The 56,878-nt window shown below is 55.0% G+C and carries 52 protein-coding genes and 5 tRNA genes (1 of these 57 only partly in view); 22 read left to right on the top strand and 35 right to left on the bottom strand.

All coding sequences use genetic code 11. The features are described 5' to 3' along the window. Positions 1-783, top strand: the 3' portion of a protein-coding gene (locus LEP6406_RS0201280) for a histidinol-phosphate transaminase (RefSeq protein WP_008318970.1). 333 nt of this gene lie to the left of the window's left edge; only the last 783 of its 1,116 coding nucleotides appear in the window; its start codon lies off the left edge, out of view; it ends in the stop codon at positions 781-783. Between the two features lie 91 nt (positions 784-874). After that, positions 875-1,213, top strand: coding sequence for a pentapeptide repeat-containing protein (locus LEP6406_RS26175; RefSeq protein WP_008318968.1), 339 nt, complete (start codon positions 875-877; stop codon positions 1,211-1,213). A 94-nt stretch (positions 1,214-1,307) separates the two neighbouring features. Here LEP6406_RS26175 and LEP6406_RS0201270 read toward each other — a convergent pair whose 3' ends face one another. From LEP6406_RS0201270 to LEP6406_RS0201240, 7 genes are all read right to left on the bottom strand, one after another. Continuing rightward, positions 1,308-2,354 carry an amino acid ABC transporter substrate-binding protein gene (locus LEP6406_RS0201270; protein ID WP_263971111.1) on the bottom strand — a complete coding sequence of 349 codons (1,047 nt, stop codon included), beginning with the start codon at positions 2,352-2,354 and terminating at the stop codon, positions 1,308-1,310. A gap of 267 nt (positions 2,355-2,621) precedes the next feature. Then, positions 2,622-2,831, bottom strand: coding sequence for a hypothetical protein (locus tag LEP6406_RS0201265; protein WP_008318965.1), 210 nt, complete (start codon positions 2,829-2,831; stop codon positions 2,622-2,624). Between the two features lie 188 nt (positions 2,832-3,019). After that, entirely contained in the window at positions 3,020-3,967 is a 948-nt protein-coding gene (locus LEP6406_RS0201260) for a DUF1517 domain-containing protein (RefSeq protein WP_008318964.1), read from the bottom strand. Positions 3,968-4,178: 211 nt separating this feature from the next. Beyond that, positions 4,179-5,051, bottom strand: a complete 873-nt coding sequence (locus LEP6406_RS0201255; RefSeq protein WP_008318963.1) for a hypothetical protein — start codon at positions 5,049-5,051, stop codon at positions 4,179-4,181. A 462-nt stretch (positions 5,052-5,513) separates the two neighbouring features. Beyond that, positions 5,514-5,726 (bottom strand): sulfur carrier protein ThiS, encoded by a 213-nt coding sequence (thiS, locus tag LEP6406_RS0201250; protein ID WP_008318962.1) that lies wholly within the window; start codon positions 5,724-5,726, stop codon positions 5,514-5,516. After that, positions 5,719-6,783: a thiamine phosphate synthase gene (locus LEP6406_RS0201245; RefSeq protein WP_008318961.1), complete on the bottom strand. Its 1,065-nt coding sequence runs from the start codon at positions 6,781-6,783 to the stop codon at positions 5,719-5,721. Before LEP6406_RS0201245 ends, thiS begins: the two co-directional genes overlap by 8 nt. Positions 6,784-7,306: 523 nt before the next feature. Continuing rightward, positions 7,307-9,502: a tetratricopeptide repeat protein gene (locus LEP6406_RS0201240; protein WP_008318960.1), complete on the bottom strand. Its 2,196-nt coding sequence runs from the start codon at positions 9,500-9,502 to the stop codon at positions 7,307-7,309. Between the two features lie 237 nt (positions 9,503-9,739). On the opposite strand from LEP6406_RS0201240, the gene LEP6406_RS0201230 reads away from it, so the two are divergent. Continuing rightward, positions 9,740-10,483 (top strand): phycocyanobilin:ferredoxin oxidoreductase, encoded by a 744-nt coding sequence (locus LEP6406_RS0201230; RefSeq protein ID WP_008318959.1) that lies wholly within the window; start codon positions 9,740-9,742, stop codon positions 10,481-10,483. 161 nt (positions 10,484-10,644) lie between these two features. After that, a complete protein-coding gene (locus tag LEP6406_RS0201225) occupies positions 10,645-11,184 on the top strand; it encodes a DoxX family membrane protein (protein ID WP_008318958.1) in 540 nt (179 codons plus the stop codon). A gap of 155 nt (positions 11,185-11,339) precedes the next feature. On the opposite strand, the gene LEP6406_RS0201220 is transcribed toward LEP6406_RS0201225, so the two are convergent. From LEP6406_RS0201220 to metG, 4 genes are all read right to left on the bottom strand, one after another. Then, complete coding sequence (locus tag LEP6406_RS0201220) at positions 11,340-11,705, bottom strand: hypothetical protein (RefSeq protein WP_155834605.1); 366 nt, start codon at positions 11,703-11,705, stop codon at positions 11,340-11,342. 155 nt (positions 11,706-11,860) lie between these two features. Beyond that, positions 11,861-13,018 carry an LPS export ABC transporter periplasmic protein LptC gene (lptC, locus tag LEP6406_RS0201215; protein ID WP_008318956.1) on the bottom strand — a complete coding sequence of 386 codons (1,158 nt, stop codon included), beginning with the start codon at positions 13,016-13,018 and terminating at the stop codon, positions 11,861-11,863. A gap of 112 nt (positions 13,019-13,130) precedes the next feature. Continuing rightward, entirely contained in the window at positions 13,131-13,775 is a 645-nt protein-coding gene (locus LEP6406_RS26170) for a LabA-like NYN domain-containing protein (RefSeq protein WP_008318953.1), read from the bottom strand. A gap of 77 nt (positions 13,776-13,852) precedes the next feature. Continuing rightward, positions 13,853-15,454 carry a methionine--tRNA ligase gene (metG, locus tag LEP6406_RS0201205; RefSeq protein WP_008318951.1) on the bottom strand — a complete coding sequence of 534 codons (1,602 nt, stop codon included), beginning with the start codon at positions 15,452-15,454 and terminating at the stop codon, positions 13,853-13,855. Between the two features lie 414 nt (positions 15,455-15,868). Here metG and LEP6406_RS0201200 point away from each other — a divergent pair, with 414 nt between their 5' ends. From LEP6406_RS0201200 to LEP6406_RS0201185, 4 genes are all read left to right on the top strand, one after another. After that, a complete protein-coding gene (locus LEP6406_RS0201200; protein WP_008318950.1) occupies positions 15,869-16,621 on the top strand; it encodes a lysophospholipid acyltransferase family protein in 753 nt (250 codons plus the stop codon). A 2-nt stretch (positions 16,622-16,623) separates the two neighbouring features. Beyond that, a complete protein-coding gene (locus LEP6406_RS0201195) occupies positions 16,624-17,433 on the top strand; it encodes an alpha/beta fold hydrolase (RefSeq protein WP_008318949.1) in 810 nt (269 codons plus the stop codon). A gap of 136 nt (positions 17,434-17,569) precedes the next feature. Then, positions 17,570-18,307 carry an LmeA family phospholipid-binding protein gene (locus LEP6406_RS0201190; RefSeq protein WP_409978138.1) on the top strand — a complete coding sequence of 246 codons (738 nt, stop codon included), beginning with the start codon at positions 17,570-17,572 and terminating at the stop codon, positions 18,305-18,307. A gap of 299 nt (positions 18,308-18,606) precedes the next feature. Further along, positions 18,607-19,218: a MotA/TolQ/ExbB proton channel family protein gene (locus tag LEP6406_RS0201185; RefSeq protein WP_225886385.1), complete on the top strand. Its 612-nt coding sequence runs from the start codon at positions 18,607-18,609 to the stop codon at positions 19,216-19,218. A gap of 214 nt (positions 19,219-19,432) precedes the next feature. Here the strand turns inward: LEP6406_RS0201185 and LEP6406_RS0201180 are convergent. Continuing rightward, a tRNA-Ser gene (locus LEP6406_RS0201180) sits at positions 19,433-19,522 on the bottom strand. 302 nt (positions 19,523-19,824) lie between these two features. Between LEP6406_RS0201180 and LEP6406_RS0201175 the strand changes: the two genes are divergently transcribed. After that, on the top strand, positions 19,825-20,823 hold the full coding sequence (locus tag LEP6406_RS0201175) for a sugar transferase (RefSeq protein WP_008318942.1): 999 nt from the start codon (positions 19,825-19,827) through the stop codon (positions 20,821-20,823). 128 nt (positions 20,824-20,951) lie between these two features. Here the strand turns inward: LEP6406_RS0201175 and LEP6406_RS0201170 are convergent, their stop codons facing one another. Continuing rightward, a complete protein-coding gene (locus tag LEP6406_RS0201170) occupies positions 20,952-21,854 on the bottom strand; it encodes an alpha/beta fold hydrolase (protein WP_008318940.1) in 903 nt (300 codons plus the stop codon). A 50-nt stretch (positions 21,855-21,904) separates the two neighbouring features. Continuing rightward, a complete protein-coding gene (locus LEP6406_RS26165; protein WP_071992182.1) occupies positions 21,905-22,576 on the bottom strand; it encodes a DUF928 domain-containing protein in 672 nt (223 codons plus the stop codon). A gap of 223 nt (positions 22,577-22,799) precedes the next feature. Between LEP6406_RS26165 and LEP6406_RS26160 the strand changes: the two genes are divergently transcribed. Beyond that, positions 22,800-24,416 (top strand): CHASE2 domain-containing protein, encoded by a 1,617-nt coding sequence (locus LEP6406_RS26160; RefSeq protein WP_008318937.1) that lies wholly within the window; start codon positions 22,800-22,802, stop codon positions 24,414-24,416. 52 nt (positions 24,417-24,468) lie between these two features. Here the strand turns inward: LEP6406_RS26160 and LEP6406_RS0201155 are convergent, their stop codons facing one another. The 4 genes from LEP6406_RS0201155 to LEP6406_RS0201140 all read right to left on the bottom strand — a co-directional run bounded on the left by LEP6406_RS0201155 (position 24,469) and on the right by LEP6406_RS0201140 (position 27,193). Continuing rightward, positions 24,469-25,104, bottom strand: a complete 636-nt coding sequence (locus LEP6406_RS0201155; RefSeq protein WP_008318935.1) for a DUF8166 family protein — start codon at positions 25,102-25,104, stop codon at positions 24,469-24,471. A 356-nt stretch (positions 25,105-25,460) separates the two neighbouring features. Next, positions 25,461-25,946, bottom strand: coding sequence for an allophycocyanin subunit alpha-B (gene apcD / locus LEP6406_RS0201150; protein ID WP_008318932.1), 486 nt, complete (start codon positions 25,944-25,946; stop codon positions 25,461-25,463). A gap of 184 nt (positions 25,947-26,130) precedes the next feature. Next, positions 26,131-26,922 carry a TrmH family RNA methyltransferase gene (locus tag LEP6406_RS0201145; RefSeq protein WP_008318931.1) on the bottom strand — a complete coding sequence of 264 codons (792 nt, stop codon included), beginning with the start codon at positions 26,920-26,922 and terminating at the stop codon, positions 26,131-26,133. 187 nt (positions 26,923-27,109) lie between these two features. Further along, positions 27,110-27,193 (bottom strand) — tRNA-Leu (locus LEP6406_RS0201140). 210 nt (positions 27,194-27,403) lie between these two features. Here LEP6406_RS0201140 and murA point away from each other — a divergent pair. From murA to LEP6406_RS0201125, 3 genes are all read left to right on the top strand, one after another. Beyond that, positions 27,404-28,792 (top strand): UDP-N-acetylglucosamine 1-carboxyvinyltransferase, encoded by a 1,389-nt coding sequence (gene murA, locus LEP6406_RS0201135; protein ID WP_008318929.1) that lies wholly within the window; start codon positions 27,404-27,406, stop codon positions 28,790-28,792. Positions 28,793-28,944: 152 nt separating this feature from the next. After that, positions 28,945-29,814, top strand: a complete 870-nt coding sequence (locus tag LEP6406_RS30780; protein WP_027268736.1) for a M48 family metallopeptidase — start codon at positions 28,945-28,947, stop codon at positions 29,812-29,814. After that, positions 29,793-29,874 (top strand) — tRNA-Leu (locus LEP6406_RS0201125). The genes LEP6406_RS30780 and LEP6406_RS0201125 overlap by 22 nt, the downstream gene beginning before the upstream one ends. Before the next feature lie 870 nt (positions 29,875-30,744). Here LEP6406_RS0201125 and LEP6406_RS0201120 read toward each other — a convergent pair. From LEP6406_RS0201120 to LEP6406_RS0201090, 6 genes are all read right to left on the bottom strand, one after another. Further along, positions 30,745-30,816, bottom strand: a tRNA-Thr gene (locus LEP6406_RS0201120). A 43-nt stretch (positions 30,817-30,859) separates the two neighbouring features. After that, positions 30,860-30,944, bottom strand: a tRNA-Tyr gene (locus LEP6406_RS0201115). Between the two features lie 640 nt (positions 30,945-31,584). Beyond that, positions 31,585-32,046, bottom strand: a complete 462-nt coding sequence (locus LEP6406_RS26155; protein ID WP_008318927.1) for a Protein of unknown function (DUF820) — start codon at positions 32,044-32,046, stop codon at positions 31,585-31,587. 858 nt (positions 32,047-32,904) lie between these two features. Further along, complete coding sequence (locus LEP6406_RS0201100; RefSeq protein ID WP_027268735.1) at positions 32,905-33,510, bottom strand: transposase; 606 nt, start codon at positions 33,508-33,510, stop codon at positions 32,905-32,907. Between the two features lie 17 nt (positions 33,511-33,527). Then, entirely contained in the window at positions 33,528-34,106 is a 579-nt protein-coding gene (locus LEP6406_RS0201095; RefSeq protein ID WP_027268720.1) for a helix-turn-helix domain-containing protein, read from the bottom strand. 335 nt (positions 34,107-34,441) lie between these two features. Beyond that, a complete protein-coding gene (locus LEP6406_RS0201090; RefSeq protein WP_008311490.1) occupies positions 34,442-34,681 on the bottom strand; it encodes a DUF2283 domain-containing protein in 240 nt (79 codons plus the stop codon). 403 nt (positions 34,682-35,084) lie between these two features. Between LEP6406_RS0201090 and LEP6406_RS0201085 the strand changes: the two genes are divergently transcribed. After that, positions 35,085-35,315 carry a helix-turn-helix domain-containing protein gene (locus LEP6406_RS0201085; RefSeq protein ID WP_008311493.1) on the top strand — a complete coding sequence of 77 codons (231 nt, stop codon included), beginning with the start codon at positions 35,085-35,087 and terminating at the stop codon, positions 35,313-35,315. 63 nt (positions 35,316-35,378) lie between these two features. On the opposite strand, the gene LEP6406_RS0201080 is transcribed toward LEP6406_RS0201085, so the two are convergent. Both LEP6406_RS0201080 and LEP6406_RS0201075 read right to left on the bottom strand, forming a co-directional pair. Further along, complete coding sequence (locus LEP6406_RS0201080) at positions 35,379-35,711, bottom strand: DUF5615 family PIN-like protein (protein ID WP_008311494.1); 333 nt, start codon at positions 35,709-35,711, stop codon at positions 35,379-35,381. Beyond that, complete coding sequence (locus LEP6406_RS0201075) at positions 35,708-35,932, bottom strand: DUF433 domain-containing protein (RefSeq protein WP_008311495.1); 225 nt, start codon at positions 35,930-35,932, stop codon at positions 35,708-35,710. Before LEP6406_RS0201075 ends, LEP6406_RS0201080 begins: the two co-directional genes overlap by 4 nt. Here LEP6406_RS0201075 and LEP6406_RS32530 point away from each other — a divergent pair. Beyond that, the gene (locus LEP6406_RS32530; RefSeq protein ID WP_155834604.1) at positions 35,931-36,161 is read left to right on the top strand and encodes a hypothetical protein; all 231 of its coding nucleotides are present in this window, start codon (positions 35,931-35,933) and stop codon (positions 36,159-36,161) included. The two genes, LEP6406_RS0201075 and LEP6406_RS32530, sit on opposite strands and share 2 nt — an antisense overlap. A 29-nt stretch (positions 36,162-36,190) precedes the next feature. Here LEP6406_RS32530 and LEP6406_RS0201070 read toward each other — a convergent pair whose 3' ends face one another. The 6 genes from LEP6406_RS0201070 to pflA form a co-directional block, all read right to left on the bottom strand. Next, positions 36,191-37,615 (bottom strand): SNIPE associated domain-containing protein, encoded by a 1,425-nt coding sequence (locus LEP6406_RS0201070; protein ID WP_008311496.1) that lies wholly within the window; start codon positions 37,613-37,615, stop codon positions 36,191-36,193. A 553-nt stretch (positions 37,616-38,168) separates the two neighbouring features. Further along, the gene (locus LEP6406_RS0201060; RefSeq protein WP_008311498.1) at positions 38,169-38,408 is read right to left on the bottom strand and encodes a DUF2283 domain-containing protein; all 240 of its coding nucleotides are present in this window, start codon (positions 38,406-38,408) and stop codon (positions 38,169-38,171) included. An 8-nt stretch (positions 38,409-38,416) separates the two neighbouring features. Beyond that, on the bottom strand, positions 38,417-38,935 hold the full coding sequence (locus tag LEP6406_RS32525; protein ID WP_008311500.1) for a hypothetical protein: 519 nt from the start codon (positions 38,933-38,935) through the stop codon (positions 38,417-38,419). Between the two features lie 17 nt (positions 38,936-38,952). Next, positions 38,953-39,774, bottom strand: coding sequence for an endonuclease/exonuclease/phosphatase family protein (locus LEP6406_RS31795; RefSeq protein WP_008311502.1), 822 nt, complete (start codon positions 39,772-39,774; stop codon positions 38,953-38,955). A 139-nt stretch (positions 39,775-39,913) separates the two neighbouring features. Beyond that, complete coding sequence (adhE, locus tag LEP6406_RS0201040) at positions 39,914-42,562, bottom strand: bifunctional acetaldehyde-CoA/alcohol dehydrogenase (RefSeq protein ID WP_008311505.1); 2,649 nt, start codon at positions 42,560-42,562, stop codon at positions 39,914-39,916. A gap of 128 nt (positions 42,563-42,690) precedes the next feature. Continuing rightward, positions 42,691-43,413, bottom strand: coding sequence for a pyruvate formate-lyase-activating protein (pflA, locus tag LEP6406_RS0201035; RefSeq protein ID WP_008311506.1), 723 nt, complete (start codon positions 43,411-43,413; stop codon positions 42,691-42,693). Positions 43,414-43,917: 504 nt separating this feature from the next. Between pflA and LEP6406_RS0201030 the strand changes: the two genes are divergently transcribed. Beyond that, positions 43,918-44,808, top strand: a complete 891-nt coding sequence (locus LEP6406_RS0201030) for a DUF1194 domain-containing protein (RefSeq protein WP_008311508.1) — start codon at positions 43,918-43,920, stop codon at positions 44,806-44,808. Between the two features lie 47 nt (positions 44,809-44,855). Here LEP6406_RS0201030 and LEP6406_RS0201025 read toward each other — a convergent pair whose 3' ends face one another. Beyond that, positions 44,856-45,497: a 4Fe-4S single cluster domain-containing protein gene (locus tag LEP6406_RS0201025; RefSeq protein WP_008311509.1), complete on the bottom strand. Its 642-nt coding sequence runs from the start codon at positions 45,495-45,497 to the stop codon at positions 44,856-44,858. A 237-nt stretch (positions 45,498-45,734) separates the two neighbouring features. Here LEP6406_RS0201025 and LEP6406_RS0201020 point away from each other — a divergent pair, with 237 nt between their 5' ends. Next, positions 45,735-46,100 (top strand): hypothetical protein, encoded by a 366-nt coding sequence (locus LEP6406_RS0201020; protein WP_008311510.1) that lies wholly within the window; start codon positions 45,735-45,737, stop codon positions 46,098-46,100. 151 nt (positions 46,101-46,251) lie between these two features. Here the strand turns inward: LEP6406_RS0201020 and pflB are convergent, their stop codons facing one another. Beyond that, positions 46,252-48,480, bottom strand: coding sequence for a formate C-acetyltransferase (gene pflB, locus LEP6406_RS0201015; protein ID WP_008311511.1), 2,229 nt, complete (start codon positions 48,478-48,480; stop codon positions 46,252-46,254). Positions 48,481-49,306: 826 nt separating this feature from the next. On the opposite strand from pflB, the gene LEP6406_RS0201005 reads away from it, so the two are divergent. Continuing rightward, the gene (locus LEP6406_RS0201005; RefSeq protein WP_008311512.1) at positions 49,307-51,070 is read left to right on the top strand and encodes a hypothetical protein; all 1,764 of its coding nucleotides are present in this window, start codon (positions 49,307-49,309) and stop codon (positions 51,068-51,070) included. A 319-nt stretch (positions 51,071-51,389) separates the two neighbouring features. Further along, positions 51,390-52,229: a pentapeptide repeat-containing protein gene (locus LEP6406_RS0201000; RefSeq protein WP_008311513.1), complete on the top strand. Its 840-nt coding sequence runs from the start codon at positions 51,390-51,392 to the stop codon at positions 52,227-52,229. Here LEP6406_RS0201000 and LEP6406_RS26140 read toward each other — a convergent pair. Continuing rightward, positions 52,216-54,087: an alpha/beta hydrolase gene (locus LEP6406_RS26140; RefSeq protein ID WP_008311514.1), complete on the bottom strand. Its 1,872-nt coding sequence runs from the start codon at positions 54,085-54,087 to the stop codon at positions 52,216-52,218. The two genes, LEP6406_RS0201000 and LEP6406_RS26140, sit on opposite strands and share 14 nt — an antisense overlap. A gap of 535 nt (positions 54,088-54,622) precedes the next feature. On the opposite strand from LEP6406_RS26140, the gene LEP6406_RS0200990 reads away from it, so the two are divergent. The 3 genes from LEP6406_RS0200990 (at position 54,623) to LEP6406_RS0200980 (ending at position 56,517) form a co-directional block, all read left to right on the top strand. Further along, entirely contained in the window at positions 54,623-55,132 is a 510-nt protein-coding gene (locus LEP6406_RS0200990) for an SLOG cluster 4 domain-containing protein (RefSeq protein ID WP_008311515.1), read from the top strand. Between the two features lie 265 nt (positions 55,133-55,397). Further along, positions 55,398-55,670 (top strand): DUF7219 family protein, encoded by a 273-nt coding sequence (locus tag LEP6406_RS0200985; protein ID WP_008311516.1) that lies wholly within the window; start codon positions 55,398-55,400, stop codon positions 55,668-55,670. 79 nt (positions 55,671-55,749) lie between these two features. Beyond that, on the top strand, positions 55,750-56,517 hold the full coding sequence (locus tag LEP6406_RS0200980; protein WP_008311518.1) for a hypothetical protein: 768 nt from the start codon (positions 55,750-55,752) through the stop codon (positions 56,515-56,517). Positions 56,518-56,878 lie beyond the last annotated feature (361 nt).

Below are 56,878 nucleotides of genomic sequence, written 5' to 3'. Positions count from 1 at the left end.
ACCTGTGGGGGACGGGAGGGGGCGATTTTGGTGGCCTCTCCCACCTTTTCTATGTATGGCATTCTGGCCCAAACCCTGGGCATTCCCGTGGTGACAGTGCCGCGCGATCCCATCACCTTCGCAGTGGATGAGGAGGGGGTTGCTGCTGCGATCGCAACTAGCCCGGTACCCGTGCGGATGGTGTTCATGGTCCACCCCAACTCCCCCACCGCCAATGCCCTCACCCCTGGGGAACTGGATTGGCTGCACCAGTTGCCCACTAATATTCTCGTGGTAGTGGACGAGGCATATTTTGAATTCAGCCAGCACACGACGGTGGCGGATGTTCTCACCCGTCCCAACTGGGTGGTAACCCGAACCTTTTCCAAAGCCTTTCGCCTTGCGGCCCATCGGGTGGGCTATGGAATCGCGCCCCCGACCCTAACCCAAGTACTGGAAAAGGTCCGCTTGCCCTACAACCTGCCCAGCTTTTCCCAAGCAGCGGCACGTCTGGCCCTAGCCCATCGCCAAGAACTCCTGGCCATCATCCCGGAACTCCTGGCCCAGCGTCAACATTTGCAAGCTGCCCTAGCCACCCTAGAAGACTTCATCGTCTGGCCCAGCGCTGCCAATTTTCTCTACGCTCGTCCCACCGCAATTTCTCCAGAAATCCTCTTCACCCGTCTCCGCCACCAGGGCACCCATGTACGCCACATCAGCGGCGGCCTTCGTATCACCATCGGCACACCGGAGGAAAATAGCCGCACCCTAGACCATCTGCGACAGGCACTAGCGGAGGGATAGGGCTTGACCCATCCAGTCTCTCAAGCCATGGTAGAAGGGAAAGTTTTTCGCAAATCAACCCAGTTGCCAGAGAACGGGGAGGGCTATAGCCATGAGACTTCGCCACGTCTTAATTGCTACGGTGAGTCTTGTGATCCTGCTCCCGAATGAAAAAACCACCCAGAAGCTGGCGTTTACCCTGACAAGAAACTGTCCGAATTGTCTGCTGAGTTGGGCTGAATTTTCTCACCTCGACCTGCGGGGGGCAGATTTACGCAATGCCAACCTGCGAGGAACGCACTTTATCAATGTTGATCTCAGCGACGCGAACTTGAGTGGGGCAAACCTTCACCATGCTCGCCTTTACGGGGTATCTCTAAAAAACGCTAACCTCTGTGGAGCCACCATGATGGATGGGGTGAAGTCTTCTGTGGGGTGCAGTACACCGTAAAAAACGGCTGAAGGACTCATCGGCAATATTCCGAAGTCCTCCAGCCGTCCTATCCCGGATTTAAGCGATCCTCAACGGATCAAGGACACTCCCCTTAGCGGAAGGGGGGCGCATACATGAGACCACCCTCAGTCCAAAGGGCGTTTTGACCGCGTTCTAGGTTGAACTGGGAGTCACTACCCAGGTTGGTTTCATAGATTTCCCCGTAGTTGCCCACTTGGGAAATCACCTGATACATGAAGTCATTGGGCAGATCCATATCGCTGCCCAGGGTGCCTTCTTCTCCCAGGAAACGGGCGATGTTGGGATCTTCACTACCCGCAAAGTCAGCAATGTTTGCAGAGGTGATACCAAACTCCTCAGCTTGGATCAGGCCGTAGGTGACCCACTTCACCACGTCAAACCAGTCTGAATCGTTGTTCACCGTCACAGGACCCAGGGGCTCCTTGGACATAGTGACTTCCAACAGGGTGTGCTCGTCAGGATTGGGCAAAGTGCTGCGACGAGCCACAAGCTGGGACTTGTCGGAGGTCATGCCTTCACAGCGGCCTTCGTCATAGGCGGCGTAGGCGGCGTCCGCATCCTGGAAGACTACGGGTTCAAAATCAACCCCTAGACTCCGCATTTGGTCTGTTAGGTTGAGCTCGGTAGTGGTTCCTGTTTCCACACAAACCGCCTTCCCGCCAAAGTCCTCTAGGCTGGCAATACCGCTATCAACCCGCACCATCATCCCTTGACCATCAAAGAAGGTGGTGGGGGCAAATTCAAGGCCCACACTGGTGTCACGGCTGATGGTCCAAGTGGTGTTACGGGAGAGCATGTCTACCTCACCGCCGGACAGGGCCGTAAAACGTTCGGTGGAGTCTAGGCGACGAAATTCCACCGCATTTGCATCTCCAAATAGGGCAGCGGCTACGGCCCGACAGACATCCACATCCAGGCCGGAGAAGGTTCCGCTCTCATCCACAAAGCTGAAACCAGGGATGCCGCCATCCACGCCGCAAATCAGTTGCCCACGGGACAACACAGTCTGCAAACGGCTACCACCACCGGAACCACCAGCGGTTCCCCCACCAGGGGCAGAACCGTCACCCACTGCATCCCCACCTCCACAGGCGGCTAGAGTAAGGGCTGCGGCCAAGCCAAGTAAACCCCATTTTTTCATCTTCACACCTCGCTCACTTCCAAATACACATCACTCATTTAGAAAAGGGCGATCGCACAATCCAAGACCCTTATCCAGCATTGAAATGCTTCAATTTGCTTCACATTCCAATGCCTAGTGAAATATTTTTGCATCATAGATCACACTTTGCCGGTCGTGCAGAACAAATTAGCAACATCTCTGCGTGAAAAGACGGACTGTTTGCGGTCTATTGCGATCGCAAGATGAGCGACAGGGATAGCCCTAACGGCTATCTGCCACGTCCCGAATCAGGGAGATGCGAGATTGGATGTAATGACTGAGGGTGTCTGCCTCAATGGGATTGAGGGATTGTTCGCCCGAAATGCGGTCTATTAACCAGCGCACCAGACTCGTGTCGTCTAGGGACAATAGGAGACTGGTGTGGGAGGCTTCGATCAGAGACCACAACTGACGCATCAGATAAGGGTTCATAGCGCTCCGCTCTTTAGATTTGCTTTAGATTTCAGCTTACTGCATGAGTCCTATCCCAGGTAGGGGATGGATCGGATTGTTCATATCTAATTTTTTGTTGAAATAATTCCCTTGAAATATTAATTAAAGTAGCCGGGATGCAGGCTTGCTGCATCCCGGTAATAGCCCCGTACTCGTAATCCCACTCCCTAGATCAGGGTCAAACTGGGATAAGCTGCTACCATTTCATCGGCAGTGAGGGTTTCCCCAGAAACTTGGGGCGTCCAGAGAATTTCCACCGCCAACAGACGATCGCTGGCAACTGCCCCCAGTTGGCTCAGGGCTTGGCGCACCTCCTGAGGTCCAGAGATGCGAGGTAGTTCTAGCTTGCCCTGGGTAGCGACAATCACTGTGGCCACGATGTATTCTCCGGGGTCACCATCGGCGATTAGGGCAGCGGTAGCCCCATCCGTCTGTACTGATCCCTGCTGAACAGATCCCTGCTGAATCTGGCTGTTGACGTTGGAGAGGGTTTCGGCACTGAACTTGCTGCGCTCCCCTAGGGCCAACTGGTTAAAGGTCTGCTCCGCGCTGGCTAGCCCCGTGCGCTGGGTACTGGCGGCGGCATAGTGCCAATATTCGGGATGGCGCAGGAGGGCCAGACTAGCCTCTTGCAACACCTGGGTTAGCCCCTGGGCAGAGGACGTATCGGCAGAGAGGGCCATGCGGTTGAGGTCTTCTTGCAGAGAGCGGGCCTCCGCCAACAGGCCAATTTGCAGTTGGGACACAGTCACGCTGGGATTGTAGCTCTCCGTTTCACCCTCACCACCCCGGAAATTCCGCAGGGCGTTCACCAAAAAGTTAGCTAACCCTAGGAATAGCAAAATCCCAAATAGACCGCCAAAGCCGCCCCCAAATCCAAACAGCGGGATCAAAAAGGGAAACCCAAAGCCACCACCGGGGTAATAGCCTCCCCCAGCAGGGCTGCGGTAGGACCGAGGCTGGGTTAGGGTGCGACTGGGTGTCCGAAACCCGCCGCCACCAATGCGACCGCCGCCGCGAGCAGCTAGGGCGCTGTCGGCATGGCCAAACACCAGCACCGCCGCTAGGGCAAGGGCCATGAGGGATTTGAGAGGGCTAAAGAATTTTTGAACCATGGGTGTGTCTAAGGGTCTCCGCCGGTAAAAGCTGAGATGACAGCATCGAGATCGAGACTAATTTAGTCCTTTAGGGAGAACCAATTTTAGGATCCCAGCTTCATCATCTGGTACCAATTTAACGCTTTCCCCGACTGCTCCGACACCGCTTTACACCGCCTTTAGACGGGCGGATCCCCGGCTGGCGTCGAAGTGCCCAAAGTAGCTAGACTCACTGTTGCCGCGATCGCGCAATCGCCCAAGGCTGGCGGGAGACCATTGCCCCAAGACCCAACAAAACCAATGTGGTGACCAAACCGGGTTCCGGCACCGCCTGGGGAGTGGGAACAACCCCCACTGGGGGTTCCGGTTCCGATTCAACGGGCTCCGGTTCTTCCACAGGAGACTCCGGCTGCACCACCTGGGCGAGGCTGCCCACGGTCATCTTGTCAAAGGCAAAAATATCTGCAAATACCCCAACGCCAGGGGCACTCATGTTGAAGGAAATGCTCTGGAACAGCTCGGTTTCATCCTCAGCAATTAAACCAAAAAAGAGTACAGAGCCATCGGTGCTGCCATTAGATCCCACGGTGTTAGGCACGCTAACGGTGCGAGTGCCTCCCGTTGCCAAATTCAGGTTTAGGTTCAGCAGGCCACCAAAATCTCCCAGATCCACGCCGTAGAACCCAAAGGCCGCCACCGGGCTGGCGAATTGGATCGCAAAGGCATCATTGGCGGCATTCGCTTCCCAAAAATTGCTGCCCGCGACCGCGTAGCGGCCAAATCCGTTGGTGGTACCGGGGGCTACCGATCGCACGATGCCATCTCCTAAGAGGGTAGCTGACCCAACTCCGGTAAAGTCCAGGGTCAGAGGCCCCCGCGTATTGACGGGCAAGTTGTTGAAGGTGGCCGTATCGACCCCTACTAACCCAGACAAAAACTCAACTTCTGCCGCCGCTGAATTGGGGACAGCGCTCAGGGGACTGGTAGGGCTGTTGTTGAGATCTTCCCCAAAATACAGTCGAAATGCTTGTCCCGGCGGTGCGATCGCAATCACTGCCGCCGTAGACATCAGAACAGTAGCAATAGAACGGGAATAGGGCATGAGAGGCATAGGTCCGTGGGATGACGAAGAATTAGGGAGAGCTAGGTTAACGCCAATTCGGGATCAACGCTGTCACCCTGTCGGGAATTCAAAATTCCCGACAGGGTGACAGGCTCCAGTCCATTTTTAATGGCCATTAAAAATGGACTGGAAGCTGGGCTGGGGATAGGGGGCTAGTCCGTTTTAACGGACTTCTGCTATGAGCTAGGGCAATTTATTCCCTGGCGGATGGGCAGCGAAGCTTAAGTCGAACTCAGGTTAGGTTAGGCAGTCCATCTTTTTTCCAGCTTTAGCGAGACAACTTAGGCGCTCCATTGGATTAGACGCTCCATTGCAGGTAGAGGTTGTGAAGGAACGGTAAACTTTGTAACGCGGAAATCCTTCTCGTTGAGAGAGACTGCTTGAGAGAGACTACGGCCCCCTACTGCGCCCTGTGGCAAAGGGGTTACGGGTAGCAATCGCCTACCCGCCGCCGACGATGGTGACCACTTCAAGGCGATCTCCTGCTTTGAGATAGGTGGTGTCCCAAAACTGACGGTGTAGAATTTCGCCGTTGTATTCCACCGCGACCAAGCGGGGGTTCAGGCCCAGATCGGCCAGGAAGGCGGGCAGGGCAGTCTGGGGCGGGCAGGTGTGGGCTTCGCCGTTGACCTGGAGGGAGACCGTATCAACCATGGGGAACGATGTCTTGACTGGGGACATTTAACTGGGCAATGACCTGTTGGGTAACTTGGGTGGGGTCGGCGGCTTGGATGATAGCCCGCACCACTGCGACCCGCTGGGCTCCCGCTGCCATCACCTCTGGGAGATTGTCCTGGTCAATGCCACCAATGGCGTACCAAGGGAGGGGAGCGTGTTGGGCAGCATAGCTGACGTAGTCTAGTCCCGCCGCTGCCCGGTCCGGCTTGGTGGGGGTGGCATAGACGGGACCCACGCCGATGTAGTCGGCTCCCTCTGCCACAGCACGAGCCATTTCCTCGGGATTGGTGGTGGAACGACCAATGATGCGATGGGGACCAAGGAGTTGGCGGGCGATAGCAATGGGCAGATCCTTCTGCCCCAGGTGGACGCCATCGGCATCTACCGCTAGGGCTAGGTCTACGCGATCGTTGATGAGGAATAGGGCTCCATAGCGATGACATAGCTCCTTCAGGTGCTGGGCTAGGAGAATGCGATCGCAATCATCCCCATCCTTATCCCGATACTGGACCAGCCGCAGTCCCCCTTGCAGCGCCGCCTCCACCACCGTGACCAGATTCTCCGTGGGGGCCGTCACCAGATAGGCCCGAGCTTGATGCAACTGCTGATGGCGACTGTAGCCCATCAAGTCGCTATCTAGGGCATAGACCCGATAGCGCATCTGCTTGCAGGCGGATCCCAGAGCCGGGTTATATAGCTTGCCATATTCCTCCAGCACCCGCAGCGCCTCCTCTACTCGGCAGAAGTTCGCCTGGAGCAGGTGGCTGAGACTAGTACGGGTTTCCTCCTGAGGATGGGTAAGATTCGTGCCGGGATCACCGGGGGTGTCACGGGCGCGGCGCAGATCCGGAGTGTGCCACTGGGCCAGTTCCTGGCGCAGGTGCTTGAAGGTGTCGGTCAGCTCCCGGTGGTTGAGGCCAAAACGACACCAGTCTTCGAGGATACGTAGACCTTCCCGAGCCCGATCTAGGTTGGCGTCGAGAATGCGATGGACCGCTAAGGGCGGGGAAGACGGAAATTGGGAGGACTCCATGCAGGACTGTAATGCCGTAAATAAAATGGACTCAATAAATGTAGATGGACTCAATTATTCGTAGGATGGCGGCATGGCTGCGCTAAAGCGGCAGCGTAAGGCATCAACGCCTTACTGGACGGTGCGTTACGGCTAAGCCTAACAGCACCCTACAACTAATGATTGGCGGGTGACCGAAATCCTGGAGTTTAGTTGGGGTTAAATTTTGACGGATCGAAGACCCTCAAAACTTTCCTAACGGAACACTAGTGGTCTGTCAAACCGAATTTTGTAGATTGGGTACAGCGCTAGCGGAACCCAACATAGCCCACCGCTGTTAGGTGACCCTTCGTTTCACCCAACCTACGCAGACTCACAAAGGTAACGTTGACAGACCACTAGGCGTTTTGTTTTGTTTTGAATTTTTCGTAGGGGCACGGAAACCGCGTCCAATCTAGGATGTCGCCAATAGGGATAGTGCCCACCGTTTGGCAGGATGTTTTCCAGAAATCTCCCGAGGGATGGGCCAGTAGGCTCAAATAGGCTATAGGTGTCGCCAGATTTCTGGCAGCCAGCGGGCGGGAATCTGGGACAAGGATCGCTGTTGGGCCTTGAGTCCCAGCCAGTGGGCTTGATTTCGCAGGCTGTGGACAATGGCCTGAAGGGCGGTTTCCCCTAGGGGTGACCCTGTAGCATCCCAGCCCTCTAGGGCATAGACATAGTGGGTAATGGCCTGCCGCCAGTGGTGGGCTCTGGCGGGGGTGGCGTGGCCCAAGGCAACTTGGTCGTGCACAACCCCCAGGCTGTGATGGGTGGCCCAGGGATCAAAGCCAAGCGGGCTGGGGACATTTCTCAAGGGAACCTCGACGGTGGTGAGGGCTACGTCATAGGCTGCGATCGCATTTTCCCAAGCTTGGCGTTGTTCTGGACTGCCCTGGGCACAGTGTCGCCCCAGATCCCAGTAGGCGGTGCCCAGATTGTTATGGGTAGCGGCATAGCCAGGAGCATCCACCGCTGGGGTGCGATAGGCCAGCACATCTTGGTAGGCAGCGATGGCCTGTTCTAAAAGCGCTACAGGCCGTTCTTGCTGGGCCAAACTCCAATAGGCGATGCCCAGATTGTTCTGGATTTGGGCATAGGCCAAGGGAGCCGTGTGGGGTGATCGGTGAGCCAAGGCTTCCTGATAGGCGGTGATCGCCCGGTGGAGATGGCTGGCGGCGTGGCTTTGCTGGGCCAGACTCCAGTAGGCAGTGCCTAGATGGGTTTGCAGCGTGGCGTAGGTAGTCCGGTCTTCCTCTGGGGTGGTATATTGCAGCGCCCGGTGGAAGGCCCGCACCGCACTACCCAAATGGGCCTCCGCATGGCCATGGACGGCCAGCAGACAGTACACCCCCCCTAAGTTGCTGTGGAGTCGGACCCGCGCATCATGCGTCAGAACCTGACTGGGGAGGGTTAGAGCCGCTTCGTAATGGCGTTGGCTGTCCTGAAGATAACGATAGCGATCGGCGGGGGGGGACGTTTGCTGGGCTAGGAGCCAGTAGAGGCTACCCAGATCGTTTAGGGCTTCTGCTCGTTGAAGGTCGAGTCCTTCCGGAGAACGGGCGAGGAGGGCTTCATACTGCTGGATAGCCGCTTCTAGGGCAGCGGGGCTGTGATCCCCGGCCTCGACTCGATCTCGCAGGGCGTAGGCCCGCTCCACGGCGGTGTCATGGTCCTGGGGGGGAGCCTGGAGGGATCTGGGCGGTACCGCTAGAAGTACCGCCGCCCCGGTTTGATGGCCCACGGAGAGAGGGTAGCCCTCTCTCCGTGGAGAAGGGGCTGAGGGAGCTGAGGGCGGACGCCGCCCCTCTGGGGGCTGGGGTAATGGGCTCGGTGATGGCGTTTTACGCTGGGGCTGATGCTTCAGAGGGGGAAATGCCCGCTGGTGGGGAATGGCCTGCTCTAACTTCGATAGATCTGCCTCTAGCTGATGCCACAAGGAGGTGGATGACGGCGGTGGGTCCACTGGCGGGGGGCCATTGTCTGATCCTGGGGACAGTCCGGGAGGCGGGTCTGGAGCGGGCGTGACAGGATTCGTAGGGGATGCACTCGGGGCAGCGGGGGCATCAACAGGGGGTTGGGAGGGCTGCGATGGTCCATTCGGCCCAGTCTCTGACCATCTCGGAATTGCCCATCCCCTCTCCGAGAGGGGGTGCTCTGGTCCCTCTGGGTCCGCTAGGGGGGTAGGGTCTCCTAAAAACTCAAAGGTGCGATCGCAGATCTGGGCCAGACTGGGGGCAACCCGATTGACTTGCCGTAGCCAAGGGCGTGGCAACCATAGCACCAAGCTACAGTTCAGGGACGGCCACCGCGTCGCCAGCCGCCGCAGGGAAGCCAAAAATCGATATTGTTCCTCCGAGGCGCAGTGGGTGAGTTGCTCCACCCCCAGAATTTGCAAATAGGGCAGTGTAAAGGGAGCTTCTCCCTGGACGCGCGCCATGATCTGTTGGGCGACATCTGGCCGCTGGGGATCAACCCGTAGCCAGGAGATCGGTTCGGCTTCCTGGGTGGCGGTGGAGAGAAGAACGCGGTCAAGAATGGCTGCTAGACGCCGTTGCAGCGGAATGTCGTCACAGGCGGCAAACCAGATGTGGTGGGGAGGGACGGCCTGGAGAGACTGCTGAAGGGACTGATAAGCCTCTTGGTTTAGGCCGGGTAGGGTTTGGGAATTGAAGGGAAGCACGACGCTGGCATTAACCACGGATAGGAACTCCAGTGCTAAGACTGTACTCCAATTCTCCCTAGGCTTGAGGGGGGCTCAGGATAGAACTGTGCCAATAAATTGCCAAGTGTCCCTTCCCAGGGAATTCCATCTCAAAACTCATCCCCTGGGCGGGCCAAAGGAGGGCCAAAGGAGAGCTGGGAATGAGCCAGGGGCCGAGGGTGGTCATGGTGGGCTGATATTCTGGAGGTCTGGTTTCCTTTCCCCTTGCCCGCCATGACCTCCTCCTCCGGCCCATCCCCCAGCCAGTCCTTAAGAGCCCAGCAACATCCCATGATTCGCCAACTGGCAGACACCATTGAGGGGATCTGGCAGCAACACTTGACGCTGGAGCCCTACCAACTGCCGGAGGATCTGGGCTATATCGAGGGCCGTCTGGAGGGGGAGCGATTGGTGATTGAGAATGCCTGTTATCAAACCCCCCAGTTCCGTAAGCTGCATTTAGAACTGGCGCGGGTGGGGCAAACCCTAGATATTCTCCACTGCGTCATGTTTCCTCGCTTGGACTATCCCCTGCCGATGTTTGGCTGCGATCTCGTTGGAGGTCGGGGCCAGATTAGCGCCGCCATTGTGGATCTATCGCCAACAAGTCGCGATCGCAAACTTTCTGCCCCCTATATCACTACCCTGGGCAGCTTGCCTGCAAGCTTTAGCCAGCCTAGGGACATCCCTACCTGGGGCGACATTTTTTCAGAGATATGTTTGTTTGTGCGCCCCGCCGATGGAGCCGAGGAACAGGAATTTGTAGCGCGAGTTGCCGCTTACCTCACCCTCCATTGTCAGCAGGCTGTCGCTATGGCCCCTGCCCCAGACCGCCAGGAGGAAACGTTAGAGGGACAGCAGCGCTATTGCAGCCAGCAGCGCCAAAATGACAAAACCCGCCGGGTTCTAGAAAAAGCCTTTGGCCCCGATTGGGCTGAGCGCTATATGACCACCGTGCTCTTTGATGCAGCGGTTTAGACGGAACGCAGCTTATAGGGGAGAGGGATTTGGGGTGTAGACGCGGAACGGCTTCTCTGCGAGTGGGTCTGCAAAAGTGAGATGTCTCCAGGAAACATCCACATCTGTAAAGAACTCGTAATATATGTAGCCTTGGCGATGCAGTCCCTTGAGAAATTCCTATGACCTCTTCTAATTCCTCTCCTAACCTGCGTCAGAGCGATATTGTCTTGGCCTACACCTTTCTACGGGTGATCCTGGGCATCAACTTCTTTAACCACGGCTTTACCCGCATAGGCAATATTCCCGGCTTCGTGGATACCATGGTGGGGATGTTCCAGGAAACCTTTATCCCCACTCCACTGGTACAGATCAATGCGATTCTCGTGTCCCCCATAGAGCTTATCTTTGGCCTGTTGTTGACCCTTGGGCTGTTCACCCGTCTGTCGCTAATCGCGCTACTGGGGCTGATGGTTGTTCTCATGTACGGTGTCACCCTGCTGCAAAACTGGGATGCAGCGGGAAGCCAATTGGTCTACGATTTCCTGCTGTGTATTTTGCTGGCAGGGCTGCGGTTCAACACCTTCTCCGTAGATGGATGGTGGCAGCGGCGGCAGGCTGGAACTCCACAGCAACAACGGGAAACCGTGAAACCCTTGAACTTTCTTCCAAAGCTGGCTCGGCGGCGGCAGCGCAGTGTGACCCGACTACTCCATCGGTAAGGGCAGGAACTCTCTAGTACCGCAAGACGTAAATCAGCCCACTATCGTCCCGTTAGCCCAACATTTTCTAGTCCCCTCTCCCCGTGGGAGAGGGCTAGGGTGAGGGGTCGAAATGTACCACGATAGAACGGTTAGGGTATTTACGCCGCAGATTACTAGGCGGTTGCTAGCCAAAGAATGAGAGTTGCGGCTATGAGCACGCAAACGATCACCCAAATCAGCCAGCGGCTTCGGTCAAGTTTCTGCCCTGGGAAGGTGATTTCAAGATCAATGTGAGCTGTCACCTTGATCTTAAAAAACGTATCCCAGAAGCCAGCCTTAACAATATTCTGGGGCTGCAAAGGATAGAGCAAGGGTGGTCGGGGAAATACCCAACGAGATCCTTGAATCTCCAGCTCACCCTTAGGGTCGCTCCCCGCCAATGCTGTAGCGTAAAAACAAATTTCTATCGGCACACTACTGAAACTGCGGCGATAGATGATGGCTGTCTCTCCAGCTTTAAGACTGATGGTTTGGGTCATGATGTGGAACATTGTGCCGCCCTAGTACCGCACGGCGTAAATCAGCCCATTATTGTCGCACCAGCCCAACCTTTTCCGGTCCCCTCTCCCAAGGGGCGAGGGCGAGGGCCGAGTGTACCACGATAGAACGGTCAGAGTATTTGCGCCACAGAGTACTAGGGTGTCACAATCTCCGTTACCACTTGGCCGCCGCCGCCGCCGCTGAAGACCACGGTTTGGGCCTCAATTCGTCCTAGGGCGCGGGGGCCGCGTACCGTCAGGCTCGGGTCTCCTTGCTGATAATTCACATTCCCTTCTGCAAGTACCGTCTGGTCGGCTAAATTCCAGGTCAGGTTGTCAGTCGTAAGGCGACCATTATTGCGGGCACTGATCGCCTCTACGGCACGGCTCAGGTGTACTGTATCCGCCGCTAGATCTAGCCGTCCCTGCTGGGCAGTGAGGGATGTGGCTTGTTCGTCGCTATCGATCTTGAGGGGCGTGTCGATAACCACCTGCTCCTGTTCCACATTCCAGATCGCCTGTTCGCTGGCAATTTTGAGGGAGAGGGTGAGGAGTTGCACCAGAACATTACTGGTGAGGGTGACCTGGGCGTTGGCCAAATCCACAAAACCGCGATCGCTGGTGGTGACCTCAGTGATGGTTTCATTCAGGAAGCGTTCTACCCGTAGCGGCTGTTTGCTCTCCACCTCCTCTGCCTCCCAATGCCAGCGGAGGGCATCGGCTTGGAGCTTGAGCCAGGGTTCGATTTTAGGATCTTCTACTACCGTATTTGCGATCGCATCCCCCAGCAGATCCATGCGTTTCACTCGGTCATAGACCCGAACCTCCTCGGCAGCAGCGCGCAGTTGAGGATGGGTGCCCGTAACGCGATCGCGCAGGATCATCACATCCACCTGGGTGCGCCATTCCATTTCATTGCCCCGCAGCACCACCTTATTTTGGATCCCTCGGGCGACAATATTACCCCGAAGGAAAATGAATTCCCCGTTTTCACGAATTTCCCCTTCCTGCCCCTCCACCCGATAGAGCAACTCCCCATCTTGATACAGTTCTCCCTCAGGATTTTTCACCACCGCCACCCGTTTATCGACGCTATAGGTGACGGTCTCCGCCTTGACCCGCCAGAGTATATTCCCATCATCGTCGGGCTGCTCTAGGGTGACATCCCGCAGGGTCAGACCCGTCTCCAATTCCGCCTGTTGATCCTCCGGCAGATAGTCATTGCCAGGGCCTTGACGTAGGGCCCGGAGCCCCACCACCAGCGCCAATCCCACAATGACCGCCCCCGCCCCCAACCAGTAGGCTCGCTTCATGATTCCCTTTACCCTGTGTGGGGTGATCCTAGCCTGGATTCTAGGGCAACGGGATGCCCCCTGAGCAGGACGCAAGGGACACCTCTAGGTTCCTCAGAACCAATTCAGAGCATCAATTCAGCTTGGGCTTGGCCACAACCTCTTCAATCGCAGCAACATCTTCCTCTAGGGGATTGAGAGGGCGATAGGTATAGCTACTGCTATTCCGGGGGAGTTTGCGAATGTCCTCCTTAATGGCCTCAAGATCAATATAGCGATCGGAGACATTGATCAGACTATCGCTGGTCATAGAGCGCAGGCTCACCACCTCAATACGGGCTCCCCGGTAGCTAGCAGCATCGACGGCATAGGCGAGATCACCATCACCGCTGACCAGTACTGCGGTGTCGTAGTAGTCCACGAGGGCAATCATATCTACGGCAATTTCAACATCCAAGTTGGCCTTCTTAGAGCCATCGGGCAACTGCACCAGATCCTTGGCAATGACCCGATAGCCATTGCGCCGCATCCACAGCAGAAAGCCCTGCTGCTTTTCATTGGTACGGTCAACGCCGGTATAGAAAAAGGAGCGAAACAGTCGGGAACCGGAGGTGAGGCGGCATAGGAGCTTGGTGTAGTCAATCTCGATGCCCAACTGGAGGGCTGCGTAAAACAGATTGGAGCCGTCAATAAAAATGCCGACCCGGCCTCGGTTTTCTAAAACTTGCTCTGGGGTAAAAATGGGATCATGCCCCAACATTTCGTGATTATTAATCATGATTTTCAAGGGTAATTCCTATGGGTTACGTTAGTGAAAAGTCTGATTCCAAAAAACTGGGGCATCGGTTTCAGAAATCAGGGAATTCGCTCGCCAACTTCGATGCGCTGGAAAATGGGCTTGGCCTCCCCCAGGGGTTGACCAGGAGGTAGATAACCCCAAGCACTGTGGTCAGCGTAGGGCAAGTGGGTGCCGACATCGTTTTGGTTAAAGTCTGCGGTTAGCCCCAGTTGGGAGTAGATGGCGTTGGCTAACCCCGGTACCACCGGAGACAGAAGGTAGGCGGCTAATCGGACCGACTCTAGGACGGCGTAAAGGACAGCTTCAGTTTCGGCCTGCTGTCCCTGCTTATACAAGCTCCAGGGAGCCTTATCATCCAGAAATTTATTGCTGGCCCGCACTAATGTCAGTATGCCCTCACAAACCTGACTAAATGCCAAATCTTCATAGGCGGCGGCGGCGACTGCCGCTAGCCCCTGCCCCTTGGACTTGAGGAAATGTGCGGGGGAGATGGAGGCGCTATCTACCACAGGGACTTGGCCGTTACAATAGCGTCCAGCCATTTTCAGGGTCCGGTTGAGCAGGTTACCCAGATCATTGGCTAGATCTGCATTGAGGATATTGATAAAGCGATCTTCGTTGAAGTCGCCATCCCGCCCAAATTCGATTTCTTTGGTGAAGTAGTAGCGGACGGCGTCGGCACCATAACGGGAAACTAGGTCCACCGGGTCTAGGGTATTGCCCAGGCTTTTGCCCATTTTTTGACCGTCCTTAGTCAAAAAACCATGGCCAAAGACTCGCCCCGGTAGGGGCAACCCAGCCGACATCAGCATGGCGGGCCAGTACACCGCATGGAAACGCAGAATATCTTTACCGATCAGGTGGAGGTTAATAGGCCACCATCGTGCGATCGCATTTTCCAGCGTGGGCTCCTCCTCCGGTTGCAAAAGGGCAGTCACATACCCCAGTAGGGCATCGAACCAGACATAGAGGGTGTGCTTAGGATCCGTGGGCACTGGGAAGCCCCAGTCCAAATTGACACGGGAAATGGAGAAATCTTGCAAGCCCTGCTCCACAAAGCTCAGAACCTCATTGCGGCGGGTGGCGGGCTGGATAAAGTCGGGGCGTTCAGCATAGAGAGCTTCGAGCTGCTGCTGATACTTGGAGAGGCGAAAAAAGTAGTTCTGCTCATCCCGCCATTCCACCACCTTGTTGGTGTGAATGGGGCACCGCTTTTCCGCCAGAAGGTCGCGCTCTTCCTTAAATTCTTCGCAGGAGACACAGTACCACCCCTGCTGGTGACCGACGTAGATATCATCCTGCTCCCAAACTCGCTGAAAAAACTCCCCCACAATGGCTTCATGACGGGGGGCAGTGGTGCGGCTAAAGCGATCGTAGGCAATGTTGAGCTGCTGCCAGAGGCTTTGAAAGCCCAAGACAATCTCATCGCAATGCTCCTGGGGAGCCTTATTGCGCTCTTGGGCCGTCCGCTGAATCTTTTGGCCATGCTCGTCTGTGCCCGTGATCATGAGCACGGAATGCCCTTGTAGACGATGAAAGCGCGCAATCACATCGGCGGCAATGGTGGTGTAGGCGCTACCAATGTGGGGTAAGCCATTGACGTAGTAAAGGGGAGTTGTAACGGCAAATGTGGTGTTATCGGCGGTCGCTGAACCCATATAAAAGGCGATGTCTTAAAGATCTCCTAATTGATGTCCCCAATCATACAGCAGGGATTTTGCGATCGCGTGGTTCTTAACGGCAGCTTTGGACCTGACAAAATACACCCCCTAAATTCTCTTCCTCCATCTCTGGGGAAGGCAGCAATTTTTCTGGAGAGACAGCACGATTGAGCAGAGATTTCTGCCGCCTCCATCTGGATGCATCGTCGTTGGGAGTCCTGGGAATTGGTGCAACCATCCTCTAGAAAATGCAGATTTTATTTATGTTCTCCGTCAACTCCTACCAACTGAATAAACCCCCAACGGGGCCATAACTGAACCATGGCTAAGCCAAAACAACGGTCGGGGAATTCTCGCCCTAGGATGGGATAGGCTACCGTAAAGGAATGTAAACCTACTGATTTCGCGTTTATGGTCGCCCTTGCACCCCTACCACTATGGCCCGAGTTAGAAGATCCTCTCACCCTATCCCGACAACTCTTGCAGGTGATGGGGACACAGGTACGGGTGTTTGGTCGGACCCATATTCCCCTTGGAATGCCTCTACTGGTGGTGAGCAATCATCGCAGCCTGATTGATGTCCCAGTGCTGATGACTGCTCTGCACCAACCCATTGCCTTTGCTTGCCATCACTACATGGCCAATGTGCCTCTACTGCGAGATGTGGTAGATCGCTTTGGGGCCTTTCCCCTAGATACGCCTCACCGCCGCCAAGGCCCTTTTTTCCGCTGGGCCATGCAGCAAATGCAGCAACACCGGACCATCGGCATTTTTCCAGAGGGGGCTCAACCCATGGTGAAATTGCAAGCTCCCCGGCAGGTGAATCCCTTTCATCGGGGCTTTGCCCATTTGGCGCTGCGGGCTCCGGTGGATAAGGTAGCTCTACTGCCCGTGGCCCTAGTTTCCGCAGAACAGGGGTTCGAGTCCCCGATTCCCCTACGACTGCTGAGTTGGTTTGACCCCACCGAGCCCCTGTTTCAGCAGGCGGGGGGGCACCCGGTCTTGGTCTATCGCCGGGTAGAGGTGCGCATTGGCGATCCGGTGTGGGTCACGGCAGCGGAGCGCCAACAGTATCGAGGGCGACGGGGCGCTGGACTAGCCCGAGATCTAACGGATCGTTGCTGGCGGCGAGTCCATGGTCTCTTACAGCAGGGGCAGGTCTAGGAATGGGGATCAATACTACGGATAGGGATTGTCCCGCTCTCCTGGCCCCTGTTGACCCCCGGCCCGACCTACCCCTGTTTCTCTATGTACCGGGTCTAGATGGCACAGGACAACTGTTAGCGCCCCAAGTCTCGGCCCTAGAGCCGCATTTTGACCTCCGCTGTGTGCAGATTCCGATGGGGAATCGTCAGAGCTGGCCCGATCTGGCAACGGCGGTTTTGGCCCAGGTACAGCCGATTCTGGATCGCCGTCCGTTGTATCTCATGGGGGAATCCTACGGCGCTTGCCTCGGTCTCCAGATGGCCCTGACGGCTCCGGACATTGTGCATCGGCTTATCCTACTGAATTCGGCCTCGGCCCTGCGGCACCAGGTATGGTGTCGTTGGGCTGGACAGGCCGCTGCACTGGTTCCAGACTGGCTTTTCCACGGTTCGGGTGCGATCGCACTGCAATTACTCGCCGCCTTTGATCGCATCACCCCCGAGGTCCAGCGGATGTTGATTAACGCAGTACGCTCTGTGCCCCAAGACTGTGTGGCGTGGCGACTGTCCATGCTACAAGAGTTCAATCCCAACCCTGAGGGATTCCAAGCCTTGACCATGCCCACGGTGCTCTTAGCCAGCGATCGCGATCGCCTCCTGCCCTCCCATGCTGAAGCCCTACGCCTGGGTCGCCTCCTGCCCAATGCCTGCATTGGGCACCTGCCCCATAGCGGCCATGGAGCCCTGCTAGAGCAGGCTGTGAGTCTGGCAGATCTCCTAGAGCGAGCCGATTGCCTGCCCCAATCCTTGCCCCTACGGTCCCCGAGCTAGAAAATTCTAGGCCCAGCTTTTGTCGAAGTGGTTTACATTTTGTTACAACTAGAGAGAACCATCGGAGCTTTTAGTGCCTATGCTAGGCCGTCTGCCAGGTCTTTCTGGCTCTAGACAAGGGGATGTGGGAGAGCGAATGCTCAACGCCGTAGCTACCCAGTCCCTACGTCAGCTATTCAGCCAAGCCGGAGGGCTAGAGGTTGAAATTCGCTGTTCCCCTCCTAGCAAGCTGCTCCAGGGCACCATCGATAGTTTTAAGATGCACGGCCATGACTTAGTCATCCGTCGAGAGTTTTATACGGCGGAGATGACCTTTGAAACCGATACCGTTGCCATTGACATGGGGGCGCTTTTGGCGGGCAAAATTCGCCTCAAGCAGCCCACCCAGGCTATTGCTCATGTGGTGCTAACGGAGGAGGCCATTAATCGGGCCTTTGAGGCGGAACTGGTGAAACCCCGCCTATCAAACCTGGAAAACCCAGAGCTGACCGCCCTGTCTGGTGGCGAACCCGTCACCTTTCGCGACGTGAATGTCACCCTTCTGCCCCAACAGCGGGTCGTAGTGGCGGCGGTGACGGATTTGCCCAATCGGGACAATGTGCCCCTATGCCTTCAGGCCACCCTGGAAGTGCAAAAGCGCCGCCGCCTCACCTTTACCAACGCCGAGGCGGATGTGGCATCCATGCCAGAGTCGGTCCGGCCTCTATCGAAGCTGTTGAGTAACGCCCTGCTGGAGGTGCTAAATGGCATGGTGGACCTGGATCGCTTTGACCTGGATGGCATTACGCTACGGCTGAATCGCCTTGAAACCCAAGGGCAAAATCTAGTCTTCAGCGGCTATGCCCAGGTCGAACATTTCCCCGGCATGATGTAGTCAGGAACGACGCCGCTCAATCAGCTAGACTCTTTATCTGGCAAGGGTTTTAGGGTTGAGCGAAGTCCAAACCTGTCTACAAGATGTCTACAAGATAATTGAGCCTACCGACTTAGAGCTATACCAAGTCCATAAGTGGGGAAACTCCACTTATGGACTTGGGCAAGATTTAGTAGGCCACCATCGGGAAACAAGACACCCCCGCAACATCCTATCCCCCGCAACATCTATGATGAACGGCGTACGCTAGAGGAAGGGACGCCATGGGGGCAGCGGGTGGACTCGGGGGCGGATGGGTAATGATCCCACTGCTGGGGGTGTCTCTGGTAGCGACGACACTGATTGTGGAACGGCTTTGGTTTTGGGGTCGGCTGATACGGCGGCAGCGACCCTTAATTCGTGCGGTGATTGAGAGCTACAGCTACAGCCCCGAGCCAGCCTTGGTCAAGCTCCAGCAGCACCGAGATCTCCCTGCTGCCCGGATTTTCCTAGCCGCCTTAACCCTGTCAGAAGCCACGCCAGAGGAGTTTCGTCTAGCCTTGGAAAGCGCGGCCCAGGCAGAGCTGCCTATACTCAAACGATTTTCCACGGTTCTAGACACTATCGTGGGAATTGCCCCGCTGCTGGGCCTATTGGGAACAGTTTTAGGATTAATTCAATCCCTGGGAGCCTTCCAACCGGGGGCCATTGACAGCGATCGTGCCCTCGGGGTCACCGTAGGAATTGGGGATGCGCTGATCTCAACGGCAGCGGGGTTGACGGTTGCTATTGTCACCCTGGTGTTTGCCAACCTCTTTCAGGGACTCTACCGCCGCCAACGGGCTTTCATTCAAGAATCTGGGGGACAGCTAGAGCTGATCTACCGTCGCCGACAGCGCCAGGGCTTACCGCTACCCCGCGATCAACGCTAGCTTTTCTCTGAGGAAATACAATTTCCATGTAGGCAGACTTCTTCCATAGGTGTCCATAGCCCCTAGGTCGTCTCCCTCAAATCTTGGGTAGGCCCGTTTGGGCTGTAATTCCCGACTTGAGTCCTGCTCAGATCCGGACCAACAGGGATTGAGGCAGAACACTTTTAGGGGCGCTGCTGCAAAACAGCAACGCCCCTAAAAGTTAATCCATTGACGGAAGCGGAGGGATTCGAACCCTCGAGGGAAGGTTTACTCCCCTACCTCCTTAGCAGGGAGGCGCTTTCAACCGCTCAGCCACGCTTCCACGTCAAAAAGAGTTGGTATTCAATTGGCTTGGTTATTATAGCCCCCGACCTGTCCACAGGTCACCCCTTTGCCGAGATTCTCCGCTTTCGCAGCCGACCCTAGGGTTGCATCCTGTGCCCTCGGCAAGCTGGGCAAGCTACCGGTGATGCCGAGAATGCAGGCAAGCTATTCTGGCAGGTAGCCTAGAGATCGCATCATCGGTCTCCAGCCTCGGCCCTGGCTGGTATCCCCGTCGTAAAAATCCCATGGCGTTTATTCCGATTCTTCCTCTCTCTGTCCACTCTGGTTCTGGAGCCTCATATGTCGCTAGATGAGGAATTCCTCCCGATGCAGCCCCTGTGTTCTGACCGTCACTGTGTGCTCCCCATTCCTCCTGTCTTTACCGTGACTGAGGCGATGGCATTTCGCCAAACCTGCCAAACACTCCTCGACCAGAGACCCCAACTCGAAAAGCTCTTTCTGGATTTCAGCCAGACGACCTTTGTAGACAGCAGCGGTATTGGAGCACTGGTAATCTGCCGCCGACTCTGCGAGCAGCATAAGACTGCGTTGCGCCTAGAAAAGGTCGGCCCCCAGGTGATGATGACCCTGGCTATGACGGATTTAGATAAGGTGTTTACCATCGCCACAGCGGCAGCTCCGCCCCCGAAGGTGATAATCCAGGCCCCGGATAAACCGATCCCCACACCCCATCCTTCCGTGACCTCCCGCACCAAACGGGCCATGGATGTGGTGGGGGCTATTGTGGGGCTGGGTTTGACAACGGTGCTGGCGATTCCCATTGCGATCGCAATTAAATTAGATGATGGTGGACCCATCCTATTTGGTCAGATCCGCTGTTCTTGGATGGGGCGTCGCTTTCGGATTTGGAAGTTTCGATCCATGGTGGTGCATGCTGAAGGCATGAAGCATCAGGTAGAAAATCAGGTAGAAGGCCCCCTGTTCAAGAATGAAAATGACCCCCGCATTACGCGGGTGGGGCGATTTTTGCGCAAGACCAGTTTGGATGAATTGCCCCAGTTCTGGAATGTGCTCAAGGGAGATATGAGTCTGGTAGGCACTCGCCCCCCAACCGTCGATGAACTGGATCACTATGAGGTGATGGAGTGGCAGCGCCTGGACGTCAAACCGGGAATGACCGGCGAATGGCAGGTCAATGGGCGTTCCAGTATCAAGCGCTTTGAGGATGTGATCCGTCTAGACCTGAAGTACCAGGAAAACTGGAGTCTGCTCTACGATATCAAGCTCATCCTCAAGACAGTTTTGGTCCTATTTACCCACCGCTCAGGGGCAGCCTAGTGCAGCGTCAAGACTAAAGATGAGGATACTCGTAGGTTGGGTGAAACGAAGTGAAACCCAACAACGGTAGGCTATGTTGGGTTCCGCTAGCGCTGCACCCAACCTACAAATTGAGGCTTGACAGAGCACTAAGAGGATTTCATCGGCAAATTAGCCACCCAATCGCGCAGGATCGGATTTACCACCTCGGGGGCTTCATCCTGGGGACAATGGCCGACCCCCGCTAGGGCAATAAACTCCACGCTAGCCGCTGCCTGGGCTAGTTCTCGTCCCAGATCAATGGGTTCCCAAGGATCCTCCATTCCCCACAGCATCAATACGGGGCAGGTCAACTGGGGCAGTAGATCCTCCGGTAGTGGCCCTTGGGAATAGCGCACAAAGGCCAGAAAGACATCCGGTGCCCCCGGATCCTGGGCTGGGGCCAGCAGCAGGTTTACCAGTTCATCGGTCACTGCTTCCTGGCGGCCATAGGCTTGGGTCAACACCCGACGAATCACTTGGGGTCGCGCCAGCCGCGAAAAAAAGAACCGACCCAAGAGGGGTACCCCCAATAGGGTTTGTACTAGGGGTGTGGGGGCACTGCGATACCAGGGCAAGGTGGCTCGCTTGCGATCGTGAAGCAGCCGCAGCGAGCAGTCCAGCATTGCGATCGCATGCACCTGACTCGGCTCCATCACCGCTGCCTGCATGGCCACAATGCAACCAATGGAGTTGCCCACCAACACAGCGGTCTCCCCCACCACTTCCCGACAAAAATCCACCACCAGTTGGCCCCAGGTTTCAAAGGTGTAGGGCAGGGGATTACCGGGAAAGGGCTTCACCGATTTGCCAAAGCCTAGGAGGTCAAGGGCATAGACCCGATTGGTTTGGGCTAGATCGGGAATATTTTTGCGCCAATGGTCGCTAGAGGCTCCAAACCCATGAATGAGCACCAAGGAGATTCCCCCACTCCCCGCCACCTGATAGCGAATGGGTAACCCTTGCCAAGGCCAAGTGCAGTCAGCAACGGAAACGGCAGCGACGACGGACATGGCAACAGCCTAGGCCAGCTAGGAATGGGAAGACACATAACTTTATGTCTTTAGTTTACGCGGATTGCATTAGATACCGGCGTCGGTTCCACAATCAAGCCTCCAGACAGCAAAGGGGTCGTCGTTAAATCTCCCAAATCCACAGCCTCCAGTAAAGCCTTCCAGGCTTCTCCATTGGCATTCGCTGCCAATGGAGCGGAGGTCGTCAAAGCATCATGCCAGATTCCCGCCTCAGCCAAAATGCTGGGTAAGGTCTCGGGCGTTGCCGTATCTAAGGCGGCGGACAAACTGGCAGAAGGCTCAATCCGGCGGAGGGTGCCCTCCACCACGATGCTGCTACTGGGATCATCAACATTACAAACCACTGAGAACCCCCAAAAGTAGGATTGTCCAACTTCCAGAGCTTTTTGGAAGCCGTTGTTGGGCAGGGTCACACTCACAATGCCCGCTTCTCCTTGGGGGGTAAAGCGTCCTTCATAGACCAGCTCCATTGTGGTTTCGTTATAAAGGGCAAATTCCACGACCTGGGCACTGATCTCAGGCAGGTAGAAAAAGAAGGAGGGATATCCCTCGATCGTCAGACCGTAATTACTTGCCGGCATCAGAGCTGATAGGGAATCTTCTGGGCTTATACAACTCTCACTGCGGCTTGCGCCCGACTGTCGATTGCCGGGAGCGCTGAGGTTGGGCAGATTGAGTTGAACCTGGCGCGACTGAGCCAATCCTGCCCCTGTTGGCAGTATGAAGCTGCCGCCTAGGATAAGCAATGAGACGCTAAGGGATAGGGTAGATTGCAAGTGGCGGTTAACGTTCATGGTTTTAAGAAGAAGTGACGATGCGCTTGCGATAGATCTACAGCCTAGATCCGTAAAATCCCTGAGTTTGTCATCAAATTTTGATTCTTTTCTGTAACGTAGTTTTCTGTCCTTTGAGGCATTGAAGTACATGGCTCTGCCCCAATTTCCGAGTCGGCGTTCTGCTTGGGTGTTGGAGATCACTCAATGGCTAGCGACCATGGGTCAACCGATCCTTCTCGCCACAGTGGCGGCAAGTGTCTGCCTGCTGGGGGGACGAGGACTCGTGCTGCTTCAGGGCTTGGAACTAGCTGCCTACGATCACTTTGTTCGACTACGCCCCGCCCTAGAGCCAGACGATCGCCTCCTAATTGTGGGGATGACGGAGGCCGATGTTCAGAGTCGCCAGGAATGGCCCATAGCCGATCAGACTCTAGCGGATGCGATCGCACTTTTGCTGGCGGCGGAGCCTCGGGCGATCGGCTTGGATATTTTTCGGGATATCCCCATCGGTGCAGGTCGTGAGGCGCTCTTGACGGCTCTTAACAGCAGCGATCGCGTGTTTACCGTTTGTAAAATTAGCAGCGGTGACAATAGCGGCGTGGCTCCCCCCCCTAATGCTCTTCCTGAGCAGGTGGGCTTCTCCGATCTGGTGGTGGATCGGGGGGGGATCCTACGGCGAAACCTGATTGTTGCTGCGCCCCCTAATGGGGCAAATAGTACCGGAACACACCTATGCAATACCTCTGGAAATCTCCTATTTTCCCTCGGTCTGCAACTTGCCCTAGCCTACCTGAGGCAGGAGGGTATCGAGCTGGAGCAAACAGAAACTGGAGAATTACGCTTGGGGGATACCGTGATTCCGCGTCTAGAGGGGAACATGGGGGGCTACCAAGGGGTGGATACCGCCGGTTACCAGATCATGCTGAACTACCGTGGGGTGACGGAGGCTATCCCCCAGGTGAGTCTGGGGGATCTGTTGGCTGGGGCTGTGCCCCCAGAGCAGATCCGCGATCGCATTGTGCTGATTGGTGCCACCACGCCGGAGGCCAAGGACAACTTCTATACTCCCTACAGCGGTAGCCTTGACGATAGTCAAACCCTGCCCGGAGTGATCATCCATGCCCAAGCCACCAGTCAACTCCTCAGTGCGGTACTGGATGCGCGATCGCAAATATGGAGCTGGGGGATGTGGGGTGAGAGTGCCTGGATTCTACTCTGGGGGCTGACTGGGGCGGCGTTGGCCGGTTACGTGCGCCGCCCCCTATGGTTTAGCCTAGGGGCAATTGCCCTCGGGGGTAGCCTGTACGGCATCAGCTTTCTCCTCTTCCTAGAGGGCGGGTGGATTCCCCTTGTCCCCGCCGCCCTGAATGGGGCTATCGCTGCTGGTGGTGTGCTCCTCGTAGATCGTTTTAATCGCAGCGCCTATGGTCAGGCGGTCTATCGCCAGGTAAAAAACTTTCTCAGGATCAAAATCGAAATTGATGAAGAACAGGTCATTACCCAGGTGGCAGAAATTGCCGAAACTGATTACTTTAACCAGCTTCAACAGCGGGCCGAAGACTTTCGCCGCCACCTGAAAACCCCTGTGAACCAGCGGCCTCCATCACCGTTACCGTCAGCGCCATCGCCTGCTGAAGATAAGGATTCTGAAACCTATACTGAAGACTACCTAGAGACGCTGCGCCAAGAGGCCCAACGTCTGAAGTCCCCTCTACCTAAGGATCTCTCCGCTTCTCAGGAACCTGGAACGGCCCGTGATGAATAGCAAGTTTTTGTGGCTAGCAATGCCCAGGATAAAGCTCCAGCGCATAGCCCCCCTACCCCATAGCCCCCATCGTGTTCTTCCAGGAGAGTTCCTTGCAAAGTACCGTCAGCGCCCGCTGATCGGTGGCGGCGAAGCGCTGGCTGTCGATCAGCTCCATCAGGACCTGCTGAGTTAACTGAGCGGCAAATAGTCCGCCCGATCGCAGTAGATGGCTGTAGTAGCGAAATTGGGGCTGTCCGGTCTCCGAACAGTGGAAACGATGCACCGCCTCAGGGCTGAGACTGTAAACATCAGTGTTAACGGGGACAACCACGCGGGGAATGCCGTGGATGCCGTAGGCGATCCCCTTTTCATTTGCTAGGGTGCCCACCAGAACTACCCCCAGCAGAGTACGGGTTTCGCTGATCAGGTCGGGGGTGAAGAGGGGATCCGGTTCGCTGGATAGGCGTGGCCCATTGCTGAGGAACTGGGGATTTACCAGTTGGGAGTTGTACACCAACCCCACAGCCCAGTGGCGATCGCCATCCTCTAGGGCAACGAATTGCCCAAAGCCATAATCTTCGGACTCTGGAGGCACCGTGACATCGTGGCTATCATCCACTTGAACGACGTAGTCACAGTGGGAGTTGGACTTGACCACCTTACCCAAACGGCGGTGCTGCTGCTGCGATCGCTGTAAAAAATCCATGGGGTTCTGACTGAGCCACAAGCAAAATAGGCACAAAAAAGAGAGGCAGCGGTAAACCGTGCCCCTCTATTGTGGTCATGGGTTGCAGTTTTGACCAGCACATCTGTTCTGGCGACGAGGCCAAGAAGGGAACCTAGTACTCTGCGGCGTAAATACCCTAGCCGTTCTATCGTGGCACACCTCGGCCCCTCACCGTTCGGCTGATCTCACGCCGAAGCCCTAGCCCTCTCCCACGGGGAGAGGGGACCGGAAAATATTGGACTGGTGCGACAATAGTGGACTGATTTACGTCCTGCGGTACTAGGGACTATTTCTCCGGTGAGTTCCCCCGATGCCTACGGCAATCGTCGGCCACCCTAGGACATTGCCTGGATGATGTAATCGAAGTAGGGCGCAGCTTCCTGGGCATCTTCGTTGGAGAGCAGCGCCAGGGCAGCGTCCTTCAGACAGCGGATCGCTTCTGCCATACCGGGCACCGGGACATTCAGGGCGTTGTACATTTCCCGAGCCCCGATGAGGCCGATGGTCTCCATGGGTTCCTTGTCTCCGGCAATGAGACTATAGGTAACCAGCCGCAGATACCAGCCGTAGTCTCGCAGGCACAGCGCCCGCTGCTTTTGGCCCGAAGCGTTACCACCGGGGGCAATGAAATCAGGGCGTCGTCGCCATAATTCGCTGCTGGCCTTGTCTACAATCTTTTTCTCATTTTCAGAAAGGGTCTGAGCGATTTGCAAGCGACGCTCACCCGTTTGCAAAAAGGTTTGGATGCTCTGGAGCTCGCCAAAACTGGGGTAGCGTAGCTCGTCGTCGGCGTTGAGGATAACTTGGCTTACTACAGACATATTCTTATTTGGAGACGGGGATGGAATACTGCTAACCACTTGTTAGTGTACAGACTCCAGTCTTCTCAGGAAAGGAATCGGTAGTCTAGGTAACGTGTTCAGGCGGTTCTAGCGTAGTTTTTCGCTTCGTCTCTGTTACAAAGCTTTACCAAGCACCGATCCAGAAACCGGATCCTTCCATCTCCTATGCCCCCATCGCTGCCGACCGCTGCCGTTGGGCTTCAAACAAAATCACCGCCGCTGCTACACCCACATTGAGGGATTCCACCGTCGCTGCCATGGGAATCGTAATCATCGTTGATGCTGCCGCCTGCACAGCGGGGCTCAATCCAGCACCTTCGTTGCCCAAGACCAATACTGTCGCTTGGCACAGATCCACGGCCCAGTAGGGGACGGTACCCTCAGAACCTGTGGTCAGGACTTGGCAGCCCGCTTGCCGCCATTGATGCATCTGGTTCGGCAGATCTGGGCATATCGCCAGAGGCAGGCGAAACCATTGGCCAGCAGAGGCTCGCAACACCTTTGGGTGCTCTAAATCCACACTGTCCCCTGTGACCCACAGACCATCACAATGGGCAGCGGCGGCGGTACGGATCAAGGTGCCGAGATTGCCGGGATCCTGCAAGGTCTCCACCGCCACCCCCAGATGGGGAATAACAGGCATGGGACTGGCGTCTTGGTGAGGTGCGATCGCAACCACGCCATCGGGATTCACCGTAGTCGCCAGGGCCGTCAGCACCTCTGGAGCTACGGTTTCATGGCGGGAAGAAACTGCGATCGCGCTCTGCCAGAGATCGGGATAGCGTACCTGCCAATCAGGAGTAGCACAGACCACCACTAGGGGCTGACCCACCGCCAGGGCTTCCTGGAGCAAGTGAGTCCCTTCCAGCAGAAATTGCTGGAGCGATCGCCGCCCTTTGCCTTGATGGAGTTTCCGACCCTGTTTCACCAGCGGATTTTGAATACTGGTCAGCATCACTCGCTCTCCCCTATCCGAGGATCTACCGCCAAAACCTGCCCTATTAAGAAAAACAAATATATCGTCGGATCGAGTTTAAGAATTCCGATTGTATGCCTCAAGCCAGCCTTTCAGGGCAGGTTACAACCTAGGAGGCCCAACTTTAACCTCCTGCCTAGGCTATGTCTTACTCTTTGGTTGATGATGCGGAACCCGGGACTTGAACCCGGAAGTCCTTGCGAACACTAGAACCTGAATCTAGCGCGTCTACCAATTCCGCCAGTTCCGCATATTTGCAGCTTTTCGGCTGCGGTTGCTAATCATCTCCCAGGAAGGGGGTCGCCGTCAACTCCTCTACAGCCCTAAATTCATAGTCGGCACAGCTATGGGGATAAATCCGAAAAAATCTGCTCTCAGGAAACAGTAGAGTTCTTCTGAGAGACTAGCCTGAATTGGGTAGAATCTAGACGCCATTTCGGCCCGCTTCGTTTTATCGGACTTGGAGGACACACCTATCGTCACGTCTAATGGTCTAAATCAATCCCCAGCTTCCCCCGAGGCTGGCGACGCTGTTCTGGAAATCTGGGGCAAGCACCCCCTCTCAGGCCACGTTGCCATCAGCGGAGCCAAAAACTCGGCTCTCGTGGTGCTAGCGGGGACCGTCCTCAGCTCCCAACCCTGCCGACTGCGTAATATTCCCAACCTAATGGATGTGGGGCGAATGGCCCAGGTTCTCGAAGCCCTGGGCGTTAAGGTGACTCGAAACGGTAGCACCCTAGACATTGACCCCAGTGATATCAGCCACACCCGTGCGCCCTACGACCTCGTTAGTCGTCTGCGAGCCAGTTTCTTCGTCATTGGGCCACTGTTAGCCCGCATGGGGGTTGCGCGAATTCCCCTACCGGGAGGATGTGCCATCGGAGCGCGTCCAGTAGAACTGCACGTCCGGGGCCTACAGGCTCTGGGAGCCGATGTTCACATTGACCATGGCACCGTCCATGCCTCCATTCCCGGCAGTCGCAGACGCTTGCAGGGGGCCAAAATTTACCTAGACTATCCCAGCGTGGGAGCGACAGAAACCCTGATGATGGCTGCCACCTTGGCAGAGGGCGAAACCATCATTGATAATGCGGCCCAGGAACCGGAAGTGGCGGACTTGGCCAACTTCTGTCGTGCCATGGGAGCCCGGATTCGCGGTGTAGGGACCAAAACCCTGACCATTGCCGGAGTTCCCAACCTCCACGGCACCGACTATGCCATCATTCCCGATCGCATTGAAGCGGGGACGTTCCTTGTTGCTGGAGCCATTACCCAGTCAGAGATTTCCCTTTCTCCCGTAATTCCCGAACAACTGGGCGCAGTTATCGCCAAACTGCGGGAGGCGGGATCCCAAGTGGTGGTGGAAACCCCCAATCGCGTGCGGCTGCTCCCCGGTCGAGAGATCCATGCCACCGATATTCAAACCCTGCCCTATCCCGGTTTTCCTACGGATATGCAGGCCCAGTTCATGGCATTGATGACCCTCAGCAATGGCAGCAGCATGTTTACGGAGACGGTGTTTGAAAACCGCCTGCGTCATGTGGCAGAGTTTAACCGCATGGGGGCCAACATTCGATTGAATGGCAACTGCGCCATTGTACAAGGCGTACCGGTGTTGTCCGGGGCTCCAGTGGTGGCAACAGACCTGCGAGCCTCGGCGGCACTGGTGCTGGCGGGGCTCGCAGCCCAGGGCAAAACCGTCATGGCGGGGGTGCAACACCTCGATCGGGGCTACGAGCAGTTGGAACAAAAGCTGGTGAAACTTGGGGCTCACATTGAGCGGGTGACGGGGGATAGTCTGCCGCAAGGCGCGGCTACTCCGGCTTCTGTCGCCTTTCCCAGGGGATAAACCTGACTACGGCAACCGGCCAGCAGGGAACCTCCTTGTCGCCTGCTAGTAGGAATCGGCATAGTAGAGAGGAACGCCAGCGGTGCTTGGCCCTTGCCAGAGGAGGTAACGGGGTTGGGGCTGCTGGTCTCCATCGCTCTTTTAGGTGACCTGTGTCGGCAAAGACTATCTTGACGGGCCTCAAGGCCGATGCCTTTCGCCATCCTCTCGACCAAGAGGCCACGAGGACGCTGCGGCAGCTACCAGGGCTAGATGTGCTCCTGCGGACTGCAATCGGCCCTATTGCCGAGCAAGTTTTTTATTTGGAAAATATTTCTGCCAGTGTGCTGGTGGGGGAGCGCCAATTGCCCCATCTCCACGAGCTGCTCCAGGATGCCTGTCGCATTTTGGATCTAGACCCTCCTCAGCTCTATGTGCGCCAGCATCCAGTACCGAATGCCTACACCTTTGCCATGCGCGGCAAGCAGCCCTTTGTCGTGGTGCATACGTCGCTGCTGGATCTACTCACCCCGCCGGAAATTCAGGCCGTCATCGGTCATGAATTGGGGCATTTGAAATGTGACCACAGTGTTTACCTGACCTTAGCTAATCTGCTAACCCTGGCAGCCAGCCAGTTGCCCTGGGGAGAGGTCTTAGCCCAGGGGCTCCAGAGTCAGATTATGGAGTGGGTGCGTTGTGCGGAGTTTACCTGCGATCGCGCTGCCCTCCTAGTCACCCAAGATGCCCGCATCGTGGCCTCTCTTCTGATGAAACTCTGTGGCGGTTCTCCCTCTCTGGCCCCCCAACTCAATCTAGATGCCTTTCTAGAGCAGGCCCGCGCCTACAATGTCGCCAGTGCCACCACCTTAGGGGATGTAGTCAAGCAATTTCGCAACCAAAACCTGACCCATCCCCTGCCCGTTTTGCGGGCCAAAGAGATCGACCACTGGGCACAAAGTTCCGACTATCAAATGCTGTTGCAGTCGGGGATAAGCCAGTATAATAATGAAACGCAATCCAAGGGCGGATGGCGGAATTGGTAGACGCACCACACTCAAAATGTGGCGGCTTCGGTCGTGAGAGTTCGAGTCTCTCTCCGCCCATCAATAGCATCTGAGATGGCAGCGGCCTCAGGACTGGCCACTGCCTCAAAAAATCTTCAATCCTAGCGGTCAAAACCGCTGCCATACCAGGCTAGTACCGCAGGGCATAAATTCTGTTCCCATTTCCCCTAGGCGGTGCATTGCTTCGCGTGGGCGAAGCCGCACGAAGCAATGCACCCTACGAAACCCTGAAAATCAAACTTGATGATGCACCAGCCCAACATTTTCCGGTCCCCTCTCCACTTGGGAGAGGGCTAGGGTGAGGGGCCGAAGTGTACCACGATAGAACGGCTAGGGTATTTACGCCGCAGACCACTAGTGTTCCGTCACACGACTTGGAAGGTTACGGAGAATCGAAGCCGTTGACCGCTGGCTGAGCGGAGTCGTAAGTCTTTCAGACAGGCTTTGCCAACGCTTTAGCGTCTCCCGAAGGGAGAAAGCCAGCCACACCACCGAGTTCTTGCCGTTCCCTAGCCCCTCTGGGGCGGCAAAGCCAACGACTCCGTTGCTCCCTAAGGGAGCCGCTAACGTGAACAGGGAACTGGATGTCTGTATGGAGACAACGACGTGGCAGTCTTTTCAGCCCGTTTCAAGACATAGCCTTCCAAGTCGTGTCCGTCAGGACAATTTTGAGGGTCGAAGGCCCTCAAAATTTAACCCCAACTAAACTCCAGGGTTTCGGTCACCCGTCAATCATGAATTGACCAAGCACTAGTCAGAGTAGGCCACCCACAAAATCCGCCTGCGGGGGTTTTGACCCTAATTAATTAAGTAAGGAGGCACCCTTTTCGAGACCATCCTAGCTTTCTGCCTTATTTAGCCATAGCGAAAGGATCCTGCTTGGCTCCGTTCCACGATTGAGCTGTTGTAAGCCCATGATGAGATTCGAACTCATGACCTCACCCTTACCAAGGGTGTGCTCTACCCCTGAGCTACATGGGCATTAGCTAATTAGCATAACTAACTAGAGCTAATTGGGTTTATGTGGTGGGCCGGGCTGGATTCGAACCAGCGTAGGCGTAGCCAGCGGATTTACAGTCCGCCCCCATTAACCACTCGGGCACCGACCCCCCTTCCACAATTGTTCATCGTATCACAGGTTTGCTGCCTCCCTCGATCAAAGCTTTATTTGCGCCCCGCCCTGTCCTGGCTGCCTGACTTTACAGCACCTTGTCAGTGCATTCAACGACAGCAGGGCACCCAAGTCTACCGTCAGGATATTCGGACCTGGGTCAGATCCGCTTTTACCTTCCCATTGCTGGGCTTTGGATGGGCATTTTGTTGATAGAGATTCCCATAGAAGGTGCTGTTTCTCGATGACGGAGTAAGGGGCGGGTGGGGAAAAGACATGCATTCCTTTATCCTTGTATCTCTATCGTTCAGATCACCTACAGATAGGGAGCTACGGATCAATCCTGTACTCAGGCAGCTCGTTTGAGCTGCGCTCAACCTTCGGAGTTCGAAGGTTGAGCGCAGCCATTTTGTTGACAATCGATTTCAATAAGATATACTCAAGAGCAAGAACACTCAGATAAAGACTCAGATTAGGTTGTTGTCTGTGTTCTCCTCTCAGCGAATGAAGCTAGGGCGTTTCACTTACGGTGAAACGCCCTCTTTTTTTTGCCGCCAAGCTGCACAATGGCAACTCGCTCTCCTTGTATAGGCGACCTACATACATCATGGCCTGAAGACTCCCCATTAATGAGGCAGTTACTTAGACCCATAGATATCTTTTTGGCCCAGCGCTTTGCCCTGGTGCTGAGACTTGGGGCTCAGGGAGAGTTCGTCACCTTCCTGATTAGACACAGTTTCAATACAAACATCGGGGACTTTGCCAAATTGCCACACAAAGTACGTGCGATGCTCCCGTTGAAAGAGGTCTTCGGCCCGCTTTACTCCCAGACTGAGCAATATATCGGGAACAATTGGCTCACCCTTCAGCTTGTAAAAAACCCCAACATTGGCCTCGGCAATAAAGGGCAGCGGAATAGCCTGAGCACTGTAGAGCGCGTCAATCAGCAGCCGTTGCTGCTGAGCGGACTGGCAATTATCCACGGGGACATCGTCTTCAATTACAAGATGGCTGGTATCGATCGCCGTAACGATACCGTCAGGATACTCATCTGAGTATTCGAAGGTGTGAGTCGCTGTTTTGAGGAGTTCTTGAGCCATGACTAGCCTTTAACACTAGGCGACTGACTTAACTGGCTTCAGTATATGCCAGGGCTTGGGGGCGACTGGCAAAGCTGTGAGGCACCACGGGTACTCGTGGGTTGACTCCGGTGGTGTGGGAAACGCCCATGTCTAGGGCAAAAAACCAGTCCTGGCGATCTTTCCAGAGATATGCGAATACAAAGAACAGAATATTGGGAACCCGTTTTGGGGCACTGGTCTCTAAAGAGGTGATGAATGTCTAGAAGGCTCGTCTTTTAAGGGTTCCAGCTAATTTGCCATAAACAGACCGAAACGTATGCCTGGTAGGGTTTCTAGATACCCATCACCCGTTAACAGTCCAGTACCAAGGGACAAAAGTACAATATTGAAGCCTCTATCCAGTAGGATGCGTTAGCGCAGCGTAACGCATCAATCCGAGTTGAAAATCCTACGATGCGTTACGGTTTCACCTAACGCATCCTAGTAGCTAAGGTGAAAATGACTCGGATTTGCCCGACTCGCAGCCGAAAGTAGCCTTCCCACTGCCCTTTGAGCTTTGCCGCACCCAATCGGTAAGGTTGACAAATTCTTCGTCGGCGTAGGTTTCGGGAAAACCCAGGAAAGCTTCAATTTCAGCTTGTTCCTCGTCGCTGACGAAAGGTATCAGCAGTTAACTCAGGTTTAGCCGCTCTTCTCGCAGAACCTCTCGCAGGCTTTCTTTAATCAGCGCTTTGAGGGTTTCAGTTGTCAGTGCGTTAGTGGATTCCATAGAAACGGCAACTTTTTTGTGTCTGTACTCAATATCTTAGTTAGAGTTGGGCAGGTGGGAAACTTTGCGTTGGTACTAGTACTGCTTGGCGGAAGTGGCCAAGGCATTTATGCGACCAAGGGCTTACCCGTGTAGTTCCACTTGAAGGGCTTAGCCATGGTGCGATTGAAGTAATCGACAAACGCTAAAATCTTCGCCTTGAGTTGGGCTTGACTGGTAAAACTCGAACGTCGGAGTAGCTTACGTACCAGGATGGAGAACCAAAGCTCAATTTGATTGAGCCAGGAGCAATGCTTGGGGGTGAAGTGAACGACCAGTCGATGGCTGGGGTCGCTCAAGAACGCCGCTCGGGTCGCCATAGACAGGAGAATGCCCGTCTTCCCTTTCTGGCCCAGATGAATCGGTTTTTCCTCGCGTTCCGCCACCAGTCGGACGAGAGATTCCGATTGATGAGTGTTGAGGCAATCCATGACCAGATGAATCTTGGAGGCATCTGGAACTTGGGCCAGTAAGGCTCTGAGGTGACTCTCGAGGTCTTGCTCGGTGCGGGTGTCTCCCACGGTGGCCTGATCCACCTGTCCGGTAGCGACATTGAATGAGGCAATCAGGGTTTGAGTGCCATGGCGAATATACTCAAACTCAATGCGGGTACAGCGTCCCGGCTTCATGGCGATGTCAGGCATCGTCCGTTCCAGAGCCTGGATTCCCGTCATCTCATCCAGGCTGAAGGTCAGCTCGCCGTGTTCGGCACGAGTGGCAGCCTGTTCGTAGACCTGGCAAATGTCTTTGACTTTGTCCTCGAAGTTAGGGTCGGGGGGGGGGAGAGCCAGTAACGGCTCTGGTGGGGTTTGAGGTCAGCCTCGGCCAACAGTCGGCCCACATGACGGGGACTGATACTCTCGACAATTCCCTGCTTGCTCAGTTCATCGGCCAGTTCTCCAGGGGTCCAATGACTGATGGGGCGGCCATACTGCTCGGGCGGTGCACAAGCTAGGGCATAGAGTTGCGTGATTTGTTCGAGGCTAAAGGTAGCCGGAGCCCCGGGACGAGGGACATCCTGTAGGCGCTCTTCCACAGCGACCTGTTGTTGACTCAACTCCAGCCAACGCCCCCGCCAGCGGCGACTCATCTCTTTGCTGACCCCCAAGTCTCGGGCGATTTCGCCATGGCCTTTGCCCTCATCAGCTGTGAGGATAATCTTGGCGCGCAAAGCGAGCTGCTGTGACGTCCGCTGACGTCGAATCAATTGCTCTAAGTCGCTCCGCTCCGTTTCGCTCAAAGTGAGCCTGGCGGCAGTCAGTCTAGCCATTGTAGAAAAGTCCTCTTTACCCTACCTCTCAATGGTAAGGTCATTTCAGCCACCCAGTACTAGTACTCTGCGGCGTATTTATCGTGGTACACTTCGGCCCCTCACCCTAGCCCTCTCCCAGGGGGCGAGGGGACCGGAAAATGTTGGGCTGGTGCATCATCAGATTTGATTTTCAGGGTTTCGTAGGGTGCATTCGCGAAGCAATGCACCGCAGAAAGGCAACGCCTAGGGGAAATGGGCTCAGGATTTCCGCCCCGGAGTACTAGCCTGTCTGGGGAACGATCGCGCCTCATCTCATCCGCGATCGCCCTCCCATCCTCAACGAGATCGCCCCTCTACCGTTGGCGGACTGACAAAACCGTGATGCCAACTACCTCATCTCCAGCGTAGCGAATGATCACATCATCATCCGTGACCTCGCTATCGGTTGCAGACTGAGCGGGATTCTGAAAATTGATGTACAAAACGTCGGCTTCAGCGTCAAACGTCATCCAGCAGGGGCGCTGTTCCAAAGTTTGCAACGCCTTGGCGATATTCCGATAGCGACTAACCCAGCTAGATTGAGGGTTTGACATATTCGCCTCTGCTGTTCTGAGCAACTTTCCTGCGATCCCCACAGCGTGTCAATGTGCTAATGCCGAATCCATTTCGTTAGGACGCGCATAGACTTACCGCTTCTAGGATCAATTTGTGGTTTACTCCAAGCCCTGGCTTCGGCAAATCCCAGGCGATGTAAAACTTTGATGACGAGTTCAACTCCAGGCTTTGATCCTACAACGGTCATAGTCACAGGTTCACGGGCTGATGTCAGGCTCTGACCTTCAGCGGGAGGCGGCGCGTAAATTTCAGTGTGGGGAATGAATTCTTGGAACATAGGAGAAGCAACTCAATGTCGTCATAAATGTGACATTAGCACGAACCCTATGTATCCACAAGTGTGACATTTACCTTCTTGAGAACCTCTGACACGATCAGAGTATGGGAAGGGCAAGTCAGGCACTGAAGCAAGTTTTGGACGCTTACGGCATCAGCCAAAATCGGCTGGCTGTGGAAATGAACATTAGTCGCGCCAATGTGGGGCGCTGGTATCATGGTCTGGATCCCAGCGCTGAAAATATTGCTCAGATTACTCAGGCGCTCAAAGTGCTCGATCCAATGGCAGCGAAGGAGTTTGTTCGCTTGTATCTGGGGGTAATTATTGATGAATGATCCCTGGTCGCCCCTCAACCTCACCGAGATTGCTCCTCACCTCATCCGCGATCGCCGTCTTTGTCAAAACAACGTCAAGATTCCAGTTGCTTCGTTGGCTTCTAATTGCAGGATGGCATCGTAGTTGTCACGTAAGATTTGCTCGATAGCGCGAGTTGAGCAGTTGCCGCGACGAATCCAAATGACTTTAGGTGGAAAACCGAGTAGAACAATGATTTCGCTAAAGTCGGAGTCTTTGGTAACAACGGCGTATTCGTTTTTGCGGGCGTAATCCCAGACGATACGGTCATCGGCTGTGCCGAGTCCAAGGGAATCGATGTGGGCTGAGTTGGGAAAAAGGTCTGCTAGGCGATCGCACAGCCGAGGTGAAAGATTTTGGTCGAAAAGCAGCTTCATGGAGTAATGGTCATCGTGATACGCTCACGATCAGCGGCGTAGCTCAGGCAGGCCAGAATGTCGGTTTGGGTCAAGTAGGGGAAGTCTTCGAGGATTTCGTCGTAGGTCATGCCAGAGGCGAGGTATCCCAAAACGTCGTAGACGGTAATGCGCATGCCCCGGATGCAGGGTTTGCCGCCGCGTTTACCAGGTTCGATGGTAATAATGTCTGGGTACTGCATGGGTCTATCTCGGAGTTGTGCCGCGTTGGCGTTAGCCTGTCCGGTGGACAATCGCGCTCTTATAGTTAATGATTCTATTTCCTCAGCGCGATCTCGTCTGAACCTGCGCCGCGATCGCCCCCTCACCTCAATTATCTCCTCGACTAGCGCGATCGCGCTAGCCTGTCTGGGAAGCGATCGCGCCTCATCTCGTCCGCGATCGCCCCCAACGTCCCACTCAACTCGCTGACTAGCGCAATCGCTCCTATCGGCACTGAATTAAACTTTAACTACCTGTTGACTTCTTGCTTTTGCTAAGGACTTACGATATTCAACAGCTTCGGCAACCTTAGTTATTTTAAGGTCTGATGTACAGGTTTGTAGTTCCTTGTCAATTTGCTTGACAGCCTCAGCAATTTCTTCAAGAGATACTCTGAAGAATTCTTTTCGCGTGTTGATGCTGTTAATGCGCTGCTCGTCAAAAATCTTATGTAGTCTATTTTCCAGCTCGGGAGCATTCTCACAAGAAATCATTGCGTGAACGTCAAATGGAAAGGGAACAGAAGCGTCTCCGAGTTCTTTTACACGCTCCTCTGGTATGAGCCTTCTTGTCATTCCAATCTTATAAACGTTTTCGCCAAAAGACCCAATATTGGAAATGATGTAGACGTGTCCAAATTTAGTTAACTGAGCCTGAGAAATTGCCCTCTCCTTATTAGCTTCGGCTTCTTGAACTCTCTTCTGTAATTCTTCTATCTGGGCTTGCAGTTTTCTTTGTAGATCTCCAGTCGCACTTTTAGCCTCTTTTCTAGCCTTCTCTAGAGCTTCCTGATACTGTCTCTCTTCTCTCTCAGCTTCTTTGCCTGCTTTCTCTAGTTCCTTTGCGACACGTTCCTCTTCACGCATTTGCTCACGAATTCTTCGCTGTTCTTCCTGTTCCTCTTGCTTTTTCTCTTGATATTCGTGAGTTAGATGTAATTCATCAAGCTTTAAGGCCAGGTATTCAGGTGTGATTTCACAGTGAGTCGTTTCAGAAAGTTTATTGAGAGCATTGTAGGCTTTCTGAATACGGTTCTCCATCGTATTAACGTTGTTGTATTTAACCTTGCTCACTGCCGAGTCACATTCGCCATTGAAGGCTCGAAGCACAAGTTTGAGAAAGCTATTGACCATTTTTTGGCCTTCACGCTTACTTCCTGCGACAGTCCATTCCGTATTGCAAACTGCTGCGGTTTTGTCCTTAATGAATTGCTTTTGCTTGGCTCGAATCTCGTCTAAACGCTCTCTGTACTCTGTTGCCTCCTGAAAATCATATTTTGATTCATAGAAACCAAATTCTTCAACAAAGTCTTTTTCTTCAAGCTTAGATAGTTTCTCCGTTAACGTACCGATTTTGTGATTAATTTCTTGTTCTTGAAAGTCGGCTTGTTGCTGTAGCTGCTTGAGACGATCGCGAAGTACAACAATCTTTGTATCGAGCTTCTTAATAGTTTCTTCTTTGGAGATTATGCCGCCATACTTTCTGTCAGCAGCTTTCAATTTTTTGTCAGCTTCTTGAGCACGTTGCTCTGCAATTTTGTATTCGTCTTTACTCTTTTGAAGCTGCTGATAGAAGAACGCTGCTGCTGTCACAAAGCCGATTGCAAGTAGAAATAGTAGGAAATACATGGAAGGATAAGAGATAAGATGAACACTTTTTCCCATTACCTGGGCATAATCAACAATTTATTGATGTACGGTAAAAATATTTCACACAAATAGAAAAGCAATCGCCCCATCACTGAGAGGATCTCACCTCCAATCTCAAGTATGCTCAGGCAATTGTCCTTTAGACAGGCTATCGCCAACACCCCAGTCGTTAAGATAGAGCCACTGGCCTGACTCACAGCAGCGATGGTTTCACAGTTCGACTCCAGGCAATGCTTACCCTCCTCCGCTAAGTTGTCCGCCCAGACGATACCCCCGTGGATAACGAGTTGCAGCACCTGATTCCCAACTTGCTCGAAGTCATTTTGGCCATGATTTGGAGAGATCGCGCGGCACGTATCTAGGGCACGATCGCGAGTGGCTCTATTGGTACAACGAAAACGGGCAGTGGTTGAGTACGCCAGAAGAGCGCATCGCCCAAGAGGACTCACGGGCAAACCGCCTAGCCGAGAAATTGAGAGAGTTAGGGATCGATCCTGAGTCGGTTTAGCGCGATCGCTCCATATGTTGGGGCGATCGCGGTTTTCAAGCAACAGGCAGACTTTGCAAATTACCGTTGGCTGACGGACAAAATTGTGAGGCCGATCACCTCTTCTCCTGCGTAGCGAATCACCACATCATCATCCGTTACTTCGCTATCAGTCGCGACTTGAGCAGGATTCTGGAAATTGAGATATAAAACGTCAGCTTCAGCGTCAAACATCATCCAGCAGGGGCGCTGTTCCACAGTTTGCAGAGCCTTAGCAATGTTTAGATGGCGATTAATCTCGACGAATTGAGTTAGGGCCATACTTACACCTAAGCACTTTGAACTTGAGAGAACAAAACAGAAATGACCTTTTTGGTTTTAGCCGTCTTGAAAATTTCAGCTAGACACTCTTCAAATTCTTGTTCGGAATTCGCCACTAGGCGATCTGATTCAACTTGTAGTTCTTGTCTTAAGTCTCCATCAACAAAAATGGTGGTTGGATACACATCATCAAAGCCATGAGATATCCTGAAAAGGAGGTATCGGTAGTTGCCGAGTGCAGGCGCAGTGATGTAAAAGTCATAGGCAAACAATCGAGTATTATTGATTTGTGCTTGTGATCTGAGAAGAGAAGCGGTGCCAGATATTTCAAGGCTGGAGGCGGCAGATATTGCAAGGCTGGAGGAAACAAAAGGATTTTTTGTTGCCGAGTCCTCGACGTTTTTGACTAAGGCTGAAACAATATTATTAGTATGTCTTTCTAAGAAAGCTGCTTGCTCTTTCAAAATTACAACTGGTGAACGAAATTGAGAAGCAACTAAGTCTTCAGGCCATAAATTCCTAGACATTTGTCCATTCCCTTAAATTACAGATCCAAAGAAAATATTATTGGCAGATGATCAGAATACACGTTTTTCCTGGGAATACCTTTGCCCGAGAGCAAAGAGGTTGTACCAATCTCTAACAATCGCTTCAAATTTTGAAACGCAAATCGGTTGATTAGGTCTGGTCTGATCAGGACTTGATCAAAAACATTCCAAAAATATGACATATGATCTGATGCGCAGTAGTAATAGGTTCCAGGGGGATCTGCATGTACATCTGCCAGGAAATTCCACATGGGATTATAGAAGAAAGGGTATTCAGTACCTTGTACTTTCCGAGTATTTCTCAGTGCTATTTGCTGAGAAGAGACTGCATGTAATGCCCCAGCACTAACTAAGCCTTCTTCAAAAGGATTCATATTTAAATCGCCTACTAGCACTGTTCGAGAATGTCCTACGTTTTTTTCTGCATCCTTGATCAGACGCGAGAGTTCTTCGGCCATTGAATATTGGCTCGTAGGACTTGAATGATTTTTGCTAATGTGGTGTGTGCCTGCAATCAATATATCGATTAATCCAGGCATCTGAAGATGCCGAATAGTTACTCGGCTTGACTCAGCAACGGGTCGTATAAAGCTAGCTTCATTAAAGCGGGTCAATACAACTATCTTTTCGCACCTGCTGAATCCAAAATAGAAATACTTATTGTCTCGCCCATGATTGAGTTGAGACAGCAACTCTCCTGGTTCAATCGTGCATTCTGCCAGCAAGATTATGTCAATGCTGTACAACTCACCAATATCGGCAATGAGGGGCAAGGTGGCTTTATTCTTGTTGATATTCCAGAAGAGAAAGGCAACCATCCAGCAAATCTCAATTCTGATACTTTATTATAAGTACAGTCTATGGACTCATCTCACAACCGTTTCTGGTTCCTGATCATAGTTTACGAAAAGCGATCGCACCATCGCTGAAGCGATCGCTGCCAATCATAGCGGTACCCTAAACGCCAGCCGCTTCCTCAACCACCTCCGTATCATCCTGGTTGTAGAGCGCCGCATCGATGCGGCAGCCGCGATGGGCGAGGAGATAGAGTTCCTTGAGATCCGCGATTAGGGGATAGCGGGGATTTGCGCCCGTGCATTGGTCATCGAAAGCATTTTCGGCCATCTCCTCCACTTCGGCGTAGAACTGCTTATCCACCTCCGGAATCACATCATGAATGCTGTCGGGGATATTGAGGCGATGCTTCAGCGCCTCGATCGCCGCCACCAGTTTTTCCACCTTTTCATCCTCCGTGGTGCCCCCCAGCCCTAGGTGATCCGCGATGCGGGCATAGCGGAACTTGGCATTGGGGTACTTGTATTGGGGGAAGATGGCCTGCTTAAAGGGGGCATCGGTGGCGTTGTAGCGGATGACGTGGGAGATCAGCAGGGCATTAGCCAGACCGTGGGGGACGTGGAACGTGGAGCCCAGCTTGTGGGCCAGGGAGTGGCAGACCCCCAGAAAGGCATTGGCGAAGGCCATGCCAGCCATGGTGGCAGCGTAGTGGACTTTTTCCCGTGCCTTGGGATCACTGGCCCCATTTTCGTAGGCCCTGGGTAGGTACTTGAACAGCAGGCGAATGGCCTCCAGGGCGATGCCGTTGGTGTAGTCCGAAGCTAGGACAGACACATAGGCTTCTAGGGCGTGGGTGAGGGCATCGATGCCGCCGTAGGCGGTGAGGGCCTTGGGCATGTGGAGCACCAGTTCCGGATCGACGATCGCCATATTGGGGGTCAGGGCATAGTCCGCTAGGGGATACTTCATCCCGGTGCGATTGTCCGTGACCACCGCGAAGGGGGTCACCTCCGACCCGGTGCCCGACGTGGTAGGGATCGCCACCAGGATGGCCTTTTGACCCAGGGGCGGCAGTTCGTAAACCCGCTTGCGGATGTCCATAAACCGCATGGCCAGACTGTCGAACTCCGTGTCGGGATGTTCGTACATCAGCCACATAACCTTGGCCGCATCCATGGGGGAGCCACCGCCGATGGGGATGATCACATCGGGGTTGAACTTGTTCATCACATCCAGCCCCCGCATCACCGTATCCAGGGAGGGGTCGGGTTCTACGTCGTGGAAGATTTCGTGACGGATGCCCAGTTCGTCTAGGGATTGGGTGAGGCGATCGCAGATCCCCAGATCAAACAGGGGCTTGTCGGTAATGATGAAGGCTCGCTGCCGTCCTTTCAGATCCTTCAGGGCTGTGGGTAGACAGCCGTATTTGAAATAGATCTTGGGCGGCACTCGGAACCAGAGCATATTCTCCCGCCGCTCCGTCACCGTTTTGATATTGAGCAGATGGTGGGGACCGACGTTCTCCGAGACGGAGTTGCCGCCCCAGGTGCCACAGCCCAGGGTGAGGGAAGGGTCTAGTTTGAAGTTGTACAGGTCGCCGATCGCCCCCTGGGAGGAAGGGGTATTGATCAACACCCGCGCCGTAGTCAGCCGTTGCTCAAAGGTATGGATCTGGTCGTGGTGGGCTGGGTCGATATAGAGTACCGAGGTATGGCCCCGTCCGCCAAACTGGACGAGTGCTTCCGCCATCTCCACGGCGGTACTAAAGTTTGGGGCGCGATACATGGCCAGGATGGGAGAGAGTTTCTCATAGGCAAAGGGTTCCTCAGTGCCGATGGTCTCCACTTCGCCAATGATCAGGCGGGCTCCAGCGGGTACCGTGATCCCGGCTAGGGTTGCTAGGGCGGCAATGGACTGGCCCACGATCGCCGCATTCAGGCGACCGTCCTTGAGGATCATGGCCCGCACCTTGGGCAGATCCTCTGCTGTGAGGAAATAGGCTCCCCGCTCGGCGAACTCCTGGCGCACTTGGTCGTAGACCTGATCCACCACAATCACCGATTGCTCACTGGCGCAGATCATGCCGTTGTCAAAGGTTTTGCTGAGTAGGATGGAGTTGACGGCCATTTTGAGGTGGGCGCTGCTGTCGATCACCGCTGGGGTGTTGCCTGCGCCGACTCCTAGGGAAGGATGGCCGGAGGAGTAGGCCGCTTTCACCATGCCGGGGCCACCCGTGGCCAGGATCAGCTTGATGTCAGGGTGGCTCATCAGGGTTTGGGACAGTTCCACCGTGGGCACGTCGATCCAGCCGATGATGTCGGGGGGGGCTCCAGCGGCTACGGCGGCATCCCGCACAATCCGCGCCGCCTCGATGGTGCAGCCCTTGGCCCTGGGGTGGGGGGAAAAGATAATACCGTTTCGAGTTTTCAGGGCCAGCAGGGCTTTGAAAACAGCGGTAGACGTGGGGTTCGTCGTCGGCACGATCCCGGCTAGGATACCGACGGGCTCAGCGATTTTCTCAATGCCGTAGGCTTCATCCGCTTCGATCACCCCGCAGGTTTTCTCGTTTTTATAGCGGTTGTAAATCATCTCTGAGGCAAAGTGATTTTTAATCACCTTGTCCTCAACTACCCCCATGCCGGTCTCCTGTACCGCCTGCTTGGCCAGGGGAATTCGCTGGGTGTTGGCGGCGAGGGCCGCTTGCTGAAAGATGCGATCCACTTGGGCCTGGGTGAATGTGGCGTACTGGGCTTGGGCGGCTTTTACCCGTTGGATCAGGGCTTGCAGAGTGTCGAGAGTGTTGACGGTCATGGGGTTTCTCCGTGTGCTGTGTGGTGTAGAGGGTGGGGGGTGGAGGGTAAAGGGTGAAGGGGGGAGGGTAAAGGGTGGAGGGTGGGGAATGGGTTAGGGGTTGGGGAGTTTGATGATCCATTCACCCCCTACACCACAGTCACCCCTTGGGCGATAAAGCGATCGCGAGTGGTCTGCACCAGCTCGGCACTGGCGGGGGGGGTGTCTTTGAGGGCGTAGTCGTAGCCCAGTTGTTCCCATTTGTAGGCTCCCATTTGGTGAAAGGGCAGCACTTCGACCCGCTCGACGTTGGGCAGGGTAGCGACAAATTGGGCTAACCCGTCCACATTGGCGGCAGGATCAGTGAGTCCCGGCACTAGGACAAACCGAATCCAGGTCGGTTTGCCGATTTCTGCTAGATATTGGGCAAAGCGTAGCGTGGGTTCCAGACTGACGTGGGTAACCCGCTGATAAAGATCGGGATCATAGGACTTGATATCCAAAAGAACTAAATCTGCCTGCGCCACAACGGGTTTGGCATGGTCGAGCAGGACGTAGCCAGAAGTGTCGAGGGCGGTGTGCAAGCCCAGTTCATGGCAGCGCCGAAAAATTTCTCCGACAAATTCCGGCTGCATCAGGGGTTCACCGCCGCTGACGGTAACTCCCCCCCGCCGCAGGTAGCTGCGATATTTTTTGATTTCTTGAATCAGCTCATCCACGGTCACCATCCGACCATCTTCGGGATGGCGGCAGTCGGGGTTGTGGCAGTACAAACACCGCAGGGGACAGCCCTGGGTGAATACCACAAACCGCAGCCCTGGCCCGTCTACGGTGCCGCAGGTTTCGATGGAGTGAATGCGTCCGGTGGTCATGGGGAGTGGGGGAGTGGGGGAGTGGGGGAGTGGGGGAGTGTGAGGGTATTGGGGTGTTGGGGTATTGGGGCGTTGGGGCGTTGGGGTGCCGTAGGGGCGGGTCGTAGGGCGGGTCGTAGGGGCGGGTTTAGCCAGAATCTACCGGGTAATCAGGCATTGGACAGTCAAAACCCGCCCTGTACCGGGTGATCAGGCATTGATCAGTCAAAACCTGCCCTGTACCGGGTAATCAGGCATTGGTCAGTCAAAACCCGCCCTGTACCGGGTGATCCAGAGGTGGGGTTTAAACCCACCCTGTACCGGGTAATCCGGTCTAGGGGTGGGGTGCATTCGGGGTGACAGATATTGCCCCAAGGTGTCGCGTTGTCCGCAGGTTAGCAATGCACCATCAAAATCAGGGAAATTGCGTAAGTTCGCCATCTTTTGGATGAGACAAGTTCGATACCTAGGTATCAAATTTGTCCCCTTACTCAACATCTGCGTAAGACTCCTGAGGTAATGGAAATGGTAGACCGATCTTCTCCTTGCAAACCAGGCTTGCCTAGTGGTGGTCAATGGTGTCGATTTTCCCTGAAGTCCCTGCGGGTAGCAGGCTTGGCCAGCGGACTGCTGGCCCTGACCATGGCTTTCGCTTCGGCGGCCTACAGCGCGACCCTGGTGGGCACCAAGCTGGTGCTGTCGGTAGATGTCTCTGGCAGCATTAATGCCAGTGAGTTTAATCTCCAACGCCAGGGCTATGCCAATGCTTTTCGGAATACTGATCTGATTCAGAATATTGGTGCTACCCCTGGGGGGATTGCGGTGGCTTTCTCCTATTGGGCCACTCGGCCAACCACAACCCTTGACTGGGTTCACCTGACGGATGCGGCATCGGTTTTGGCCTTTGCCGATGCCATTGAGGCCACCCCCCGACCGGGAACTGCTAGCGTTGGTGAATGGACGAATATTGCCGGGGCGATGGATCATGCGCTGACTTTGTTTAACACTGATTTGTTTACGAGCGATCGCCGCATCCTTGATATCTCTGGTGACGGCATCCAAAACCGCAACCGGGAAGGCACCGCAGGGTGTGGCTCTGTCTGTCTGGATGTGTTGAGTGCAGCCCGTCAGGATGTTTTGGATCAAGGCATTATCATCAATGGCTTGCCCATCCTGGGGGATCCGAATTTTCCCGACCTGGATGATTACTTTGCCAACAATGTGATTGGGGGTACGGGATCATTCATACAGGTGGCCTCCAGTTTTGATGACTTTGAGACGGCGGCGCTGGCCAAGATTCAGCGGGAGATTACGGAGCCACCCATCGGTGTGCCAGAGCCGATGACGACGGGGGCTTTGATGGTGTTTGGCTTGGTGGGTCTGGGGGTTGCTAAGCGCCAAGGGTTCCAGGGGTAGCAGCAACGCGGGCGTAGGTAGGGTGGGCTTGGTGAGCGGTGCCCAGCCTACGGGATTTTTCGACCCCATGACCCATCGGGGTCGAGGCTACCCAGGTAGCCGGTGACGATGCGGCTGCCGTCCTTGAGGACGTGGATTTCGATTTGGTCGCTGGCCCAGGTGATGCGATCGCGCAATGCCGAATTCAACACCCGCACCCGTTGATTGCGGGAAGACACCGGAGAGGTGGGATCATGGATAGCCTGGGTTTGGACATAGGGGCCATCGATCAGCAAATCCAACTGGGCTAGGAGGTCGGCGGCTCCGGTGGGGGCATCCTGCCGCTGGAGGGCTTCTAGGGTAAAGCCCGTAAAAGACATCACGTTAAGCCCTGCGGCTTTAATGCGACGCGCCACCTCCGCTAGAGCCGGGGCTTGCCAAAAGGGTTCGCCACCGGAGAAGGTGATGCCTTCGTGGCTGGGCTCGCTGAGAACGGTTTCGACAATTTCCTCAATGGAGACAAGCTGGTTGATCTCAAAGGGCCACGAGGCGGGATTAAAGCAACCTGGACAAGCGCGATCGCAACCCTGCACCCAAACCACCGCCCGACAGCCGGGGCCATTCACCGTAGACTTTTTGATCAAGCCCATTAGATTGACATAACCCGGTGGGATCAGCGTGTCATAGGGATGGGGGACGACGTTCATCATGGGAAGTTTTCAGGAGAGATGACGATGGGGACGGGATAGGGACGGGACGGGGACGGGATGGAAACTTCTAGGCTGAACTGCTCAGGAGAGGGGAATTCTTGGGGGAAGAGAGTCTGCGATTTCCGGTAAATCATGTGTGATTAATGACGTGAATTGGGAATCCTGATAAGTAGAATTACATGGGCCACTGCGTTGCTGCTGTGAGCTTTTTTACCCCATACTCAAAGGAAAACCACGATGACTCGGTTGAATTGGAAAGCAGGGATCGCAACGGTAATGGGTGCGATCGCGGTGTTGGGGTCTGCGGGCTTGGCTCAGGCTCAGTCGCGTATGGACTGGTTAAGTTCGGGTGAGTCAGTGACCTATGAGGGGTATCTGTTTACCGACGAGAATGTCTATGGCATCTGCGACGACAACTGTTCTGATTTGGATATCTATCTCTACGATGCTGGGTCTGGTGAATTGGTTAGTAGTGATACCTTGGTGGATAATCTCCCCATCGTCACCGCCCCCTATGAAGGTAACTTTTTGATCCAGGTGGTTATGGTGGACTGTCTTGCCTCAGCCTGCGAAACTGCGACGGACTCCGACACAGGCTTCTAAGCTAAGCCCGATGGTTAATCTTGCCCCCTCCCTTAGTACGGCATTACGCCTCTAAGGGAGGGGGTTTTTCATGGAGGGTAGCAACCGGTTTCTGGGGTGACCCAGAGTCTATAGGGTCACCCCAGAAACCGGGTTTCTCCACTCGTCAGGGCTAAATCCGTTCGTGGAAGGTACGGCTGATCACGTCCATCTGTTGCTCACGGGTGAGCTTGATGAAGTTGACCGCGTAGCCCGACACCCGGATGGTGAGTTGGGGATACTGCTCAGGATGCTCCATGGCATCCAGTAGGGTTTCCCGGTTCAGCACATTGATATTGATATGGTGGCCGCTGTTGAGGGTATAACCATCCAACAGGCTGACTAGGTTATCAATGCGATCGCCCTCTGTTTTCCCCAGCGCCTTGGGCACGATGGAGAAGGTGTAGGAAATCCCATCCTGGGCGTGCTCATAGGGCAGTTTGGCCACGGATTCTAGAGCGGCAACGGCTCCCTTGGTATCCCGCCCGTGCATGGGGTTGGCCCCAGGGGCAAAGGGTTCCCCGGCCTTGCGGCCATCGGGGGTACTGCCGGTCTTTTTGCCGTAGACCACATTGGAAGTGATGGTGAGGATGGACTGGGTGGGCACGGCATTGCGGTAGGTGGGATGCTGCCGCACCTTGTTCATGAACCGTTCCACCAAATCGGCAGCGATCGCATCCACCCGTTCATCATTGTTGCCAAAGGCGGGATAGTCCCCGGCCAGTTCGTAATCCACTGCCAGCCCGTCATCGTTGCGGATCACCTTCACCTGACTATGCTTGATCGCTGATAGGGCATCCGCCACCACTGACAGCCCCGCTACGCCACAGGCCATGGTGCGATAGACATCGCGATCATGGAGCGCCATTTCCAGGCGCTCGTAGCAGTATTTGTCATGCATATAGTGGATGACGTTGAGGGTGTTGACATACACCCTGGCCAGCCAATCCAGCATCAGGTCATAGCGGGCCATGACCTCGTCGTAGTCCAGCACGTCCCCAGTGATGGGGGCATAGTGGGGGGCGATTTGATCCCCAGATTTTTCATCCTTGCCGCCGTTGATGGCATAGAGTAGGGCTTTGGCCAGGTTCACCCGCGCCCCAAAGAACTGCATTTGCTTGCCGATCTTCATCCCCGATACGCAGCAGGCGATGCCGTAGTCATCCCCGTAGTAGTCCCGCATCAGGTCATCGTTTTCATACTGAATAGAGCTGGTGTCGATGGAAACCTGAGCGCAGTAGCGGCGGAAGTTCAATGGCAACCGCTCGGACCATAGCACCGTTAGGTTGGGTTCCGGCGCAGGGCCAAGGGTATAGAGGGTGTGGAGAAACCGGAAGCTGGTTTTCGTCACTAGGGGTCGCCCGTCATTCCCCATGCCGCCGATGGATTCCGTCACCCAGGTGGGATCACCGGAAAAGAGCTGGTTATAGAGAGGATCCCGCAGGAAGCGCACCATGCGTAGCTTCATGACGAAGTGGTCGATGAATTCCTGGAGTTCAGACTCGGTGAACAGGCCGTTCTGGAGATCGCGATCGCAGTACACATCCAGGAAGGTAGACACCCGGCCCAGGGACATGGCCGCGCCATTCTGTTCCTTCACCGCCCCCAGGTAGCCAAAGTACAGCCACTGGATCGCCTCCTGGGCATTGGCGGCAGGGCGACCAATGTCAAACCCATAGGCGATCGCCATCTCCTTCAGCTCAAACAGGGCGCGGATCTGTTCCGACAGTTCCTCCCGCAGGCGAATCACCTCCTCCGTGATGGCATCCACTTCGAGGGATTCCTGCTGAGCCTTCTTGTCATCAATCAGCCGATCCATCCCATAGAGAGCCACCCGGCGATAGTCACCGATGATTCGGCCCCGACCATAGGCATCCGGCAGTCCGGTGACAATGCCAGATCGGCGCACCAGCCGCATTTCCTTGGTGTAGGCATCAAAGACCCCATCATTGTGGGTCTTGCGGTATTTCGTAAAGACCTCCTCCGTTTGAGGATCCAGCTCGTAGCCGTAGGCTTCCAGGGACTTTTTCACCACCCGGATGCCGCCAAAGGGCATGATCGCCCGCTTCAGGGGTTTGTCCGTTTGCAGGCCGACGATTTGCTCCGCCCCCTGGTCCAGATAGCCAGGAGCATGGGCGGTAATGCTGGTGGGCAGGGCCGTGTCTACGTCGAGGATGCCGCGATCGCGCTCCTCATTCATCAACGCCAAAACCTGCCGCCAAAGCCCCTCAGTACGCTCCGTTGCCCCTGATAGAAACTGAGCATCCCCCTCATAGGGGGCGTAGTTGCTTTGGATGAAGTTACGCACGTCGATGGACTGCATCCAGATTCCGGACTTAAAACCGATCCACTGATCAAACATGGGAAAATCTCCCGTTGAGCTGCTGTGAAGACAAAAGATAAAGAACAGATTTATATGGCGGCTGAAAACCGAATTCTTTATCCCTCCAAACTTATCTGTCTCCAGTGTAGAGTTATCCTCTCGCCCAGGGTGACTACCCCTTAACCAGACGTTTCATCTTCCTGAGAAGAACTAACAGAATATCTCGAAAGGTTGCAAACCAGTCACTTCTCTTGACCTCAGGTTTTCCCAATAGGGCTGGTTCGGCACCCATTCGTGGTCTTTGTACCATGATTTGGCCGTGGTATTAGTGCGATCCCCAGGTTCACGGGCCTTTAAGCCTTATGGTTCTGCCCATGCAGCCCGATAAACTTACCGATAAACTTAACAAGAGTTGAGGTTATTCTTAACTAGATATTTTAACTGAATGTTGCAAATTTCACCTCAAGTAAGGTGTTAGCTTCTCCAGATATTCGCCTTTTCCACCTAAACAAATAACGCTAAAAATTTACGATATATCCTTATTTCTGTCGCCTGTTTCCCTTAGTTTCTCAAAGTAAAAAATAGCCCGTGGCGTCAACTTGATTCATGGTCTGCCCCAACCTTTCTAGCCCATAGGCAAATATCAATAGATGACGGTTTTCTGAGGGCAGGGCAGGCCAGAGGCCCATTCCACAAGCGTAAAGACACAGTCCCCCTTTGGGCATAGAGGTGTTTACCAGGGGTGAGGGGTGAGGGGTGAGGGGTGAGGGTGCTGAGGGGTAAGGGTAGGGAACGGCGGATCTAGGAGGAGGCGTCAACACATCCTACGGGGTCTTAGGACCATTGATCCTTCAGGAATGTATCTATGACTACTCCCCAAGCCACTTCTCCCCAACCCAATGGCAGTTCGTCCCAGTCCCTTGTACCTCCCCGGCCCTGGACTACGGAGTCACCCCCTCTACCCTCCTCATTGGTGGTGCAGTTGCGGGACACCCTAGAACGGCAAGCTTTGGAACCGAGTGTGGCGGCTGAGATCAGCCATTTACTAAAAGACCTGGATCGCCTGCATCAGCGAGATATGGTGTGGGCCTGGGTGCAAGCGGCCCTGACGCCGGAAGGAGAAGCACGGCAGAACCGAGAAGGGCCACCGGACACCCCTACCACCGAAGCCGCCTTGCAGTTACTGATCGATCAAATGCGACAAACCATGGCCACCGCCCCCCTCAGTAAGGCGGTACAGGTGGAGTTATCCCGCCTGTTTACCCTGCTCCCGGCAGTGCGTCAGAGACCGGAGGTGTTGCCGGAATTTGAACTTGCGATCGCAGCCCTCCTAACCCCTGATCCCAAACCGGGTCGTCGGAATCTCCTCTTTGTCCGCTGCTTGCGACGAGAGCTGGCGATTAAGCTAGGCCAGCATCCCAACCCCTTGGCCTGTCTACTGTTACGAACCTCAGGGACGCCCCACCATCGATTGTTATCAGGTCTGACCTGGTTTTTGATGCTCTTTGCAGCCGTACCCGCCACCCTATCGGTCCTGTTTTTTACCAGCGGTGTACGCTACCAGTACTTGGAAATTAATGAGCTGTACGACAGCCTCAAGACCTATGAAGGAGAACTCGCCACCAGCCAAGCCCGATCTGGGTTTCTAGAAACCCAGATCAACAGCGCCCAGGCATTGCTCACCCCCCTAGAACCTCTGATGGCGCAGGAAGAGGCGTCCCTAGCGCAGCAGCAAAACCTGTTGGAGGAACTGCAAACCGGGCTCCAGACCCAGAAAGACCTGCTGGCGGACCTGTCTCGGCAGACCGCCCAGGGGCAGAAGACCCCACCCCTGGAGGTCTCTAGTGCCAACCCAGCACCAGGGCTGACGGAGTCTACCCCCTCTGTCCCTCCCTCTGTCCCTCCCTCTACCCCTATCCCCTCCACCCCGACAGATCAGGCCATCCCCTGGGCAGAGTTGACCACAAACCAGCAGCGCGCGATCGCAATTAGCCAAGACCTTGCCACCCTTAAGACCACCCTGATCCAAGCCTTGGAAGAGCACAACGCCACCCTCCATCGCACCCGCACCCTCATGGACAACGCTCTGACATCCCAAACCTTCTCTGCACCCACCCCAAATCAGGGGAAGACAAGCTCAACAATCGCCATCTCCAGATCAGTGTCCTCCACCTCCAATACCGCCCCGTACCCCTGGAGTGGCACCGCCGAGACCTGGGAACAAATGTTGCAACGCCAGGTGATTCTGGCCCTAGATGGTATTCTCCGAGGCATCGACACCATCGATGTTCCCCTGATTTTGGCCGTCGTTTCCGCTGGAGCCCTAGGGAGTTTTGTCAGCGTTATCGTTCGCGCCAGCGACTTCATCGAACGCCAGCAGCACACCCATCTCGATTTGTTCCTCGTGGGCTTCTTTCGGCCCGTGGTAGGTATGGCCTTCGCCGTTTTCCTAATGGCGGCCCTAGAATCCGGCGTGGTGTCAGGTCTGTTAACGACAGACTCCCCCAAAGCCGCCCAGAAGATCTACTTCTTTATCGCGATCTCCTTTGTAGCGGGTTTTAGTGAGCGGTTAGTCAAAGACATTATGGGCAAGACAGAAGGCTGGGTAGGAGGCAACGATCCCTCCTAGACAGTGATCTGACAGTGATCTCTCCTAGAAGCCGAAATACTCTGTCTAGAGCTGCTTTGGCTCTCGCAATCGCCATAGATCACTAGATTAGACCCCTTGGGCACTCTAAAATTAAGCGATCAGGCAATTGGGAAGGAACATCCTCCGCCATTTTGACCGGGCTGTTCTGGATTCTGCTTGGAAAATGGAAAACCCGCCATGGTCTTTGACCGGCCTTTGGCCATCGCAGATTCCCCTCAAGAAAATGCAAGAAACGGGTGTTATGGCGTTTGCCGTTGGTGACCCTTTGCGTAAACCAACAACAGGAGTTCCTGAAGTCATGGATGTAACTGAATTGCTGACCCGCTATTCTGCGGGAGAGCGAGATTTTCGAGAGGTCAACCTAGCCGGAGCCGATCTCCGCAACCAAAATCCATCCGAAATTAACCTGCGGGAGGCTAACTTGGTGGGTGCAGATTTGCGGGGGGCCATCCTCCGGGGCATTAATCTGCGAGAAGCCAAGTTGATGAAGGCTGACCTGACCGGAGCCCAGATGGTGCTAGGGAATCTGATTGGGTCTAACTTGAGTGACGCCATCGCCATCGACACCAACCTAACGGAGGCAGGACTGCGGGGAGCCCTACTGATACGCGCCAACCTGACTCGCGCCCACATGGAAGACACTAACCTCAACGAGGCCAACCTGGATGAAAGCATTTGTGAGGAGGCCCACCTAGCGCGGGCTAGCCTCAACCGGGCTCGTCTGATCAAGGCTAATCTGACCCGAGCCAACCTAGAAGAGGCCAGCCTCGCCAGCGCCACCCTCACCTATACCCAGTTGGCCGAGGCCAAACTGATGGGGGCAGTGCTTAGCGGAGCCGTGCTAGACATGGCGGATCTTCGGCAAGTGGATCTCAGCCGCGCCAAGCTCCAGGGCTGCAATATGGTCAACACCATTTTGACCCGTGCCAATTTGCGGGGGGCCAACCTGAGCTGGAGTTCCCTGCGGGGGGCAGATCTACGGGGGGCCACGCTCTACCGAGCCAAGCTGAGCTGGTCAAACCTCAGCGGGGCTATCCTCACTGAGGCGGTAATGATCAACGCCAGTATGGATTACACGAATCTACGCAACGCAGACCTGCGGGGTACGATTTTGCCCGATGGGCTTACTCACGAATAGGATAGGCCCCCTCAGAGATCGCGGTGTAGGCAGTCTGAGGCTCGGGGGTCTCGGGGATGGGGGGGCCAAACAGGACTGGGATCGTCGTCGCTAAGGGAAAACGGGCCATCGCCCGTCGCCCCAAGGCACCGAACTGCTGTTGTAACCCAATCAGTTCCAGGTGGGCCAGGGAGGCTACCCGTTCCCAGGTGGGGGTGAGATACCGATGTAGGTTTTCCTGTGCCCAAAGCCAGCGGCTCACGGGCTCTGGGAGGTGATTGCTATAGCGCAGCGGCAGTATCTCTGTCGAAAAAGATTGGGCGTAGGTGGCAGAGAGAAACGGCTGATAGCGATGGGCCGCTGGCGTTTGCTGCATGAGAAAACTCAACACCGTGCCCTGGAGATACTGGCGCAACTGGGCTGTTTCCTCCGTGGGCAACTCCGGCATAAAGGGAATTCGGGTCAAGGCGGGGTTGATATTCTTCGGGTCGCCGACACTGAGGTGGGTACCACCGATGATTGCCACCAAGGCCCGAGGGCCGGAGAGTTGATCAAAGGGACGTAGCTGCTGGGTGGTAATGGGCGTCACACTGTCCTGGGTTCCCGTCACCATCAGGGTGGGCACCGTGATCTGTCGTAGCCCCTCTGGCCCAAAGAGTTGGCCGATGATGGGATTCATGACCACCAATTGGGTGATGCGATCGTCCGCGAGGCTCTGGTCTGGCAGCACTAGGTCCGTGGCGGCACATTGTAACCAGTCGGCGGGGGTCAGGGTGTTAGTTTGGAGGCCCTGACAGAAATGGGTCAGAGCCTGCTGGTCTGGCCTTGCGCCCGCCAAGACTAGCCCGGTATACCCCCCTAGAGAATGGCCCACTAAGGTCACCTCCTCTAGGTTGAAACTCCCCCGCAGGGGAAAAGTAGTTTGATTGATTTCCGCCAGCCGATCTAGCACCAGGGTTACGTCCAAGGGCCGATCGACAAATTCCTGGGCGGGCAAAATCGCCCCGGTGGATTCGGAAAGGGCTGCGACATTACTACCGGGATGCTCAATAGCCACCACCGTGAGGCCGTAGGAGGCGAGATGCTCGGCCAGGTAGGCCAGGAAATAGCGATCAGCCCCAAAGCCATGGGACAGGATTACCAGGGGGCCTCGGGTATGACGGCTCCAGTAAACATCAATGGGAATGCTGCGATCGCGATCGCGGTCCCGTACTTTTAAAGACCAGAGTTTAAATTCAACAGGGCCTGGGGTTGCCGGGTCAAAGGTCGTATCTACCACCGGCGTCGCCTCTAGGGCACGATTGAGCACCCCACTCAGAGCCGCCTGTTCTAGGTGGGACAGCCCCAACTGTACCAGCAGAGAAAGTAACTTCCGGCCCTCAAGCGTCAGGGTTTCCCCTGGCAGCGCCCGAAGAATGGCCAAAATATTAAACCCATTTTCATCTTCAGCCGCTGTCTGTATCGCCTCCTGCAACACCTCAGGATTAACGCCAGGGACCACCGCCAAGAGCCTTTCCAATAGATGTTGGCCGTTGCTAGAGGTCAGCAGTTCAGTGATGAAGCGATCGCTAATAGCCGGATCCAGGCTCAAGGGATTGGTCAGGGTTTGCTGCACCGCCACCGTTAGCAGGGGACGATAAAACCGCAGATGAGGAGGCACCTGGCCCGTTGTCGCCACGGCCTCCAGATCCGCGATCGTCACCGTAGTCTTCAGTACTCCCCAGTCCACCTGTACCTGATCCACGGCCCCTGCACCACCAGCTCCCAGAATGAGCGCACTGCCCCACAGCAGGCCCAAGGTTTGCCCCAGGTAAAGGATCTTGGATTGAATTCCGAGTTGAATGCCTCGGCGCAGGTCTGAGAAGCAGAGTCGCGGCATCGCACCAAAAAAATGCAAGAACTGGTGGGCTACCGTGTATACATAAGTCCTAACACCCTTGCGGGCAAGATGTGTATAAGCAGTAGCCCACCCTGGAAGAGGAATTTAGGGCTTCGACATTAGCTCAGCCGAACAGTGAGGGTCAACAGAGTAGTACCCTGCGGCGTCAATATCCTAACCGTTCTATCGTGGTACACCTCGGCCCCTCACCCTAGCCCTCTCCCAAAGGGAGAGGGGACCAGAACATGTTGGGCTGACGCGACAATAGTGGGCTGATTTACGCCCTGCGGTAGTAGGCTATTTTCGCCAGTCGATACGAGTCGTTGGCCGCTCTCGATAGTGGTCTTTATATTAATCTAATGAATTTAATGAACAATCTAATCAACCTGATCAACAGTTGACAGGGGCATAGAGGTCAAGATTTGTCTCATTCTATCCCCATCACTAGGTGTAATGCCCCTGTACCAGAGCCTACCCCAGTCTTCTAAGATGACCGACATAATTGCTTTTCCTCTAGGAACCTCAAGGGACAGTCATGGCAAGCATCCTCATCGGGGTCATGGGGCCGGGCGAAACCGCCACCACAGCCCAACAAGTCACCGCCCGTGCCCTAGGCACCCACATTGCCCAGCAGGACTGGGTACTCTTGACGGGAGGCCGCAATGTCGGCGTCATGGCCGCCGCCAGTGAAGGGGCTCACAACGCAGGGGGGTTAGTCGTGGGTATCTTGCCAGGAGCCAACACCCAGGGAATGTCACCATTCGTAGACATTCCCATCCTCACGGACCAGGGCCAGGGACGCAATGCGATCAATGTGCTCTCTTGTCAGGTGGTGGTCGCCTGTGGCCTAGGACCGGGTACCCTGGCGGAAATTGGGTTGGCCCTAAAAGCCCAGCGCCCCCTAGTGCTCATGGAAATGCCTCCCACCCTGCCCCCTATGGTCCGAGGGCTAGCCACCAGCCCGGTGACGGTGGCCGCAGAGGTCAGTCAAGCCATTACCCAAATCCATCAGCACCTCCTCCATGGGATATCTGTGTCCCACTAAGGGACTCGCAGAAAATAAAGTCCTAGGGGAAAACCTCTGGTTCCGTGGATTTTGTCCCTCAACGCACGCTACGAAGAAGCTCTAGGAGTCCTGCTGGTTCCGTGGGTTTTGTCCCTCAACCTACGCTATAAAGAAGCGCCAGAGTATCTCCAGGGTTACTGCGTTTTTTTCGGCCACTAGATCACCGGAGGGTGGCGGTAGCGGTAGATTGCTTATGCTAGTAATGATCCTAATTGACCCAACTGAACTTAACCTAACTTGTCCTATGGCAGATTCCCCTCCTCCTTCCAGAGATGATTTTTTAAACCCCCGCAGTCGCTATTGGGGCGAGTTTAGCCTGCCCAATGTCACCTTCAATTCCAATCTGCAAGAATTTGCCAGTAAGGTATCCTACCTGTGCAACTTGGAGACGGGAGGCAAAATCCCCCCTGGCGAAGCCTACGACCAGATCAAGAAACTTTGGAAGGATCTGAAGCGATCTAAAAAAGCGCTTTTGGATACTCCGCTGCCAGAGTTGCCCCCCGAGGAATTAGATTAGAACTTGGGCAATAGCATTTGGGTGATTCCGCCCTTGCCCCGATCGCAACAGACTGGCTTCTCTCAACACAATCGACGCTATGCGCAGCATTGTCGGAACTCTGATTAGTGTGCTGATGTTCGGAGGAGGGCTGGCGGTCCTGCAAATGCCTCGCCTCCAGGCTCGCACCAGCCAACAAACCATCGACGTAGATGCAGAAGCTGCTGCCCAAGCATTAACTGGGGCTCAGCTCGAACTGTGGAAATCAGCTCCTGCTCTGGGCTTTGATAACCTGGTGGCTGACTGGACCTTCTTGGGCTTTTTGCAGTATTTCGGTAATAGCGAGGCACGGGCAGCGACGGATTATAGCGTCACGCCCCAGTTCTTTGAGGTGATCGTCAATCGCGATCCCTACTTTATGGGCGCTTACCTGTTTCTATGGGGAACGGTTTCCTTCTACGCCGCCCAGCCAGAAACCACGGTGCGCCTTTTAGAGCAAGGGATCGAAAGCCTTTCCCCCACCTTTCCCCCGGAGTCCTACATTTTGTGGCGATACAAGGCTATTGATGAACTGTTGTTTTTAGGGGATGCCCAGGCCGCTCAGCGGTCCTTTACCACCGCTGCCCAGTGGGCGGATCAATCCTCTGCCCCCGGAGCCGCCAATGCGGCCAATGTTTCCCGTAATACGGCAGAGTTTCTGAAGCAGGATCCGGACAGTACCGAAGCCCAGGTCAACTCCTGGTTCCAGATCTGGTCTAATGCGGTCAATGAGGAAACCCAGGCGGTCGCGTTGGAACGCATTCGGAATCTTGGGTTTGACCTCGTTTTTGAGGGCGATCGGGCCACCTTGGTTCCCCTCCAGCCCTAGTCCCGAAAGGCAGAAGGCAGAAGGCAGAAAGGGAATTCCATGCCACAAAGGGATTGCCCCTACGGAACACAGGAGAGGCAGAGCCTCCGACAAAGTTACCCAGGCAGAGCCAGAGCACCAGAACACAAATTCCATGGGCGACATCCTGCATTGGGCGCGGAAATCGCGCCCCTACAGCGACATCCTGAATTGGGCGCGGCATCTCTGCGGTGCATTGCTTCGCGTGGGCGAAGCCGCGCCTTAGCGCTATGCACCCTACGGGAAATTCAATTCAAAACTCAAAACTCAAAACTCTCTGTCACCTCTCCCCCACCCCATCACTCCCCCACCCCATCACCCCATCACTCCCCCACCCCATCAC

The organism is Leptolyngbya sp. PCC 6406, assembly GCF_000332095.2.
In the GTDB taxonomy this organism is placed as follows: domain Bacteria; phylum Cyanobacteriota; class Cyanobacteriia; order Phormidesmidales; family Phormidesmidaceae; genus PCC-6406.
The sequence above is the reverse complement of the archived record's forward strand: the minus strand, read 5'-3'. Positions and strand labels throughout refer to the sequence as shown.

Coding starts and splice junctions, on each gene's coding strand:
- LEP6406_RS0201200 (WP_008318950.1), top strand. CDS start 15,869: ATGGTCGCCCTTGCACCCCTACCACTATGGCCCGAGTTAGAAGATCCT.
- LEP6406_RS0201100 (WP_027268735.1), bottom strand. CDS start 33,510: ATGACGGGAATCCAGGCTCTGGAACGGACGATGCCTGACATCGCCATG.
- LEP6406_RS0201030 (WP_008311508.1), top strand. CDS start 43,918: ATGGTAGACCGATCTTCTCCTTGCAAACCAGGCTTGCCTAGTGGTGGT.
- LEP6406_RS0201255 (WP_008318963.1), bottom strand. CDS start 5,051: ATGCCCTATTCCCGTTCTATTGCTACTGTTCTGATGTCTACGGCGGCA.
- pflB (WP_008311511.1), bottom strand. CDS start 48,480: ATGTTTGATCAGTGGATCGGTTTTAAGTCCGGAATCTGGATGCAGTCC.
- LEP6406_RS0201190 (WP_409978138.1), top strand. CDS start 17,570: ATGCTCAACGCCGTAGCTACCCAGTCCCTACGTCAGCTATTCAGCCAA.
- LEP6406_RS26175 (WP_008318968.1), top strand. CDS start 875: ATGAGACTTCGCCACGTCTTAATTGCTACGGTGAGTCTTGTGATCCTG.
- metG (WP_008318951.1), bottom strand. CDS start 15,454: ATGGGTTCAGCGACCGCCGATAACACCACATTTGCCGTTACAACTCCC.
- LEP6406_RS0201095 (WP_027268720.1), bottom strand. CDS start 34,106: ATGGCTAGACTGACTGCCGCCAGGCTCACTTTGAGCGAAACGGAGCGG.
- LEP6406_RS26140 (WP_008311514.1), bottom strand. CDS start 54,087: ATGCCGCGACTCTGCTTCTCAGACCTGCGCCGAGGCATTCAACTCGGA.
- LEP6406_RS32530 (WP_155834604.1), top strand. CDS start 35,931: ATGGGTCTATCTCGGAGTTGTGCCGCGTTGGCGTTAGCCTGTCCGGTG.
- LEP6406_RS0201145 (WP_008318931.1), bottom strand. CDS start 26,922: ATGCTGACCAGTATTCAAAATCCGCTGGTGAAACAGGGTCGGAAACTC.
- LEP6406_RS0201075 (WP_008311495.1), bottom strand. CDS start 35,932: ATGCAGTACCCAGACATTATTACCATCGAACCTGGTAAACGCGGCGGC.
- LEP6406_RS0201085 (WP_008311493.1), top strand. CDS start 35,085: ATGGGAAGGGCAAGTCAGGCACTGAAGCAAGTTTTGGACGCTTACGGC.
- LEP6406_RS0201000 (WP_008311513.1), top strand. CDS start 51,390: ATGGATGTAACTGAATTGCTGACCCGCTATTCTGCGGGAGAGCGAGAT.
- LEP6406_RS0201195 (WP_008318949.1), top strand. CDS start 16,624: ATGGGGATCAATACTACGGATAGGGATTGTCCCGCTCTCCTGGCCCCT.
- LEP6406_RS0201265 (WP_008318965.1), bottom strand. CDS start 2,831: ATGAACCCTTATCTGATGCGTCAGTTGTGGTCTCTGATCGAAGCCTCC.
- LEP6406_RS0201185 (WP_225886385.1), top strand. CDS start 18,607: ATGATCCCACTGCTGGGGGTGTCTCTGGTAGCGACGACACTGATTGTG.
- LEP6406_RS26170 (WP_008318953.1), bottom strand. CDS start 13,775: ATGATTAATAATCACGAAATGTTGGGGCATGATCCCATTTTTACCCCA.
- apcD (WP_008318932.1), bottom strand. CDS start 25,946: ATGTCTGTAGTAAGCCAAGTTATCCTCAACGCCGACGACGAGCTACGC.
- LEP6406_RS0200985 (WP_008311516.1), top strand. CDS start 55,398: ATGGCAGATTCCCCTCCTCCTTCCAGAGATGATTTTTTAAACCCCCGC.
- LEP6406_RS0201220 (WP_155834605.1), bottom strand. CDS start 11,705: ATGACCCAAACCATCAGTCTTAAAGCTGGAGAGACAGCCATCATCTAT.
- LEP6406_RS0201060 (WP_008311498.1), bottom strand. CDS start 38,408: ATGGCCCTAACTCAATTCGTCGAGATTAATCGCCATCTAAACATTGCT.
- LEP6406_RS0200990 (WP_008311515.1), top strand. CDS start 54,623: ATGGCAAGCATCCTCATCGGGGTCATGGGGCCGGGCGAAACCGCCACC.
- LEP6406_RS0201025 (WP_008311509.1), bottom strand. CDS start 45,497: ATGATGAACGTCGTCCCCCATCCCTATGACACGCTGATCCCACCGGGT.
- pflA (WP_008311506.1), bottom strand. CDS start 43,413: ATGACCACCGGACGCATTCACTCCATCGAAACCTGCGGCACCGTAGAC.
- LEP6406_RS31795 (WP_008311502.1), bottom strand. CDS start 39,774: ATGGTTGCCTTTCTCTTCTGGAATATCAACAAGAATAAAGCCACCTTG.
- LEP6406_RS0201225 (WP_008318958.1), top strand. CDS start 10,645: ATGACCTCTTCTAATTCCTCTCCTAACCTGCGTCAGAGCGATATTGTC.
- LEP6406_RS0201005 (WP_008311512.1), top strand. CDS start 49,307: ATGACTACTCCCCAAGCCACTTCTCCCCAACCCAATGGCAGTTCGTCC.
- LEP6406_RS26160 (WP_008318937.1), top strand. CDS start 22,800: ATGGCTCTGCCCCAATTTCCGAGTCGGCGTTCTGCTTGGGTGTTGGAG.
- LEP6406_RS0201175 (WP_008318942.1), top strand. CDS start 19,825: ATGTCGCTAGATGAGGAATTCCTCCCGATGCAGCCCCTGTGTTCTGAC.
- LEP6406_RS0201170 (WP_008318940.1), bottom strand. CDS start 21,854: ATGTCCGTCGTCGCTGCCGTTTCCGTTGCTGACTGCACTTGGCCTTGG.
- LEP6406_RS0200980 (WP_008311518.1), top strand. CDS start 55,750: ATGCGCAGCATTGTCGGAACTCTGATTAGTGTGCTGATGTTCGGAGGA.
- LEP6406_RS32525 (WP_008311500.1), bottom strand. CDS start 38,935: ATGTCTAGGAATTTATGGCCTGAAGACTTAGTTGCTTCTCAATTTCGT.
- LEP6406_RS0201155 (WP_008318935.1), bottom strand. CDS start 25,104: ATGGATTTTTTACAGCGATCGCAGCAGCAGCACCGCCGTTTGGGTAAG.
- LEP6406_RS0201090 (WP_008311490.1), bottom strand. CDS start 34,681: ATGTCAAACCCTCAATCTAGCTGGGTTAGTCGCTATCGGAATATCGCC.
- lptC (WP_008318956.1), bottom strand. CDS start 13,018: ATGAAGCGAGCCTACTGGTTGGGGGCGGGGGCGGTCATTGTGGGATTG.
- LEP6406_RS0201070 (WP_008311496.1), bottom strand. CDS start 37,615: ATGGGAAAAAGTGTTCATCTTATCTCTTATCCTTCCATGTATTTCCTA.
- LEP6406_RS0201020 (WP_008311510.1), top strand. CDS start 45,735: ATGACTCGGTTGAATTGGAAAGCAGGGATCGCAACGGTAATGGGTGCG.
- adhE (WP_008311505.1), bottom strand. CDS start 42,562: ATGACCGTCAACACTCTCGACACTCTGCAAGCCCTGATCCAACGGGTA.
- LEP6406_RS0201260 (WP_008318964.1), bottom strand. CDS start 3,967: ATGGTTCAAAAATTCTTTAGCCCTCTCAAATCCCTCATGGCCCTTGCC.
- thiS (WP_008318962.1), bottom strand. CDS start 5,726: ATGGTTGATACGGTCTCCCTCCAGGTCAACGGCGAAGCCCACACCTGC.
- LEP6406_RS0201245 (WP_008318961.1), bottom strand. CDS start 6,783: ATGGAGTCCTCCCAATTTCCGTCTTCCCCGCCCTTAGCGGTCCATCGC.
- LEP6406_RS0201230 (WP_008318959.1), top strand. CDS start 9,740: ATGACCTCCTCCTCCGGCCCATCCCCCAGCCAGTCCTTAAGAGCCCAG.
- LEP6406_RS26155 (WP_008318927.1), bottom strand. CDS start 32,046: ATGGCTCAAGAACTCCTCAAAACAGCGACTCACACCTTCGAATACTCA.
- LEP6406_RS0201080 (WP_008311494.1), bottom strand. CDS start 35,711: ATGAAGCTGCTTTTCGACCAAAATCTTTCACCTCGGCTGTGCGATCGC.